This window comes from Shewanella sp. T24-MNA-CIBAN-0130 (genome assembly GCF_040310185.1).
Lineage (GTDB): Bacteria > Pseudomonadota > Gammaproteobacteria > Enterobacterales > Shewanellaceae > Shewanella > Shewanella psychromarinicola.
On the sequence record NZ_JBEOPP010000022.1, the window covers coordinates 1 to 57,671 of the forward strand.

47 protein-coding genes and 1 tRNA gene are annotated in these 57,671 nt (G+C 43.0%); 20 read left to right on the forward strand and 28 right to left on the reverse strand.

All coding sequences use genetic code 11. The annotated features are described in order from the left end of the window. Positions 1 to 121 precede the first annotated feature (121 nt). Positions 122 to 198, reverse strand: a tRNA-Arg gene (locus tag AAEZ02_RS10700). A 239-nt stretch (positions 199 to 437) separates the two neighbouring features. Here AAEZ02_RS10700 and AAEZ02_RS10705 point away from each other — a divergent pair. Further along, positions 438 to 3,065 (forward strand): sensor domain-containing phosphodiesterase, encoded by a 2,628-nt coding sequence (locus AAEZ02_RS10705; RefSeq protein WP_351089294.1) that lies wholly within the window; start codon positions 438 to 440, stop codon positions 3,063 to 3,065. An 18-nt stretch (positions 3,066 to 3,083) separates the two neighbouring features. Here AAEZ02_RS10705 and rep read toward each other — a convergent pair whose 3' ends face one another. Further along, positions 3,084 to 5,102, reverse strand: coding sequence for a DNA helicase Rep (gene rep, locus AAEZ02_RS10710; RefSeq protein ID WP_351123031.1), 2,019 nt, complete (start codon positions 5,100 to 5,102; stop codon positions 3,084 to 3,086). A 142-nt stretch (positions 5,103 to 5,244) separates the two neighbouring features. Between rep and ubiK the strand changes: the two genes are divergently transcribed. Beyond that, positions 5,245 to 5,493, forward strand: coding sequence for a ubiquinone biosynthesis accessory factor UbiK (gene ubiK, locus AAEZ02_RS10715; RefSeq protein ID WP_101033008.1), 249 nt, complete (start codon positions 5,245 to 5,247; stop codon positions 5,491 to 5,493). A 77-nt stretch (positions 5,494 to 5,570) separates the two neighbouring features. On the opposite strand, the gene AAEZ02_RS10720 is transcribed toward ubiK, so the two are convergent. From AAEZ02_RS10720 to ilvC, 6 genes are all read right to left on the reverse strand, one after another. Continuing rightward, positions 5,571 to 6,707, reverse strand: a complete 1,137-nt coding sequence (locus AAEZ02_RS10720) for a pyridoxal-phosphate-dependent aminotransferase family protein (RefSeq protein WP_101033009.1) — start codon at positions 6,705 to 6,707, stop codon at positions 5,571 to 5,573. Between the two features lie 233 nt (positions 6,708 to 6,940). Beyond that, complete coding sequence (ilvA, locus tag AAEZ02_RS10725; protein WP_335688958.1) at positions 6,941 to 8,515, reverse strand: threonine ammonia-lyase, biosynthetic; 1,575 nt, start codon at positions 8,513 to 8,515, stop codon at positions 6,941 to 6,943. Between the two features lies 1 nt (position 8,516). Then, positions 8,517 to 10,376: a dihydroxy-acid dehydratase gene (gene ilvD, locus AAEZ02_RS10730; RefSeq protein WP_124013236.1), complete on the reverse strand. Its 1,860-nt coding sequence runs from the start codon at positions 10,374 to 10,376 to the stop codon at positions 8,517 to 8,519. Positions 10,377 to 10,487: 111 nt separating this feature from the next. Further along, a complete protein-coding gene (gene ilvM / locus AAEZ02_RS10735) occupies positions 10,488 to 10,745 on the reverse strand; it encodes an acetolactate synthase 2 small subunit (RefSeq protein ID WP_101033012.1) in 258 nt (85 codons plus the stop codon). Then, the gene (gene ilvG, locus AAEZ02_RS10740; RefSeq protein ID WP_351123036.1) at positions 10,742 to 12,427 is read right to left on the reverse strand and encodes an acetolactate synthase 2 catalytic subunit; all 1,686 of its coding nucleotides are present in this window, start codon (positions 12,425 to 12,427) and stop codon (positions 10,742 to 10,744) included. Before ilvG ends, ilvM begins: the two co-directional genes overlap by 4 nt. A gap of 600 nt (positions 12,428 to 13,027) precedes the next feature. After that, entirely contained in the window at positions 13,028 to 14,509 is a 1,482-nt protein-coding gene (gene ilvC / locus AAEZ02_RS10745; RefSeq protein WP_101033014.1) for a ketol-acid reductoisomerase, read from the reverse strand. A 197-nt stretch (positions 14,510 to 14,706) separates the two neighbouring features. Between ilvC and ilvY the strand changes: the two genes are divergently transcribed. Next, a complete protein-coding gene (gene ilvY / locus AAEZ02_RS10750; protein WP_101033015.1) occupies positions 14,707 to 15,579 on the forward strand; it encodes an HTH-type transcriptional activator IlvY in 873 nt (290 codons plus the stop codon). A 19-nt stretch (positions 15,580 to 15,598) separates the two neighbouring features. Here ilvY and paeA read toward each other — a convergent pair whose 3' ends face one another. Continuing rightward, positions 15,599 to 16,906 (reverse strand): polyamine export protein PaeA, encoded by a 1,308-nt coding sequence (paeA, locus tag AAEZ02_RS10755; RefSeq protein WP_101033016.1) that lies wholly within the window; start codon positions 16,904 to 16,906, stop codon positions 15,599 to 15,601. 366 nt (positions 16,907 to 17,272) lie between these two features. On the opposite strand from paeA, the gene AAEZ02_RS10760 reads away from it, so the two are divergent. The 4 genes from AAEZ02_RS10760 to AAEZ02_RS10775 all read left to right on the forward strand — a co-directional run bounded on the left by AAEZ02_RS10760 (position 17,273) and on the right by AAEZ02_RS10775 (position 25,431). Next, positions 17,273 to 18,796, forward strand: coding sequence for a YifB family Mg chelatase-like AAA ATPase (locus tag AAEZ02_RS10760; protein WP_101033017.1), 1,524 nt, complete (start codon positions 17,273 to 17,275; stop codon positions 18,794 to 18,796). Positions 18,797 to 18,875: 79 nt separating this feature from the next. After that, positions 18,876 to 19,772 (forward strand): 1-acylglycerol-3-phosphate O-acyltransferase, YihG family, encoded by an 897-nt coding sequence (yihG, locus tag AAEZ02_RS10765; protein ID WP_101033018.1) that lies wholly within the window; start codon positions 18,876 to 18,878, stop codon positions 19,770 to 19,772. A 6-nt stretch (positions 19,773 to 19,778) separates the two neighbouring features. Then, a complete protein-coding gene (gene yihG / locus AAEZ02_RS10770) occupies positions 19,779 to 20,702 on the forward strand; it encodes a 1-acylglycerol-3-phosphate O-acyltransferase, YihG family (protein WP_351123039.1) in 924 nt (307 codons plus the stop codon). 220 nt (positions 20,703 to 20,922) lie between these two features. Further along, positions 20,923 to 25,431 (forward strand): EAL domain-containing protein, encoded by a 4,509-nt coding sequence (locus tag AAEZ02_RS10775; RefSeq protein ID WP_502959335.1) that lies wholly within the window; start codon positions 20,923 to 20,925, stop codon positions 25,429 to 25,431. 56 nt (positions 25,432 to 25,487) lie between these two features. On the opposite strand, the gene AAEZ02_RS10780 is transcribed toward AAEZ02_RS10775, so the two are convergent. Next, on the reverse strand, positions 25,488 to 26,579 hold the full coding sequence (locus AAEZ02_RS10780) for a branched-chain amino acid aminotransferase (protein WP_124013235.1): 1,092 nt from the start codon (positions 26,577 to 26,579) through the stop codon (positions 25,488 to 25,490). Positions 26,580 to 26,911: 332 nt separating this feature from the next. On the opposite strand from AAEZ02_RS10780, the gene AAEZ02_RS10785 reads away from it, so the two are divergent. Further along, complete coding sequence (locus AAEZ02_RS10785; RefSeq protein WP_101033022.1) at positions 26,912 to 27,133, forward strand: cell division protein ZapB; 222 nt, start codon at positions 26,912 to 26,914, stop codon at positions 27,131 to 27,133. On the opposite strand, the gene AAEZ02_RS10790 is transcribed toward AAEZ02_RS10785, so the two are convergent. The 8 genes from AAEZ02_RS10790 to AAEZ02_RS10825 form a co-directional block, all read right to left on the reverse strand. Continuing rightward, positions 27,130 to 27,342, reverse strand: a complete 213-nt coding sequence (locus tag AAEZ02_RS10790; protein ID WP_101033023.1) for a DUF1107 domain-containing protein — start codon at positions 27,340 to 27,342, stop codon at positions 27,130 to 27,132. The two genes, AAEZ02_RS10785 and AAEZ02_RS10790, sit on opposite strands and share 4 nt — an antisense overlap. 269 nt (positions 27,343 to 27,611) lie before the next feature. Beyond that, the gene (locus AAEZ02_RS10795) at positions 27,612 to 27,758 is read right to left on the reverse strand and encodes a hypothetical protein (RefSeq protein WP_164839410.1); all 147 of its coding nucleotides are present in this window, start codon (positions 27,756 to 27,758) and stop codon (positions 27,612 to 27,614) included. A 242-nt stretch (positions 27,759 to 28,000) separates the two neighbouring features. After that, positions 28,001 to 28,618, reverse strand: coding sequence for a thiol:disulfide interchange protein DsbA/DsbL (locus AAEZ02_RS10800; protein ID WP_124013234.1), 618 nt, complete (start codon positions 28,616 to 28,618; stop codon positions 28,001 to 28,003). Positions 28,619 to 28,749: 131 nt separating this feature from the next. Then, positions 28,750 to 29,751: a serine/threonine protein kinase gene (locus AAEZ02_RS10805; RefSeq protein WP_101033025.1), complete on the reverse strand. Its 1,002-nt coding sequence runs from the start codon at positions 29,749 to 29,751 to the stop codon at positions 28,750 to 28,752. Positions 29,752 to 29,761: 10 nt separating this feature from the next. Beyond that, on the reverse strand, positions 29,762 to 30,064 hold the full coding sequence (locus AAEZ02_RS10810; RefSeq protein WP_101033026.1) for a DUF3630 family protein: 303 nt from the start codon (positions 30,062 to 30,064) through the stop codon (positions 29,762 to 29,764). 25 nt (positions 30,065 to 30,089) lie between these two features. Beyond that, positions 30,090 to 31,598, reverse strand: a complete 1,509-nt coding sequence (locus tag AAEZ02_RS10815; protein WP_351123066.1) for a protein adenylyltransferase SelO — start codon at positions 31,596 to 31,598, stop codon at positions 30,090 to 30,092. Beyond that, positions 31,588 to 31,920 carry a hypothetical protein gene (locus AAEZ02_RS10820; RefSeq protein WP_124013233.1) on the reverse strand — a complete coding sequence of 111 codons (333 nt, stop codon included), beginning with the start codon at positions 31,918 to 31,920 and terminating at the stop codon, positions 31,588 to 31,590. Before AAEZ02_RS10820 ends, AAEZ02_RS10815 begins: the two co-directional genes overlap by 11 nt. Before the next feature lie 107 nt (positions 31,921 to 32,027). Then, positions 32,028 to 32,909, reverse strand: a complete 882-nt coding sequence (locus AAEZ02_RS10825) for a prolipoprotein diacylglyceryl transferase (protein WP_351123042.1) — start codon at positions 32,907 to 32,909, stop codon at positions 32,028 to 32,030. Between the two features lie 354 nt (positions 32,910 to 33,263). Here AAEZ02_RS10825 and AAEZ02_RS10830 point away from each other — a divergent pair, with 354 nt between their 5' ends. From AAEZ02_RS10830 to AAEZ02_RS10840, 3 genes are all read left to right on the forward strand, one after another. Further along, positions 33,264 to 33,656 (forward strand): nitrous oxide-stimulated promoter family protein, encoded by a 393-nt coding sequence (locus tag AAEZ02_RS10830; protein ID WP_101033029.1) that lies wholly within the window; start codon positions 33,264 to 33,266, stop codon positions 33,654 to 33,656. 64 nt (positions 33,657 to 33,720) lie between these two features. Continuing rightward, positions 33,721 to 34,659: a hypothetical protein gene (locus AAEZ02_RS10835; RefSeq protein ID WP_198554759.1), complete on the forward strand. Its 939-nt coding sequence runs from the start codon at positions 33,721 to 33,723 to the stop codon at positions 34,657 to 34,659. A gap of 164 nt (positions 34,660 to 34,823) precedes the next feature. Next, positions 34,824 to 35,405 (forward strand): YSC84-related protein, encoded by a 582-nt coding sequence (locus AAEZ02_RS10840; RefSeq protein ID WP_101033030.1) that lies wholly within the window; start codon positions 34,824 to 34,826, stop codon positions 35,403 to 35,405. A 738-nt stretch (positions 35,406 to 36,143) separates the two neighbouring features. Here AAEZ02_RS10840 and AAEZ02_RS10845 read toward each other — a convergent pair. The 7 genes from AAEZ02_RS10845 to AAEZ02_RS10875 all read right to left on the reverse strand — a co-directional run bounded on the left by AAEZ02_RS10845 (position 36,144) and on the right by AAEZ02_RS10875 (position 44,385). Continuing rightward, on the reverse strand, positions 36,144 to 36,821 hold the full coding sequence (locus AAEZ02_RS10845; RefSeq protein WP_124013231.1) for a Crp/Fnr family transcriptional regulator: 678 nt from the start codon (positions 36,819 to 36,821) through the stop codon (positions 36,144 to 36,146). Positions 36,822 to 37,049: 228 nt separating this feature from the next. After that, positions 37,050 to 38,132 carry a hydrogenase large subunit gene (locus AAEZ02_RS10850; RefSeq protein ID WP_124013230.1) on the reverse strand — a complete coding sequence of 361 codons (1,083 nt, stop codon included), beginning with the start codon at positions 38,130 to 38,132 and terminating at the stop codon, positions 37,050 to 37,052. Continuing rightward, on the reverse strand, positions 38,119 to 38,658 hold the full coding sequence (locus AAEZ02_RS10855; protein WP_351123047.1) for an NADH-quinone oxidoreductase subunit C: 540 nt from the start codon (positions 38,656 to 38,658) through the stop codon (positions 38,119 to 38,121). The genes AAEZ02_RS10850 and AAEZ02_RS10855 overlap by 14 nt, the downstream gene beginning before the upstream one ends. After that, positions 38,655 to 39,167 (reverse strand): 4Fe-4S dicluster domain-containing protein, encoded by a 513-nt coding sequence (locus AAEZ02_RS10860; protein ID WP_351123050.1) that lies wholly within the window; start codon positions 39,165 to 39,167, stop codon positions 38,655 to 38,657. Before AAEZ02_RS10860 ends, AAEZ02_RS10855 begins: the two co-directional genes overlap by 4 nt. 9 nt (positions 39,168 to 39,176) lie before the next feature. Further along, entirely contained in the window at positions 39,177 to 39,605 is a 429-nt protein-coding gene (locus tag AAEZ02_RS10865) for an NADH-quinone oxidoreductase subunit B family protein (RefSeq protein WP_124013227.1), read from the reverse strand. A gap of 12 nt (positions 39,606 to 39,617) precedes the next feature. Further along, a complete protein-coding gene (locus AAEZ02_RS10870) occupies positions 39,618 to 40,595 on the reverse strand; it encodes a respiratory chain complex I subunit 1 family protein (RefSeq protein ID WP_124013243.1) in 978 nt (325 codons plus the stop codon). Between the two features lie 10 nt (positions 40,596 to 40,605). Then, positions 40,606 to 44,385: a proton-conducting transporter transmembrane domain-containing protein gene (locus AAEZ02_RS10875; RefSeq protein WP_124013226.1), complete on the reverse strand. Its 3,780-nt coding sequence runs from the start codon at positions 44,383 to 44,385 to the stop codon at positions 40,606 to 40,608. A 353-nt stretch (positions 44,386 to 44,738) separates the two neighbouring features. Here AAEZ02_RS10875 and AAEZ02_RS10880 point away from each other — a divergent pair, with 353 nt between their 5' ends. The 7 genes from AAEZ02_RS10880 to hypB all read left to right on the forward strand — a co-directional run bounded on the left by AAEZ02_RS10880 (position 44,739) and on the right by hypB (position 51,408). Then, positions 44,739 to 45,449: an urease accessory protein gene (locus AAEZ02_RS10880; protein ID WP_124013225.1), complete on the forward strand. Its 711-nt coding sequence runs from the start codon at positions 44,739 to 44,741 to the stop codon at positions 45,447 to 45,449. An 898-nt stretch (positions 45,450 to 46,347) separates the two neighbouring features. Continuing rightward, positions 46,348 to 46,686 carry a hydrogenase maturation nickel metallochaperone HypA gene (gene hypA / locus AAEZ02_RS10885; RefSeq protein WP_124013224.1) on the forward strand — a complete coding sequence of 113 codons (339 nt, stop codon included), beginning with the start codon at positions 46,348 to 46,350 and terminating at the stop codon, positions 46,684 to 46,686. Positions 46,687 to 46,708: 22 nt separating this feature from the next. Further along, entirely contained in the window at positions 46,709 to 47,287 is a 579-nt protein-coding gene (locus tag AAEZ02_RS10890) for a 4Fe-4S dicluster domain-containing protein (protein WP_124013223.1), read from the forward strand. Beyond that, positions 47,287 to 49,197 carry an anaerobic carbon-monoxide dehydrogenase catalytic subunit gene (gene cooS / locus AAEZ02_RS10895; RefSeq protein ID WP_124013222.1) on the forward strand — a complete coding sequence of 637 codons (1,911 nt, stop codon included), beginning with the start codon at positions 47,287 to 47,289 and terminating at the stop codon, positions 49,195 to 49,197. Before AAEZ02_RS10890 ends, cooS begins: the two co-directional genes overlap by 1 nt. A gap of 57 nt (positions 49,198 to 49,254) precedes the next feature. Beyond that, positions 49,255 to 50,028, forward strand: coding sequence for an ATP-binding protein (locus tag AAEZ02_RS10900; RefSeq protein WP_124013221.1), 774 nt, complete (start codon positions 49,255 to 49,257; stop codon positions 50,026 to 50,028). 259 nt (positions 50,029 to 50,287) lie between these two features. Next, positions 50,288 to 50,581, forward strand: a complete 294-nt coding sequence (locus AAEZ02_RS10905; protein ID WP_124013219.1) for a DUF8180 domain-containing protein — start codon at positions 50,288 to 50,290, stop codon at positions 50,579 to 50,581. Between the two features lie 32 nt (positions 50,582 to 50,613). Further along, positions 50,614 to 51,408 (forward strand): hydrogenase nickel incorporation protein HypB, encoded by a 795-nt coding sequence (hypB, locus tag AAEZ02_RS10910; protein WP_124013218.1) that lies wholly within the window; start codon positions 50,614 to 50,616, stop codon positions 51,406 to 51,408. Positions 51,409 to 52,255: 847 nt separating this feature from the next. Here hypB and AAEZ02_RS10915 read toward each other — a convergent pair. Then, positions 52,256 to 52,798 carry a hypothetical protein gene (locus AAEZ02_RS10915; protein ID WP_351077668.1) on the reverse strand — a complete coding sequence of 181 codons (543 nt, stop codon included), beginning with the start codon at positions 52,796 to 52,798 and terminating at the stop codon, positions 52,256 to 52,258. A gap of 72 nt (positions 52,799 to 52,870) precedes the next feature. Here AAEZ02_RS10915 and AAEZ02_RS10920 point away from each other — a divergent pair, with 72 nt between their 5' ends. Continuing rightward, positions 52,871 to 53,059: a hypothetical protein gene (locus tag AAEZ02_RS10920; RefSeq protein ID WP_351077583.1), complete on the forward strand. Its 189-nt coding sequence runs from the start codon at positions 52,871 to 52,873 to the stop codon at positions 53,057 to 53,059. Between the two features lies 1 nt (position 53,060). Here the strand turns inward: AAEZ02_RS10920 and AAEZ02_RS10925 are convergent, their stop codons facing one another. Both AAEZ02_RS10925 and AAEZ02_RS10930 read right to left on the reverse strand, forming a co-directional pair. Then, entirely contained in the window at positions 53,061 to 55,382 is a 2,322-nt protein-coding gene (locus AAEZ02_RS10925; RefSeq protein ID WP_101033042.1) for a YgiQ family radical SAM protein, read from the reverse strand. A gap of 202 nt (positions 55,383 to 55,584) precedes the next feature. Further along, positions 55,585 to 55,980, reverse strand: coding sequence for an MAPEG family protein (locus AAEZ02_RS10930; protein WP_124013214.1), 396 nt, complete (start codon positions 55,978 to 55,980; stop codon positions 55,585 to 55,587). A gap of 343 nt (positions 55,981 to 56,323) precedes the next feature. On the opposite strand from AAEZ02_RS10930, the gene AAEZ02_RS10935 reads away from it, so the two are divergent. Continuing rightward, positions 56,324 to 57,544, forward strand: a complete 1,221-nt coding sequence (locus AAEZ02_RS10935; protein ID WP_351077588.1) for a threonine/serine exporter family protein — start codon at positions 56,324 to 56,326, stop codon at positions 57,542 to 57,544. Positions 57,545 to 57,671: the final 127 nt, after the last annotated feature.

A 57,671-nucleotide genomic window follows, 5' to 3' on the forward strand; every position in this document is an offset into this window, starting at 1 on the left:
TGACTGATGGGGCTCGAACCCACGACAACCGGAATCACAATCCGGGACTCTACCAACTGAGCTACAATCACCACTGATATCAATTCTACTAACCAATACGAAAGAACCACTACATGCCGAATGGTGCGCCCAGAAGGATTCGAACCTTCGGCCTTACCCTCCGGAGGGGTACGCTCTATCCAGCTGAGCTATGGGCGCTCGCCTTGGTTAGCGAGGCATATAATATGGATAAAACACCGCCGCGTCTAGCCCTGATTTGCATTTTTTAACTGACTGATTAACTTTTGACTCATTTTGGGTGACTATTTACTCATTTGCGATAGTTATTAACATTGTGCTCACATTTATTTCGCTTGGATAACAATTGAATTTATGGTAATAATAATGACTGTTCAACAATATTTTTCCAAATATTTTAATAGGATAGAGCAAGGAATATGGATACGGATACGGATATAAGTCACACAAAAACATCCTCAAGTGTTGAGCACCTACAAAAAAGGATTGCTCGCTTGAGAGGTCTGGCTAAAAAATATAAACGTTCCGAAATTATCCAAAATGCCCTCCTTGGTATTTCCAATATTGCGACGCAAGTAGCATCACTTGATGATTTTTACCAACGGGTGCATTTAAATTTACAACAACTTATTCCTGCAGAAAACTTTTTTATTGCATCGCAAGATCCCAAAACGGGATTGACCAGTTTACCTTTTTTTGCCGACCAACAAGATTCTCACCCCACAGAGCTCTATCCAGACCAAGAAATATCAGCGTTGCTTAATAGTGGCCTAACGGGTTATGTGCTTCGTAATGGTGAACCTTTATTATGTGACGATAATAAGTTTAATCAATTAATCGCCAGTGGCGACATTAAAAGCCTTGGATCGCCGTGCCATCAATGGCTCGGCGTACCCATCAAAAACCAAGATGTTGTCAGTGGCGTACTCGTAGTACAAAGTTATAACGAAGCCAATACCTATGGTGAACTTGAATTAGAACTAATGGGTTTTATATGTCACCATATTTCCGGCGTCATGGAGCGACTTCAACATCATCAACAACTTGAACAAGCCATTGTTGAACGGACCAAGGAACTCAGCCAAGCTTATGAAAAGGTTAAAATCGAAGTTAAAGAAAGGGTAAAAGCAGAAAAACTTCAACGAACGCTATTTGAAATAGCCGACCTGTCTGCATCAAATGTGCTGCAACAAGATTTTTACCCTCGTCTTCATAATATTATTAGCCAGTTAATCCCTGCACATAATTGCTTTATCTCACTGATTAACGATAATAATACGTTGTCGTTCCCGTTTTACGTGTCACAAATGGCAGCCGAATATCCCGCATCTCGCCCAATGCAGGATGGATTGACCGAGTACATTCTTGATCATAAGTTACCTCAGTTGTTATCCGCCAAAGATATTGCCCAAATGGTCGATAGAGGTGAAATCTATGCAAAATCACCAGAATTAAACAAAACCAATAGAATGCATCAATGGATAGGTATTCCATTGATCATTAATGGTGATATCGCGGGCGCGTTAACCATTTATAGCTTAGATGACGACCATATTTATCAATTGAAAGATTTAGAGCTACTGACATTTGTTTCCCAACACATGGCCAATGCTATTGAGCGTAAATTGGCGACTGAGTCGCTGAAAAATAGCCATGAGCAGTTAGAGGATAAAGTGGTTAAACGCACTCAAGCACTCGCTGAACTCAACAATAATCTTCAACAAGAGATAAATCAGCGCCGCAAAATTGAAGATCAACTGCTGCACGACGCGCAACATGATGGGCTGACGGGTTTACCTAATCGCAGCTATTTAATGGAGCGATTGTCACAAGCATTAAAACACCTGCGCCGTCATGGCTTAGATCAGTTTGCATTGTTATTTATCGATCTTGATAGATTTAAAGTGATCAATGATTCTTTTGGTCACTTAGAAGGCGATCGATTTTTAATTGAAACTGCGCAACGCATAAAGTCATGTATTCGCGACAACGATACTCTGGCACGAATGGGGGGAGATGAATTTGTCATCTTGCTTGACTCAATTAATGCTACTGAAGACGCTGTCGAAGTCTGCGAGCGTATTTTACAGACATTATCAATGCCCTATCAGCTAGCCAAACAAGAATTTATTTCTGGTGCCAGTATCGGGGTTGCATTTAGCGGGCGTAATAAATTGGTTACCAGTGAATCGCTGCTGCGTGATGCTGACGCCGCTATGTATCAAGCTAAAGCCAATGGCAAAGGCTGTTTCGTCATTTTTGATGACAAGCTCAGCGCTCAATCTCAGCAACAACATGCATTAGAAATTGATTTTAAGAAGGCTCTCGACCAGCAAGAGTTTCAGATACGCTACGTTGAAGTGGTCGACTTTACCACAGGTGAAATTATTGCTATCGAACCACAAGTTGAGTGGCATCACCCAGAACAGGGCATCATTGAACACGTAAAAATGAAACACTTAGCGGTACAATATCAACTAACGCTTAATTTAGATGGTTATATGTTTGCCCATTTAAACGATCAGTTTCAGTCGCTCAAACAACAATATGGTGCCGATGTTCATTTTCATTTATCGATTTGCAGCCAACACATTAAAAATAAATTTGTATTACGCAACCTTAAAAACACTATCAAAAACAGCAATATCGATTTAAGTAAGTTAATGTTGTTTTTCAACGAAAAAGCCTTAGTTCAAGACACTGAAAATCATATTAACGGTTTTGAGATCATCTCACAGTTAGGCGTGCTAATTGGCATTGATGGCTATGGTACAGGTTACAGCTCTCTAAGTTGTCTCAGCTTTTTACCCATTCAAGCATTGAAATTGGATGAAGACATTAGTAAACACTTACTTAATGATAAACAATTACAGTTAGTCAGGGCTTACCAACTCACCGCTGCAACCCTTCAGTTTGATATGTATGCTACTACCGTAGACACCCAGCAACAGGTTAGACAATTTTTAGCCTTGGGTTATGTCCGCGGACAAGGTCGTGCATTAAGTAAGTTATTTTGTGAAAAAAAGCCCTATATATCTTGTGCATGATCAATAAGCCAAACGGGTTCATGACTCTTTTTTAAACATGTCGCGTAAATTGGCAATATGACTTTTGCCGGTTTCCACCCGTTGTTGTTCAGTTTGCACCGGTTTGCGGTTTTCCCAAATGAGGTCATCTTGCGGTAACTCAAGTAAAAAACGACTGGGTTCGCAACGAATCGTTTCACCAAATTGACGCCGCTCACGGCATATCAAAAACCATAATTCACGTTGTGCACGAGTTATCCCCACATAAGCCAGTCGACGTTCTTCATCGACATTTTCCTCATCAATACTCGATTGATGTGGCAAGATCCTTTCTTCAACGCCCACCATAAATACAAAAGGATATTCCAGTCCTTTAGAGGCATGTAAGGTCATTAACTGAACTTGATCGCCACCTTCATCCTCACTGTTACGTTCCATCATATCGCGCAGCGTTAATCGAGTGACCACTTCGGGCAACGTCATCGGTTCATCTAACTCATCACCTTCGAGCATTTCGGTAACCCAACGATACAATTCAGAAATGTTCTTCATGCGCATTTCAGCCGCTTTGGCACTGGTACTGGTCTCGTATAGGTAATCTTCGTAATTTATTTTACGGATCAATTGTTTAATCGCCTCAACAGGCTCTCCACGTGTTGCAACCTCTCCAGTATCAACAATAAACGTTCCAAACTGATACAAAGAGTTAACCGCCGCAGGCGCTAGATGATGGTTGAGCTCAACATCAAAAATCGCTTCAAATAACGAGATATGTTTTTGATTGGCAAAATGACCTAAACGCTCCAGTGTCGCAGGACCGATACCACGCTTGGGTAAGTTAACCACCCGCAAAAAGGCATTATCATCATCAGGGTTCACCACTAAACGCAAATACCCCATAATATCTTTAATTTCTGCACGAGAAAAAAAGGATTTACCACCACTGATCTTATAAGGAATGCGGTTGGTAATGAGTGCCCGTTCAAGTAAACGAGACTGATGATTACCTCGGTATAAAATGGCGTAATCACCAAACTTGGTCCGCCCAACAAACTTATGCCGAATAATCTCCGCCACCACTCGTTCAGCTTCTTGTTCTTCGTTAGCGGCAATTAATATTCTTATCGGTTCACCATAAGCTAACTCACTAAATAACGCCTTGTCGTACACATGAGGGTTATTGGCAATCAAAATATTGGCGGCACGTAAAATACGTTGGCTGGAACGATAGTTTTGCTCTAATTTAATCAGTTTAAGCCTTGGATAGTCGGTCCCTAACAACACCAAATTTTGTGGTTTCGCGCCGCGCCAAGAATAAATAGATTGATCATCATCGCCCACCACAGTAAAACGTGAGCGTTCACCCACCAAGAGTTTCACTAATTCATATTGGCTGGTATTGGTATCTTGATATTCATCCACCAGCAAATATTGAATTTTAGTCTGCCAACGAGTGCGCACTTCTTCATTCATACGCAACAATAACGTTGGAATTAAGATCAGATCATCAAAATCGAGCGCATTATAAGATTTCATATGCTGAGCATACCGTTGGTACAACATGGCAAATAACTGGCTTTGCTCATCTTTTGCCATATTTTTCGCTTGCTGAGGGATCACTAATCCCCCCTTCCAATTTGATATCGCTGATGCCAAAGATTTGATTAGGTCTTTATCTTCATCTAATTCATCTTCAGTCAGTTCTTTTAATAAGGCGAAGGTATCTTGGTCATCAAACAAAGAAAAACCTGCCTTAAGCCCAAGCACTTTATGCTCGCGCTTAATAATTTCGAGTCCTAAGGTGTGAAAGGTTGAGATCCATAATCCACGGGCATCTTTTCGACCCATAGACTGAGCCACACGCTCTTTCATTTCACGAGCGGCTTTATTGGTAAAGGTGACGGCGGCAATATTGCGGGCTTTATAGCCACATTTTTCGACTAAGTAAGCAATTTTATTAATGATCACCCGTGTTTTACCACTCCCCGCGCCCGCGAGCACTAAGCATGGACCCGATACATAATGTACGGCTTCATTTTGCCCTGGATTGAGTTTCATTAATCATTACACCTTACTTAACCTTAAACGAAGACGGATCATAGCAGAATCACCTCGCGACGGTTAACGAAAATCACAGTTAGGTTTTGGAAAACCGCCGACCTCGGTTATAATTGAATCAATATATCAGTAGGGAATAATTATGATTAATCCAAAGAAAATAGAAGAGCTCGCTAAACAGCTTAGTGACAATCTACCTAACGGCGTAAAGCAATTTGCTGGGGAATTTGAAGAACGCAGTAAACAAATACTTCAAAACCAACTGATGAAATTGGATGTAGTTTCCCGAGAAGAGTTTGAAGTGCAGCAGCACGTGTTACTTAAAACCCGTGAAAAGCTTGAAGCATTACAAGCACAAGTGAATGAGTTAGAAAAAAAGTTAGCTGACTAGCGACTAATTTCTAACAGGTATAAAAATGAAAATGACGCTCTAAAGCGTCATTTTTATGATTACGCAAAACTGATGTTTTATTTTAGCGACTCTTCTAATGCACGTAAGCAAAGGGCGACGTTTTCACGACGAGCACTAAAGCCCATCAAGCCGATACGCCATGCTTTACCCGCTAATGCCCCTAAACCTGCGCCAATTTCTAAATTATATTCTTCCAATAAATGCTTACGCACTGCAGCGTCATCAACACCCTCTGGAATATACACAGTATTGAGTTGGGGTAAACGTGACGACTCTTCAACCACAAATTTAAAACCAAGTTGGGTTAGTCCATCACGTAATAATAGGTGCATTTTACGGTGTCTTGCCCACGCATTTTCAAGCCCTTCATTGGCGAGCAAACGTAAAGACTCATGGAGCGCGTATAAGGCATTCACTGGAGCGGTGTGATGATAACTGCGCTTAGCGCCAGCACTATTACCCCAATAACCCATGACTAAAGTTTGATCTAAGAACCAACTTTGCACTTGGGTAGTACGGGCTTTTAGTTTCGCCACCGCTTTAGGAGAAAATGACACTGGTGATAAACCGGGTACACAAGATAAGCATTTTTGGCTGCCAGAATAAATCGCATCAATGCCCCACTCATCCACTAGCAATTCAACACCGCCAAGTGACGTCACCGCATCGACAATGCTGATACAGTCATGCAATTGCGCCAAAGTACACAAGGTTTTGGCATCCGATAATGCCCCGGTTGATGTTTCAGCATGCACAAAGGCTAAAAATTTGGCATCGGGATGCGCCACAAGTGCGGTTTCAACTTTATCTGGGCATACTGGTTCACCCCATTCATTGTCGACCACAACTGCTATACCGCCAACGCGCTCAACGTTTTGGCGCATACGTTCACCAAACACCCCATTGCGGCACACAATCACCTTTTCGCCAGGCTCAACTAAGTTAACAAAGCAGGTTTCCATACCAGCACTGCCTGGCGCCGATACCGCTAAGGTCATTTCGTTTTTGGTTTGAAAAGCATATTGAATTAAGCTTTTTAATTCATCCATCATGCCGACAAAAAGTGGGTCAAGGTGACCGATAGTCGGTCGTGATTGGGCCGCAAGCACTTCGGGATACACATCAGATGGGCCAGGGCCCATTAGAATTCGGCGCGGTGGCATAAAAGCTGGAATTGTTGGCACGGGTAACATCAATGTCTCCTTAAAATGAGGTCGAATACGCTAAATACTAATTACATTAATACGATTAGTATTACTAGCATATGGAAAAATTTACCCTACATATAAAGCAACCCCAATGACATGATGCCGCGACGGCATCGTATATTGGCGATTTGGAACACAGCCACGAATATTTTTTCGTTTTAGGCGCACTGACAATACCACATTGAGGCACTAAATCACCTCTGGAGGGTATTTTAACATCAATTACCGCTTCGCTTAGCGCTATTCAAAAATAACTGATATGCCGGACTGTGGGTTTCTTCTTGATAAACGAAACCTAAGTCTGTTAAAAACTGGGCAAACGCCACATCGTCTTTCGCCGGTACTTCAAAGCCGGCTAACACTCGGCCAAAGGCTGCGCCATGGTTACGATAATGAAATAAACTGATATTCCACTTGCTCTGTAAGGTGGTTAAAAACTTCAACAATGCCCCGGGATGTTCAGGGAACTCAAAGCTAAACAAGCGCTCTTCTAGCGGTTCAAGTGGATGACCACCGACCATATAACGCACATGTAATTTAGCGGTTTCATCTTGGGATAAATCTTGAACTTCAAATCCTTCCAATTCAAGTTTAGCGATAATCTCGCTTAGCTCTGCTTGGCCACCCGTAAGACGAATGCCGGCAAACACCACTGCAATGTCACGGCTACTAAAGCGATAGTTAAACTCGGTCATCACCCGTTTATCGAGTAACTGACAAAAGCGTAAAAAACTGCCTGGCTTTTCAGGGATTTTCACCGCTAACACCGCTTCTTTTTGCTCAGCTAATTCGCAGCGTTCAGACACATAACGTAAGCTATGAAAATTGACGTTTGCGCCACTCAAAATAGCCGCCACTTTTTTCGGTGCATCAACCGCATCGCCTTGTTGCGCCATGTATTTTTTAAGCCCCGCAATAGACAAGGCTCCGGCGGGTTCAGCTATTGCACGAGTATCTTCAAAAATATCTTTTACCGCCGCGCAAATTTCATCGGAAGTAACGGTAACCACCTCATCAACGTATTCACGCGCTAAGCGAAATGGCTCAGTACCAATGCGTTTAACCGCAACGCCATCAGCAAATAAACCCACTTGAGCCAATGTTACCGGTTCATCGGCTTCTAATGCCGCCTTTAAGCACGCCGCATCTTCTGGTTCAACCCCAATGATCCTCACTTGTGGCATCACCGCTTTATAATAGGCCGCAATACCGGCGATTAATCCACCACCGCCAACAGGCACAAACACGATTTCAATATCCCGTTGTTGTTGTACCATTTCTTGGGCAATGGTCCCTTGACCAGCAATCACCGCTTCGTCATCAAACGGGGCGATATAAACACGCCCTTCTGTTGCCGACAGATTTTTAGCATACTCATTGGCTTGATCAAACGCTTGCCCATGTAGCACTACATTGCCACCTAAGCGTTTCACTGCATCAATTTTAATATCAGGCGTCGTACTTGGCATCACAATAACGGCATTAATACCGCGGCAGGCGGCAGACATCGCCACACCTTGAGCGTGGTTACCCGCAGACGCACACACCACGCCTTTATCACATTCATCTTGAGTTAACGCCGCGATACGATTGTAGGCACCGCGGATCTTAAACGAATGCACGGGTTGCATATCTTCACGCTTTAAATACACCTGACAACCAAAGCGAGCAGACAATTTATTCATGCTCGACAGTGGCGTCACTTTAGCGACATCATAAACAGACGACAGTAAAATTTTCTGCAAATAATAATGGGCTAAATCTAATTGAGTTTGAGACGCTAAAGCCAACATATTACCCCTCCAGCTTAGAACGATCACGAACAGCACCTTTATCAGCACTGGTCGCCAGTAATGCATAGGCTTTAAGTGCTAATGAAACATAACGCTCGCGAGAAACCGGTTTCCAACCTAACGGACCTTTGGCATCCATAGCATTGCGGCGACGAGTAATCTCTTCATCACGGACATTAAGTTGAATACTACGCTGAGGTATATCGATGGCAATTTGATCGCCATTTTCAATTAACGCAATAGTGCCACCTGACGCCGCTTCTGGTGATACATGGCCAATTGATAAACCTGAGGTACCACCGGAAAAACGACCATCGGTGATTAATGCACATTTAGCGCCTAAACCACGCGATTTCAAATAAGTTGTTGGATAGAGCATTTCCTGCATACCTGGGCCGCCTTTTGGGCCTTCGTAGCGGATCACCACCACATCACCTTCAATCACTTCGCCGCCTAAAATGCCGGCTACTGCATCATCTTGGCTTTCATACACACGGGCATTGCCAACAAAGGTTAAATTAGACTCATCCACCCCTGCTGTTTTCACAATACAACCATCAACGGCAACGTTACCTGACAATACGGCTAGGCCACCTTCTTGGCTAAACGCAAACTCACGCGAACGAATACAGCCATGTTCGCGATCATCATCGACACTGTCCCAGCGACAATTTTGACTAAATGCTTTAGTGGTTGGAATACCTGCCGGGCCAGCACTAAAAAAGCGAATAATGTCAGGGTCACTAGTCTGTTTAATGTCGTACTTGGCTAACACTGATTTTAAATCGCCGCCATCATCAGCGGCCACATGCGGCACATCGTTATGCAATAAACCCGCGCGGTCTAACTCACCTAAAATACCCATCACCCCACCAGCACGGTGGACATCTTCCATATGATATTGAGGCGTTGATGGCGCAACCTTACATAAATGAGGCACTAAGCGCGATATGCGGTCAATATCCGCCATGGTAAAGTCAATTTCGGCTTCTTGCGCCGCGGCCACTAAATGCAACACAGTATTAGATGACCCGCCCATAGCAACATCTAATACCATGGCATTTTCAAACGATTTAAATGAGGCTATATTGCGCGGCAATGCTGTTTCATCGTCATGCTTGTAATAACGCTCAGCCAACTTCATTACGCGGCGACCGGCTTCTAAAAATAATTCACGACGATCTTCATGAGTTGCCAGCATAGAGCCGTTACCTGGTAACGACAATCCCAGAGCTTCAGTCAAACAGTTCATTGAATTGGCGGTAAACATTCCCGAGCACGAACCACAAGTAGGGCATGCACTGCGCTCAATTTGCTTACTGTCTTCATCGCTGACATTGGTATCGGCACCCGCTACCATCGCATCAACTAAATCAAGCTTAATAATTTGATCAGATAACTTAGTTTTACCCGCTTCCATTGGACCGCCCGACACAAAGACTACCGGGATGTTTAACCGCAGCGCCGCCATTAACATGCCAGGAGTAATTTTATCGCAGTTAGAAATACACACTAATGCATCAGCACAATGGGCATTGACCATGTATTCGACGCTATCGGCAATTAACTCACGTGACGGTAGACTGTACAACATGCCACCGTGACCCATAGCAATACCATCATCTACGGCAATGGTGTTGAACTCTTTGGCAATACCGCCCGCTTCTTCAATGGCGCCGGCAACTAATGACCCCATGTTCTTTAAATGCACATGGCCAGGCACAAACTGAGTGAACGAATTGGCAATCGCGATAATGGGCTTACCAAAATCATTTTCTTTCACTCCAGTGGCACGCCATAGTGCGCGGGCGCCTGCCATGTTGCGGCCTTCGGTACTGGTTGCTGAACGTAATTTGGGCATTACAAATATCCTTGTTTACTACAGTGCTCGTTAGCGGTTTTTCCAATAACGACTAAATAATCTCTAACTAAATAATCTCTAACTAAATCGTGCTTGGCTCAATCGTAAGTGCTAGCCGTTGGCGACCTTGTTTAACGGTATCGCAGATAACACCTTACAATGAGTCACGTCGATTAATTTGTCTAACTGGGTACTCAGCAGTTCAATGGCACGTTCGGCCTCAACCCATAAGTCTACTGCCATGCTGGCATCGTCATTGATACGCACTTGCATTTGGGTGACTGTAAACCCACGATGCCGAGTAACACGTAGTAGGCGTTCAAGCACTTCAGGGCAATGTTGAACGGTTATTTCTAATGCATGCATCATGTTTGCTTCTCCATTTGATCCATCATTTCACTATTACTCGCACCCGGTGGTACTAAAGGCCACACGTTAAAGGCATCATCAATCGACACATGCAGCATGTAAGGACCACTACTGTTTAACATATCTTCTAATCCTTGCTCGACTTGATCGGCACGCGTTATCGTTCGACCTGGTATATCAAATGCTGATGCCATAAGGACAAAATTAGGATTATCAGATAAGTCTGTTTCACTGTAGCGCTCTTCAAAAAACAGTTGTTGCCACTGTTTAACCATACCGAGTTTTTGATTATCCATCAGTAGGATTTTTACCGGCAACTTACGGCGTTTGATTGTGGTTAATTCTTGAACGTTCATCATAAACGAGCCGTCACCAGAGACCGTGACCACAGTCGCATCGGGTCGCGCAACTTGAGCGCCAATCGCGGCGGGTAAGCCAAAACCCATGGTGCCTAAGCCTGCACTTGATAAGTGATCTTCAGGGCGACGGAACCACATGTGCTGCGCCACCCACATTTGATGTTGACCCACGTCGCAGGCGACCACACTGTCTTCAGGTAATTTATTGGCTAAACGACGTAACATCGCTGGGGCATAAATTAAATCACCCGGATGTTGGTAGTCCCATTGGTGCTTAAGAGATAACGCCTCAACATCTGCTTGCCACTGACCAATATCAAGCTGGCCAGTCACTGCGGCCGTTAATGCGGGTAACACCAAGCTCAACTCGGCTGCAATCGCTACGTCAGCTTGGCGTAACTTGCCGATTTCGGCAGCATCGATGTCTAAATGCAATACTTTGGCATTACTGGCAAAACTGGCAAGGCGACCGGTAACACGGTCATCAAAGCGTGCACCTACTACCATTAATAAATCGCATTCTTGCACTGCAAGGTTTGCGCCTTTGCCACCATGCATGCCCAACATGCCTAAATAACCTTTAGTACCATGTGCAATGCTGCCCAAGCCTTTTAAGGTCGCCACCGAGGGGACGCCTGTGGCGGCGATAAACTGACGTAAATGCGCAACCGCGCCAGCCATTCCAACACCACCACCGACATACAGCATAGGTTTTTTAGCCTGCTTAATTAACGCTACTGCAGCGTCTAATTCACTGACTTGGGGTTGTAATTCATCGGTAACGCTTTGAAGCGGTGTTTTGTATTCTAATGAAGCCAGTTGGATGTCTTTTGGAATATCAACTAACACCGGACCAGGACGTCCTGCTGCGGCGATTTCAAATGCGCGATATAAGGTAGGAATAAGCTCATTGATGTCGGTGACCATAAAACTGTGTTTAGTGCACGACAACGACATGCCTAATACATCAATTTCTTGGAATGCGTCAGTACCAATCACACTGCTAGAGACTTGACCGGTTATGGCCACTAGCGGAACAGAGTCAAGCAGAGCATCGGCGAGTGAGGTGACTAAGTTAGTGGCGCCAGGACCGGATGTAGCAAAGCACACTCCTGTTTTACCACTCGCACGAGCATACCCCACCGCAGCAAACGCGGCGCCTTGTTCATGACGGCTAAGCAAGTGCTCTACCGGACCGCCATAAAGGGCATCGTAGATTGGCATAATCGCCCCACCAGGATAACCAAATACGGTTGTCACACCATGTGCTGCTAGTACTTTAATTACTGCATCAGCGCCGCGCATTTTCTGTACTGCTTCCATATGTTGCTCTCTACTTCGTCAATGTATCTGCTGCTCTACTGTGGAATGTTTAGGTCTTTTATTTTTACTTAGGGCTAAAACTAAAAAACCCCCGGTCCTTTCGGAGCGGGGGTTTTTGCAATCTGTGTGACTCTTAGGTCAGTCTAGTTGTCAAAACGCCACCCCCGCGGTGATTTAATAATCACTACGGTAATAATTTCGAGAATGAGTATGGTTGCGTGGTTTAACATATTATCGACTGTATCCTAGGTATCTTTGTTGATTTATTTAGTGGTATTAGACCACAACCTTTATGGCGTACTTGAATAAGTACCATAAAAGAATTACCCAATACAACTAAAAAATCTACTTTGTAAAAAAATTCAGCTTCCCTGCCGAGACAATGCAAACAACCACAAAAACTATAAGCGTGTTATTAAGTGACTAATCACTTGTTAATAATCAATTAACAATCAATTAACAACAATCACTTAACAACAATCTAACGATTTGTTTTCCCAACAGCCCAATTGACAAGATGAACCGTACGATTGATGCCTGTCCGACAACATAAACATGCTGCAAACAACTAAGCGGGTACTTCACCAATCACTTAATACGTTAGCTCGCTTCAACAATACTCTTCATATCCGTCATATAACCACGTAATTCAGCGCCGATAAACTCAACTTCTGTATTACGAATTTTTTCATTTACGTCGATTAAGCGAAGGTTATCAACACCAGTTGCTTGTTCCTTAAGACCGGCACCTAAGTACTCAGATGGCATAGCGTTAACATAATCACGTAGCATAGGCACTGCGGCATGGTTAAATAAGTAACAACCGTATTCAGCTGTATCTGAAATCACCACATTCATTTCATATAAACGTTTACGCGCAATGGTGTTGGCAATCAAAGGGGTTTCATGCAGCGACTCATAATAAGCCGATTCTTCAACAATGCCTGCGGCAACCATGGTATCAAACGCCAATTCAACACCGGCTTTGATCATCGCCACTAAGAAAATACCTTTATCGAAATAGGTTTGCTCGTCGATATACTCAGATGATACTGGGGCATTTTCAAACGCGGTTTCGTTAGTATCCGCTCTCCAACGCAATAAATTAGCATCATCATTGGCCCAATCTTCCATCATAGTGCGAGAAAACTCACCACTGATAATGTCGTCCATGTGTTTTTCAAACAATGGCTTAAGGATAACCTTTAACTCTTCAGCCATATCAAATGCTGTGATTTTAGCGGGGTTTGATAAGCGATCCATCATGTTGGTAATACCGCCGTGCTTAAGCGCTTCGGTTACCGTTTCCCAACCTTGTTGAATTAACTTGCCGGCATAACCCGGTTCGACACCGTCAGCCACCATTTTCTCGTAACCTAAAATGGCACCGGTTTGTAACATGCCACACAAAATGGTCTGTTCGCCCATAAGGTCAGACTTCACTTCAGCAATAAACGATGACATTAATACGCCTGCACGATCGCCACCAGTAGCACTGGCATAAGCCTTAGCAATCGCTAAACCGTCACTGTTTGGGTCGTTTTCTGGGTGCACGGCAATCAATGTCGGTACCCCAAAACCACGCTTATATTCTTCACGTACTTCTGTAGCAGGGCACTTTGGCGCAACCATGATGACAGTAATATCAGCACGAACTTGCATGCCTTCTTCAACAATATTGAAACCATGTGAATAAGATAAGGTAGAACCTTGCTTCATTAATGGCATAACCGCATTAACAACATTAGTATGTTGCTTGTCTGGCGTTAGGTTTAACACTAAATCAGCTGCAGGAATAAGCTCTTCAAAGGTGCCAACGGTAAAACCGTTATCGGTCGCTTTTTGCCATGATGCACGCTTTTCTGCTATTGCTTGCGGACGTAAGGCAAAAGAAATGTTCAGGCCTGAGTCACGCATGTTTAAACCTTGGTTAAGGCCTTGAGCACCACAACCTAAAATCACAATATTCCAATCTTTAATATAGTTGCAACCATCACTGAATTCAGTACGGTTCATAAACCGGCATTGTGCTAGTTGAGCTAATTGTTGACGTAAATTCAGAGAGTTAAAATAGTTAGCCATCTGATACCACCTATAAAATTTAGTAATTGGGGACACAACATCTTATAAGTCAGCGACCTTAAACGTTGTGATTAACGTCACTATAGCGCATGCATATGATTGCTTAAAATGATATATTCGGGACATCACGTTGCAATTAATGCAACATAGAATACATAACCTAATACTTAACCTAATGCGTGCTATAAGGTGCTGTGATGGATATTCGATCTCTTAAATTATATTTACACTTATGCGATAGCCTGCATTTTGCCAAAACAGCGGAGCAATCTCATGTCAGCCCATCGACATTAAGCCGCGCTTTACAGCGTTTAGAAGAGGAACTGGGCAGCAAATTGTTTGAACGAGACAATCGCAGTGTCACCATTACCCACGCAGGCATAGAATTTAAGCGTTTTGCTGAGCAGACATTATCGGAATGGACCCAACTGCGTAACCGTATCGACCCAAGTCAGCAGTTTTTACGCGGCAATCTTAATTTGTATTGTTCGGTTACCGCAGCTTATAGCCATTTACCGGCGCTGCTAGACCGATTTAGACGTGAGCATCCCCATGTCGATATCAATCTCAACACTGGGGATCCGGCTAATGCGGTCAATCAAATTCAAAAGAATCGCGCCGATATTGCCATTATTGCATTGCCTGATGCGTTCCCCGCCAGCTTGCATTTTACCCCGATTGATAAGGTGCCAATATCAGTTATTGCCCCCACAATGCCATGCCAAGTACAGCAATGGGTAAACCAAGCAAAAATTGATTGGGGAAAACTACCCTATATCGTGCCTGACCATGGTCCAGGCAGAAAAAGGATCGATTTGTGGTTTAAGCAAATGGGCATCAAACCCAACATATATGCTCAAGTTTCTGGCCAAGAAGCCATTGTCTCTATGGTCGCCTTAGGCTGTGGCGTTGGTATTAGCCCAGAGGCGGTGATCCACAATAGTCCGGTGCGAGAGCGTATTCAAATCTTATCGTCGCCAATCCCAATCCCCCCTTTTGAATTAGGCTGTTGCTGCAAAGAAAAACGCACCAATGATCCGATCATTAGTGCGTTCTTAGAGATTATTTAATGGGGCGAATATGAATTACTCAAGGTAATGGCGGTGCATCAATGTCTAAACGGGTAACCAATAGTTGGTCGACTTTGTAAGAATCAATATCAACCACCTCAAATTTATAACCCGCGTAATTGACAAAGTCAGTACGCTTAGGAATTTTACGCAGCATATACATCATAAAACCGGCAATGGTTTCGTAATTCTGATTATGTGGAAACACTTCAATATTAAATGCGCGCATCACATCGGTAATGGGCGTCACGCCATCCACTAACCAAGAATTACCATCACGGGCAACAATTTGCTCTTCACTTTCATGCAATGACCACGCGCCCATAACGGCACTTTGTAGATCGTTGGTGGTCACAATACCGACAACCAAAGCATACTCGTTCATCACCACCGCAAAGTCAGATCGATTATTCTTAAAATACTCCATCGACTCAGATAAGGTTAAGGTATCAGGAATAATTAAACAGTTATGTACAAGCGTGCTGCCTTTTAAGGTTATATCTTGCCCATTAATCACTCGGATAAGCAGCTCTTTTGCATCAACAAATCCTTTGATCATGTCCAGTTGACCATCACAAACGATAAACTTGTTATGCGGATTTTTAGCAATTTTTTGCTTGATGTCTTCTTCGGTATCTTGCAGTAAAAAATACACTAAACTTTCACGCGCCGTCATGGCCGAGGTCACCGACACAGACTGCATTTCAAACACGTTCTCCATCATTTGCTGCTCGCCTTTATCCATCACACCGGCTTCAGTGCCAGCGGTCATCATGGCGTAGATATCATCATGGGTCACTTGGTCATTACGCGCGGTAGGCACTTGTAATAATTTAAAAATAGCATTAGCCAAGCCATTAAAAATCCACACAAACGGTTTTAATACTTTAATGCATAGAATAATGGGCATCACAAAAGTAACGGCCACTTGCTCAGGGATCACCATTGCAATCCGTTTCGGCATCAAATCAGCGAATAGAATAAACAACGAGGTGACGGTAACAAATGAACACACAAAACTCAGCTGCAAGCCCCACTCATTGCCTAATAAAGGCAACAGTAGTTGTTCAAAATGCGGTCTAAAGGCCGATTCACCGACGATACCGCCCATGATAGCCACTGCATTAAGTCCAATTTGCACTACGGTAAAAAAACTGCCTGGATGCGCCTGCAGTTTCAGCACTTTAGCGGCACGTAAATCACCTTCATCAGCCATTAATTGCAAGCGCATCTTTCGTGATGCCGCGAGTGCAATTTCAGACATAGAAAAAAAACAACTTATGCCTATTAGGCACAAGATGATCAATAAATTATCAGAGAGGCTCATAGTTTACCTTTACCTGAGTACTAGCCAAAATATCAGGAATGTATGTACATATCTTTGTTGCAAAATGGACAAATGCAAGACCTCAGCCATTTATTAACATTAAAATTAATCTGGCTAACGGTGCAATACAGATAGAAATAACCAGTGGTGAAATATCATTATTGCGTTTCACGACAACAGACCAATTTATAATCAGTCCCCGCGAACGATAAAGCGACGGTATTCTACTCAACATCAGTGATTTAAACTAGCTTACAAAGCTAACTTTATCTGACTTATTTAGCCTTTATCACGCAAAAAAACACATCGCTGCTAGACTGTAGCAACCCATTCATTTGTATATTATTCAAACAAAAGGAATTGTTAATGGCGATAGCCTGTGTATTTACCCGAGCAAGCTGCGGTGTAGAAGCGCCGAGAGTGACTGTTGAAGTACATTTAAGCAATGGTTTACCGGCGTTTAATCTAGTGGGGTTACCAGAAACCTCAGTCAAAGAAGCCAAAGAGCGCGTCAGAAGTGCATTGATTAATGCAGGATTTGAATTTCCACAAAGACGCATTACCGTCAACCTCGCCCCAGCCGATTTACCTAAACAAGGTGGCCGCTATGATTTACCCATTGCGGTTGGTATTCTCGCGGCGTCAAATCAAATCCCAGCCAAAGCATTACACCAATGTGAGTTTGTCGGTGAATTGGCTCTTTCAGGTCAAATTCGCCCTTGCTGTGGATTGCTGCCTGCCATTATTGCGGCACGTAATGATCAGCACCATTTTTTTATGCCCATCGAAAACCGTCATGAAGCAGAACTCGTTGGTTATCATCACAGTTATTTTGTCGCCCACTTACAAAACTTGGCAGCCTTTTTACACGGCCAGGCACAATTACCGTTACTCGATACCTTACCCGAGTGGATTGAAGAGCAGCCTCTAGTATCATCATCACTTTGTATGAGTGATGTCATTGGCCAGTATCAAGCCAAGCAAGGGCTTGAAATCGCGGCAGCCGGAGGACATAACATGTTATTTATAGGCCCCCCAGGGACAGGGAAAAGCATGTTAGCCAATCGAATTATTCCGTTATTACCCCCGCTCACCTACGACGAAGCGATTGAAGTGGCGGCGATCCATTCTGTCGCCGGATTACATGTCAAACCACAAAACTTCCTTAACCGCCCTTTTCGATCGCCGCATCATACCTCCTCATCGATTGCACTTATTGGCGGCGGTAGCCACCCCAAACCAGGGGAAATATCCTTAGCGCACCGCGGGGTTTTATTTCTTGATGAAATAGCGGAGTTTCCTCGTAAGGTACTAGATTGTCTGCGAGAGCCGTTGGAAACCGGCCAAGTTGAAATTTCACGCGCTGCAGCAAAATTGACCTTTTTGAGTCGGTTTCAACTCATCGCCGCCATGAACCCAAGCCCCTGTGGCGATACTGAACGCGCGCGTTCAACGCCCGATCAAATTCAGCGATATTTATCACGTTTATCGGGGCCTTTTTTAGACCGCTTCGATTTAACCGTAGACGTACCCAAGCTTCCTGCCGGCACCTTAACCCAACAACACCAACCCAGTGAGTCTAGTGTTGAAATAGCCAAGCGCGTTAAACAAGCGCGCGATCAACAACTCAGCCGTTCTGGGGTATTAAACAGTGAATTAACCCCAAAGCAACTCAAGCAAGATGGGGGGATTACTCAAGCAGATCTGGCTTTTTTGGAACAAAGTGTCGTGAGCTTAGGATTATCTGTTCGCAGTTTTCATCGTATTCAACGCGTATCACGCACCATTGCCGACTTGCAGCAATCTCCTACCACTGAGCGCAATCACATTGCTCAAGCCCTTGGTTATCGGGCAATGGACCGATTACTAGCAAAATTGAATCAACAATAAACGTAATTTAACCTATCGTATTGATTGAGCAAATCAGCGACTCCTAGTAACATAGCCATCCGTTTAATAGGAGAGAAAAATGTCGCCGCTTTCGAAAATCAAAGGTTCAATTGCATTCTTATGCTATTTATTTAATACCATTTTTTGGACAATCCCCATCTTGATGTTCAGTATTGTAAAGTTGATCCCGATTGGCATTTTTCAAAAAGTCTGTAGTTATATTCTCGATAATTGCGCGACAGCATGGATAAGCACTAATACTATCATTGAAGACATTTTTCATCCGATGCGTATTCATGTCACTGGCGATCAATCGTTTTCTGAAAAAGAATGGTATATGGTCATTGCTAACCATCAATCATGGGTCGACATCCTCATTTTGCAACGAGTATTTAATCGCAACATTCCATTTTTAAAGTTTTTCCTCAAACAAGAACTGATCTTTGTGCCGGTACTCGGCCTAGCATGGTGGGCATTAGACTTTCCGTTTATGCGCCGTTACAGCACTGCACAATTGCGAAAAAACCCTAAATTGAAAGGCAAAGACATTGAAATTACTCGCAAAGCCTGTGAGAAATTTAAAACCAAGCCAGTCAGTATAATGAACTTTGTTGAAGGCACACGATTTAGTGTGGCTAAACATGATAAACAAAACTCTGCCTTTCAACACCTGCTAAAGCCTAAAGCTGGCGGGATGGCTTTTGCATTATCGGCTATGGGGGAGCACATAAATAAGCTCGTTAATGTGACCATCTATTATCCAGACATCGTTCCTACGTATTGGCAATATATTTGTGGCGAACTATCTGACGTTAGAGTGGATATCAAAATCACTGACATCCCAAAGAATATGCGGGGTGATTACCTAAAAGACCGCGAATTTAAAATCGAATTCCAAGAACAGTTAAATCAGCTATGGGTTGAAAAAGATCAACAGTTACAACAATTCATTACTGACGCAAAGCCAAAGGTATAACAACATATGCTGACTTTTTTACCTGGGCCGGTACTCTTTATAATCAGTTTGTCGCTATTGATCATCAATACCCTAGTATGGAGCTCATTGTTAACCATTGGCGGCGTGGCAAAATTATTACTGCCGTTCTTGCTTGCACGCAGACTATTAACCCGAATAATGAATCGTTTAATGTGGTCATGGGCCACATGTAACGGCGGCATTTTATATTTAATCTCAAATATTGAATGGGATGTAAAAGGGCTCGATAAACTTGACCCTAACGGCTGGTATTTACTGATCAGTAATCATGTCAGTGGCTTTGATATTGCCGCCCAAACGTACGTATTGCGTAACCACATTCCAATGTTGAAATTCTTTTTAAAAAAAGAACTGCTCTATGTGCCAATAATGGGCCTAGGTTGCTGGGCGCTGGACATGCCGTTTATGAACCGAACGAGTGCGGCTAAGCTGAAAAAGAATCCAAAATTGAAAGGTAAAGATCTTCAAACGACCCGCAAAGCCTGCGAACGTTTCAAACACATGCCAACATCGATTATTAATTATGTTGAAGGCAGTCGCTTTACCGAAGAGAAGCGTCTGCGTCAGAATTCACCGTATCGCCATTTATTACGCCCTAAAGCCAGCGGCATTGCCTTCACGCTATCTGCGATGGGCGAACAGTTTACCAGCCTGTTAAATATCACTTTGGTTTATCCAGAAACATCGAAAAAAGTACTGGCTAATGTCATGCATGGACGTACCAAAAAAGTGATTATGCGTGTTGAAGTACTCCCGGTGCCGCGAGTTGACCCACAGATCTATTTTTCAAGCCCGGAAACCCGTGTCGAATTTCAGCGCTGGTTAAATAGACTTTGGCTAGATAAAGATCAGCAAATTGATGACATAAAAAAAGCTTACCTACAGCAACAACGTAATCAAAGTGATTAAATCGTCAAAAAACCGACAAATGACGATTTTCTGTTGCGTTAAACGTGTAAAACTGTCAGTTTTAGAAGGAAAAAGAGTTTATCTATAACTCAATTCTTAAAATTAATTAACAACTGAATACGTAAGGTTTAATTTAGCGTTTTTTTGTTAATATAATTAGAATTTATCGCAGCCTTATCAATGAAGTTTTTATAGGTGAAATTTGAATTTTCGTGTATTCATGCTGTTAGCACACAGGCTAATATTGGTCATAATATTGATTTTTTCGGTGTCTGTTGCAGCACAAAAAAATGATCCTTATAACGGTCTAACCGAAGTAAAGTTTGACCACTTCGATACAGAAGGAGGCCTTAATCAAAACACGATTACTCGCCTGTTTATGGACAGTTCGGGGATGTTATGGATAGGAACTCAAGACGGTCTGCACGGCTATAATGGCGTTGAGTTTACCTTATACTTAAAACAACAAAAAAGCAGTAATTCTATATCGGGAGACTTGATCACCGACATCTTGCAATCGCCCGATGGGGATTTATGGGTAGGCACCTTCAATAATGGCCTCAATAGACTCAATCTCACTAGCGGAAAGTTCACTCAGTTCAAACAAAATCAAGGTTTAACAGAACTTCAGGTGACCCACCTTGCTGTCATTGGCGATACCTTATGGGTAGGAACACGTTCAGGTCTGTACATACTCTCCCTAAAAACAGAAAAAATTATTCCCGTCAGTTTAGCGAATAACATCACCCCTAATATTACCAGTATTGCCAATGTTGATGATAAGTACATTGTCGTCGGCACTGAATCTCATGGCACATTTTCCATTGATAGTAACACCATTATTCGGCTTGATATTCCCGTTAACAAGACAGTAAATCAAATCAAGTCAAGTTCAATTTATTCTGTTTGGCTGGCCATTGATAATCAAATTTGGCGCTACAATTTAGATACTCAACAAAAAGAACTGATATGGTCTAGTGATAATAATTATGGCAACAGCCGTAGGATTACGGACTTAGTGGTGATAAATGCCAATCAGATTTTTGCCATTGGAACTAATACAGGCCTGTTCCAACTCGACTTTATTGATGGTCAGTGGCACAGCAGAGTTTATAAGCATAATCCACAAAAACTCAATAGCATCAGTGCCAATACCCTACAAAGCTTAATGCTAGACCAAAACGGTACCCTATGGATTGGCACGGGGTATTCGGGCATCGATAAGCTTAATCTCAGCCATCAATACTTTAGCCACGTTTACGATGACCAAACCGATTCGTCAGGTATGGCAAACATGATCCGCACTATTTTTCGGGATACGCAGCAACGCCTGTGGATAGGCACCGATGGTGCTGGGCTCAAATATTTGGCCCCTCATGATAACCAATATCACTACATCAATGAGTTATTTGCACAGTCACTCGCGATACCAGTAGAACAATTATCGTTAACAGTGCATGACATTGTCCAAGATAAACAAGGTTTACTGTGGTTTGCCACCAATGTGGGACTATTTACCCTAGACAAGAATAACACCCTGCAGCAAATCAAACCTGCAAACGAACAGTTTCATGCCGATACTCAGATACGCAGTTTAGCCTTTGATGACAAAGATCGTTTATGGATAGCAAGCTCGCAAGGTTTGTATTTTATCTCTGAGTATACTAACCGCATGATGGCCTATAACTTCGGTTTTCAAGCTGACTTTTCGCCGTTCAAATACCAAATCATTAAGCTCTATTTTAGCCAAGGTTATTTATGGCTAGGAACAATGGGCGGAGTGGTAAGGCTCTCGGCTGAAGAACAAAAGCTCGACTTTCTAAATCATGATCCCGACAATCCACATAGCCTCAGTGACAACCGCGTTAGAGACTTTTTACTGGCCGAAAATGGCGACTTTTGGGTGGCCACTCACGGTGGTATAGACAAACTAACCCTAGAATACGGTACGTTTAAATTTCAACGAATGGACGTCAACGCTGATGGCAGTAGTAATACGGTTTACGCTATTTTAGAAGACGACAAACACGATTTGTGGCTAAGTACTAACTCGGGCGTTTCACGTTTTACCCCTAGTAATCAAAGCTTTATTTCCTATAACAAATTCGAAGGCCTGCAAGCTAATGAGTTTAATGGTGCGGCCAAGTTTAAAGAAGCAAACGGCACCTTATGGTTTGGCGGTATTCGAGGCCTTAACCATTTTAACCCTACCACTATTCCAATTCAGAGAGCCGAGAACAAACTGGCGCTGACAAAATACACTATTGGAGACACCCAGCACCCTATTCACGACTTAAGCCATGCTCCCCACATTACCATGCCTTATGAAAAGCAACTCATCAGCTTTGAAGTCGGATCGCTTAATTTTAGTTACCCTGAATTAAGCCGTTTTAGCTACTTTTTAGACGGTTATGATATCGATTGGCGTGAACTATCCCATGGGAACGAAATCACCTATACCAACTTACCACCAGGTGAGTACCGATTAATGGTTCGCCATGCATTAGGGACTAATAAATACAGTCAATACACCCTCAATGTGGATGTGTCAGTGGTGCCACCGATTTATATGACTCACGCGGCTTATGCACTGTATGTGACCGCTGGGTTATTATTTATTATTTGGTTTTTTGCTGCAAAACAGAAAAAGTTGGCTAAACAACGTGAGTTTGACAGCAGTATTCGCGCCTCTGAAGAGCGCCTAAAACTGGCGCTTTGGGCTTCGGGCGATGGCATGTGGGACTGGAATATCAAAGAGGGCAAAGTTTACCGAACCAACATAATTGAGCCGATGAATTTATCGTTAGAAGATCAATTATTGATTAAAAATATTGATCCAGAAGACAGGCCTCGAGTGCAAAAACTGCTTAACGATCATCTAAATGGTGACAGTGAGTTTTTTGAAGCCGAGTACCGCGTAGAAACCAAACCTGGAGAGTGGGCCTGGGTACTAGACCGAGGTCAAATTGTTGAACGAGATAAAAATAATATCCCAGTGCGAATGGCGGGCACTCATAAAGATATTACTAGCCGTAAGCTGACCGAAAACGAGTTAAAACTATCGTCACAAGTCTTGTTTAGCATGAATGAAGCGGTTGTCGTCGGCGAACTTGACTACCAAATACGTTCCGTTAATCCAGCTTTTAGCCGCATTACCGGCTTTAAACACCGTGATGTAGTCGGCAAGCATTTCTTATTTTTAACCATGGGTAAGCAGTCTCGCGAGTTTTATAACTCAGTTGAAGCCCAGCTCTTAAGACACAAGCATTGGGCCGGCGAAATACACATTCGAACTCGCGACCGTCGCGGTATCCTTGCATGGTTGGAAATAAACCAAGTTATTAATAACAAAGGTGAGACAAGTCATTTTGTGGCCGTATTCACCGATATTACCGCACGTAAAAAAGCGGAAGAAGATTTACGGGTACTGGCTAACTTCGATCCACTGACTGGATTGCCTAATCGTACGCTATTCCAAGACAGGCTCAATCAAGCGGTCACTAAAGCACATCGTTCAAATAGTATTGTGGCATTGTTATTTTTAGATCTTGACCGATTTAAACATATCAATGACTCAATGGGACACCACATTGGTGATTTACTGCTTAAAGCCGTCGCCCATCGCCTACAAAATGCGGTACGAGATGGCGATACCGTTGCACGTTTAGGCGGTGATGAATTTACCATTATTTTAGAAGGGGTAGCAAAAACGAAAGCCGCTACTATTATTGCTGAAAAAGTGTTAAATGCATTCCAAAGCCCTTATTTGCTTGACGATAAAATTCTGACTATCTCACCGTCAATTGGTATCAGTTTGTATCCTGAAGATGCAGAAGATACGACCTCGTTGATAAAATACGCTGATACCGCCATGTATCACGCTAAATCACTGGGCAGAAATAACTTCCAATTCTATACCAAACAATTAAACCAATATGCGACACGCTACGTCGAACTAGAAGCTGGCCTTAAAAATGCCATGCAAAACAATGAGCTATATTTAGTTTATCAACCTAAATACGATATAAAAACCGAAAAAATTATCGGCCTTGAAGCCTTAATGCGTTGGGAAAGCCCAGAACTTGGCTTGATTTCACCGGTTGAGTTTATCCCACTTGCGGAAGAAACCGGCATCATTAATCAGATTGGTCACTGGGCGATTAACCAAGCCTGTAGTCAGCTGGCACTATGGCACCAACAAGGCTTTGAGCATATCTCTGTTGCCGTTAACCTTTCTGCCAGACAGTTAAAAGTCGATATTATCTCGATGATAGAGGTCGCATTAGCAGTATCTGGGCTACCGGCAAGTGCCCTAGAGCTAGAATTAACTGAATCAATGATTATGGGTAACCCACAAGAATCAGTCACTGTGCTGTCACAACTCAAAGCCTTGGGGTTAACCATCGCAGTAGATGACTTTGGCACTGGATACTCAAGCTTAAGCTATTTGAAACGCTTCCCAATTGATACCTTGAAAATTGATCAAGAATTTGTGCGAGATATAACTGAAGATCCTGACGATGCAGCAATCACTAGCGCCATTATTACCTTGGCTCATAGTTTAGAACTTAAGGTTGTGGCTGAAGGGGTTGAAACCCAAGCACAATTAAATTTCTTACGTGAAGGAGGCTGTGATCAAGTGCAAGGCTTCTTGCTCAGCAAGCCATTGAACGCTGTTGATTGCCTGGTATTATTAACCAAAGACAAAGCTGCCATTAGTCATTTTTAAGACAAAATAAAAGCTCCATTTAGGAGCTTTTATTAAAGTGCTACCGATAGAATGAACTAGGGTGCAACACGCTCAATACGCTTTACCCAACCCGCTGGAGCTGGCATGTGGCCTTTTTGTAGCTCAGTGAAGACTTTATAGATACGTCGGATGTTGGGTCCAACGTTGCCATCACCGACAGTGATAATGCGTCCATCTTCAAAAATATATGAACTCACAGGGGACACCACCGCGGCAGTACCAAAACCGCCGGCTTCAATAATTTCGCCAGACTCAATATCAGCAATAAACTTATCTAACATCACCGTTTCTTGTCTTACTTCACAACCCAGCATATCCCCAAGTTCCATAATGGATTGAGAGGTAATGGATTTTAAAATGGTATCAGTGAATGTCGGAATAATCACAGTGCCATCTTTTAAAATGTGGAAGTGATTCATCGCGCCAGCTTCTTCAATTTGAGTATTGGTTGAATCCAAATACAATACCTGCGATGCACCATATTCTACAGCCGCTTTACCAGCACGCAGTGAGGCAGCATAGTTACCCGCCGCTTTTGAAGCACCAGTACCACCAGATACTGCACGGTGGTACTTAGTACTGATTAACAAGCGAATACCATTATTTACCCCTGAGGCATAATAAGCCCCAGATGGGCTTAACATGACACAGAATGTGTATTGCTGACTTGGACTAACGGATAAACGATCTTCGGTTGCAAAGATAAACGGCCGAATGTATAAACATGCGCCATCTTGCTGCGGAAACCACAAACGATCAACATCAATAAGGGCATTGATTGCCTTCACTTGCATACTTTCATCGATATTCGGAATACACACGATATCGGCAGAACGGTTCATCCGCTCTGCATTTTTGTTTAAACGAAAAGTGTAAATCTCGCCGTCTTCGTGCATAAAGGCTTTTGCGCCTTCAAAAATTGATTGACCATAGTGCAGTGACATTGCACCTGGTGCCATTTCAAACGGGCCGTAAGGGACTATACGCGGATCACACCATTGACCATCACGATAATCCATTAAAAACATGTGGTCAGTACGAAGCCTGCCAAAACCCACATCGCCTTCTGGCTTAAATGGTTCTGTGCGGCGCTCTGACGCAGATTTTAAATTATATTTTATGTCCATTACATACCACCTTAAAAACTGAGCTTGCAGACTATGGAGGCTAGAGATTAATGTCAAGTCGAAGCCCTAGATCCTCAATCAAAATACGTCAATTGAGCGTAACAAGCATCAATATTTTTATTCATATAGTGACAGACATCGTGCCTAGAAATTATTATAACAAAGTCTTTTATTGTCATGGTTGACAGCTAAAAATACCTCGAACAAAGATAAAGTACAATATAGTACGATTTATTGAATATATTTTAGCCACTTAGTTTTAAAGGCTATTCCTATAGGCCTTGACACTGCTAGAATCGGGATTCCATCCCGAAACGTATAGGACTCCCCCCATGAGCCTTGAATTATTGACCCAACTGGAAACCAAAATCCAGGCGACTCTCGAAAATATTGAGCTACTAAAAATGGAGCTTGATGAAGAGAAGCAAAAGAACCAAGCGTTGACGTTACAGCAACAAGAATTGACACAAAAAAACCAACAATTGCAGCAAGACCTAAACTCTTGGAGTGATAAGGTCAACGGCCTTGTTGGTTTATTGAATAACGAGATCTAAATGGATTGATGCTGCTGTGATTGGATTTCAATCAAGGCATTTAGTTCACGGATAGCCTGCTTAACTTTTGGCAGGTTTTTTTTTGTGTGTAGAAAGCGACCCTTATCAAATTCAAGTAGCCCTAAGTCTTTTACCCAAATCACTCCACTTAAAAAGATCCTAGCATGCTTAACGATTAGTTTCGGTGCATAAACAGGGAACATTCTCATACGACTTCCTCCAAGAAGATACATGCGCAAGGTGCGATGAAATAACAACGATAAGCCATGTATAAGTCAGAAATGGAACTATCCAAAGCGCATATAAAAACACGATTCACTTTCTTGTTAAACACAACTTGAATGTCATCAAATTGGACAACTTGATGTCGAAAGAGTTTCATTAACTTGCCATTTTTTGTTCTAACAAATCACATAAGCAACTACGGCATTTTAATGACACTTGTCAATATTTTGACATCATGTTATTATCTTCGATGTTACTCAGGGTAAAAAAGAGTTATTTGACTCATTTCCGTATTGTCTTTTATAGACATGCGGTTTTTTTTGCCTGTTGTAGTCTCAAACTCATACCATTTAGCAACACAATCGGCGATCTTACCGAACCACATGGCTGAAAACGCCATACTCATAAGCCTTGCTAGTCACCGATAACGACATCTTAATTACCCCTCCACCCAAACGTATCTCAAACAGCTCCTCTTTATGCTAAAGGCATTGCATTACGTTCAATAAACAGATGATTAACACGTCAATTCACTTGGCTAATGGCTCTACGGGCAGTTTGAGAACCGGTTATTATCTTGAGCTGAGGTTAAATAAAAAAAGGAGCCGAAGCTCCTTATTTAAATAACCCATTTAGCTTAGATTACTTTTTGTTCATTGTCGCTAAGTAGAATGCGATATCAATTAACTCGTCATAAGATTTAATTGAGCTGGTTTCTACTCGGTATTTACCATTAACAACTAATGAAGGAACACCCGAAATTTTAGCGTTTTCAGTATCGCGCTTCATTTTCGACATCTGTGCGTTAACCATAAATGAATTCGCCGCAGCATCGTAAGCTTTAGCCTCTACGCCATTGGCAATAAATACTGCTCTGATATCGTCTGGGCGGGTAAACTGCTGACGCTTATCGTGGATAGCACTAAATAATGCCGTGTCAATTTTCTCATCAACATTAAGCTGCTGCGCAACCGCAAAAGCACGTGACATTTCTACGCCCATTTGGCGACCAATAAACTCAACGTGAGCTTGATTAAAGCTGACACCTTCGGGTAAATTCGCTTCAATTTTAGGCACTACGGTTTTAGCAAAGTTAAAACAATGGGGGCAAAAGAATGAGAAAAACTCTGTGATTTCTGGTTTGGCTGTTTCAGGGCCTTCATTAATCACAGTGTAATGCACACCTTCTTTATAATCGGCAGCCATCGCAACCATCGGCGCGAGCAGGAGTGCTGCGGCCATCAATAATGCTTTTTTCATTTTACTTCCTTCTAAGTAGGCAAAAATATCAATACGCTGGCTCTATCATAGTCTAGCGTTAGTCTTTAACTCAATCGTTAGCTAATTGTATTTGTAACTAAATACTATTAGGTAGTGATTATGAAATATTGTTAATTAAAACTGGGTAAACTCAATGGTGGCTCGTTCAGTGCCGATAACTGCTCTTTAAATGCCAGCGTTTGTTGTTCCCAGTATTTAATATCGGCAAACCATGGAAAATTCATTGGAAAGGCAGGGTCCTGCCAACGCTTGGTTAACCACGCGTTATAGTGCACCATCCTGAATGCCCTTAACGGCTCAATCAGTGCCAATTGCTTAGCATCAAAATCACAAAATTCTTGATATCCCTCTAATAGAAGATCAATTTGCAATAACTGTTGCTGGCGATCTCCGGTTAACATCATCCACAAGTCTTGTACTGCTGGGCCTTGCCTGGCATCGTCTAAGTCGACAAACCCAGGTCCAGTTGGTGTCCATAAAATATTACTCGGATGTAAGTCGCCGTGCAGGCGTATCGAGGTAAACTGGTGTTGCTGCCAAATCTGCTTGGCTTTATCTAATACCTGCTCAACTACCGTAAAAAAAGCCGTTTGCATCGAGCTGGAAACAATCCCACTTTCACGTAAATAGCGATAAGACTCATCGCCCAAAATGGCTGGCGTGAGCGGTTCACGATACACAAAGGGCTGCCTTGCGCCATATTGATGAATACGGCCAATAAAGCGGCCAACCGATTCAAGTTGCTCAAGATTGTCGACTTCAAACGCGCGCCCGCCAATAGAGGGGAAGAGTCCAAAACGATAACCTTGATACTCAAATAAGGTTTTGCCCTCAATGACGACTGGAACGGCTATGGGGATGTCTTCAGCGGCTAATTCTAATGCATAATCATGTTCTTCTTGAATTTGTTCATTGCTCCAACGATGTGGGCGATAAAACTTCACCACATAACGAAGGCCTTGATCACAGCGGAACTGATACACCCTATTTTCATAACTGTTTAACGCTAATAACCCCGTCTCAGGGTAGATGCCTATGCTTTCAATCGCATCAAGAATGAGATCGGGTTTCAGTGCCTGAAAATGAAATTCTGCGCCGGTACAGTTGTCCATGTATGCCTTCTTAAGTCGTTTGAATATGTGGAGCAAGTAGCGTTAACAAAAACGCTAATACGTCTAATTCTTTCGCATTATCGGTAGAAATCCAACAAATATCACCATAAAACTCGTAATGTAACCATAAAGGACTTCCTTCAAAATTGAGCAACCATTGATGACGATCCGCTCCCCATTGGCGATCACGGATGTCGCAATCAAGTACAGCCGCTAGCGGTTCGGCAAATCGTTCAAATTGCTCAAAATCCACTTCAGCTTGAATAACAATACTTAATGCTTGCGGATCTAATTGGGCTGAAAGTAATTTCATAATCGACTCAGGTAAAATACATTAATTAACTGCTACAAGACATAATTAAGCCTTGTCCCCAGTCGGGTGGGCGTTTGGCAAAGTCTTCCATCTCGGGCTGTTCGTCATAAGGACGGCGTAAAAGTTGCTGGAGTTGTAATAATTTGCTGTTATCACCGTTCTCTTCTATATCGATAATGGCTTCTTGGGCTAGGTAATTACGCAAGATGTATTTCGGATTGACACTGTTGCGCTCGCATTGCCACCCGTGAATATCTGCCACCTCACCCACTCGGTCTTGGTAAGCTTTATACCAGGTATCAAAGCCAGCAACATCGACCATATCGTCCCGTAAAGTAGAATGTGAGTGACTCGGGTCCAGCTGACCAAAACGGCGTAAACTATTGGTGTAATCAAGCTGGTTAGTTTCCAGTAAGACGGTAAATTGCCCCAACAACTGCAAATCATGTTTATCGAGCTCAGCTTGAGCCTCTTGACTGAGAGGTTTTGCGCTAAGATCTTGTGAATTAAGTGCATGTAAACTCGCGGCTTGATGCAATCCCAACTTGCCACGCATAAGGCGTAAATACTGCTTAACCAGTTCAGATTGATAAGTATTTAGCGCTGCAATTAAATCGTCAGACTCAATAATGGGCGTTAATGCTTGGGCCAAACGTTTGAGGTTCCACAACCCTACTGCGGGTTGCTGGCCAAAGGCATAACGGCCTTCGTGATCAGAATGATTACAAATAAAGCCTTCTTTAAAGGTGTCTAAGAAAGCAAAGGGCCCAAAATCAAAGGTATCACCGAGTATCGACATATTGTCGGTATTCATCACGCCGTGAGCAAACCCGACAGACTGCCAGTGTGCAATCATTTTAGCGGTAGATTGCACTATCTCATAAAACCATTGTTTGTAACCTGCGGCATCTGTTGATAAATGCGCAAAATGCTGCTTAATCGTAAAATTAACCAATTGAGAAAGCTTGCCAGTATCACCTTGTTCGCCATGACAAAAATATTCAAAATGGCCAAACCGAATGTGGCTTTTAGCCAAGCGCACCGTTATGGCGGCCGTTTCTTGGCTTTCACGCCAAACGGGTAAATCGGAGCCAATAACCGCTAACGCACGGCTGGTAGGTACATTTAGCGCAGCAAGCGCTTCGGATACTAAAAACTCGCGCACCGCAGAGCGCATTACCGCACGACCATCACCTTGGCGAGAATACGGCGTAGGGCCACCGCCTTTTAAGGCGACATCCCAAGCGCCATTTGGGCCAATGGCTTCGCCTAATATAATTGAGCGACCATCGCCCAATCTGGGGGTATAGCCACCAAATTGATGACCACTGTAGACTTGAGCATAATAGCTCGCACCAGGCGCGGCATAGTTAGCCGATAACTGCATTAACAATTCAGCATTAGGCTTTTCTAAACCAATCAGTTGAGCAGCATCATCACTCCAACCAAGCCAATGAGGATTACTGATTGGCAAAGGATAAACTTGTGAATAAAAGCCTTCTAATTGTTCAAAAAAATCTTGCTTAAATTGCATCATCCACAACTCCTGCAACTTGGCTTTTACACTGCAATTGCTGCTGTTCATCTACCTGACACAGCTCTGCACACACAAAAGCTTGCTCTGCGGGCACTGAAGACGCTTGTAAACGTAACATTCCTGTACCTTTGGCCTGGCATTGCTCCAATGAATCGTAATAACCAGCAATATGGTCTTGCTGTACTATTTTCGTAGGAACAGGTGCTTGGTCTGCAACATAAAATAAGGTCCATTGTGGAGTACGAAAACAACCGGCAAGTAAGACCACGGTGGCAGTAATTAGCAATATTTTAGTCAATGTACGAGTCATTAATGTCATTTTTAACCTTGAAATCATTGGATCTGAAGCAACAAAAAAGCGAACCAAGGTCCGCTTTCCTTTTGAATATCATACCTGATATCCATCCAACAGTATTGAATAGCCTGTTAGCTCACTTTAGTTTTAGCCTTTTCGATACGTTTTATTCGCCCTTCAAACCCAGTGACAGTGCCATCGGTTAACTGGTATTCAAGCGCTTGTTGACAGACCTTAACTGCCTCATCAAACTGACCCACGTCGTTCAACAAGGTCGATAATTGCATAAACGCCGGAGATTTGATTTCATCAGTATTTTGTTGGGTGATGTTTTGCTGATGTAATAAGCGATATAATGCTAAATAGGTCGACTGTAAGGCCGCACCATATTGACAATAATCAGCTTGCTTGCGCATCTTATAGCAATGGTTAATCACACTGACTAATTCACTATGCTGATGTTGAAGATCGGTGGCAATGTTGGCAGCATCAACCTGTTGTACAAAGCTCTCGCTTGCCCAATCACCTTCAACACTGACTAGATCCAATAGCGACCCTTTATGGTTTGACACTTCAACCGCGGGGGTATCAGGCACTATGGCCTCAACATGACTCTTGCTCACTTCAGCCACAGCGACAGTATCCTTTGATGCTGCTTTTGGCTCGCAAACAACATCTGTTTGCTGGGTGTCTGCTGCTGATATGTTGGGTTCAGTAAGAGCAGCCTCGACAGGCTCATCAACAGACACGGCTGAATTAAGTTTATCGTTATCTACAGCTCGGTCTGATAATGCATCATCGTCAACCGATTTATCACTGGCGGCATGCTCAGGCTCGGTTATCGTAGTCTCGTCTGTCGCGGCTAACGTTTCAGATTGAGCTACCTCACTGGATGATGAATGCGGTGTAACATTACGATCGGTTTTATCAAGTTCTTGTTTTGCCACCGCTTGAGTGCGTCTGTATAGATACAGAGCAATTGCAATCAATATGACAATTAAAATTACCTTCATTAGGCTTCCACCTTGCTGATTATATGCCGTAGCACATGATTTTATCTCACTCACAATACTCATTGTGAGGCAATGTACGGTTTTAATGATACCGCGCTGTTTTTTTAAGCACCATTCATTATTGTTTCAATGTACACTATAAAATCAAGTATTTATGTATTTTAATCTATAACAAGTCATAGACAACCTATCATTTAGCATCAGTTTCAATCATTTTTGCGATCCAAACCTCAAAAAATGACATTTTGCGCATAAGCTCAAAATTAAATAAGCTAAGTTTGCTAGGTTCAATTGCCAAGCTTACACTATTAATATCCGACTGTTTTACTAAGGTATTTAATAAGAGATAATATTATGAGTGATAAAGAATTATTAAGTGGTAAATTACTCTACGAATTCCGAACAATACAAGCTATGGTCGAAATATACTGTAAAGCGCACCACCCGCTCAAGCCGTCCCAAGGTGTATGCCAGCAGTGTAGTGAGTTTTTAAGCTATGCCAATACTCGCCTAGATCGTTGCCCATACGGCCAAGATAAACCCACTTGCAATAAATGCCCTGTCCATTGTTACAAACCTCACATGAAGCAAAGAGCGCGTGAAATCATGATGTTTTCTGGGCCCAAAATGCTATTACCTCATCCTATTTTGGCAATTAAGCATTTACTTGCTGAGCGTAAACCGGCACCCGGTTTACCACCAGAAAGAGTCTCAAACAGGCATTTACGAAAATCTGAGCAAAGTTAACCACCGGAAACTACTCGGTTTGCAGAAAGTAGGTTAGTATTCACTATCGTCAAAGAGAGTGAAAATGAACCAATTTAACGATTTCTTCATTCAAACATACTGGTGGCTTTCCTTACTCGGAGGCATTCATTGCCTTGGGGTAGGCCTGTATGTTCATTATATTTACCAAAGCACGACTCGCAGCAATAGCCTGCTAGCCGGAATGTTCTTACTCATAGGTTGTTATTTTTTAACCGGGTTGCTAACCCAAGAAACAACACCGATCCCAATCCATTTAGCGCTTACTCTCTTTATTCCTGTCTATTTTTTACTCATGCCCATGCTGTACTTATATTGTAAAAGCAGCTTAACGGAAGAAGACTATCAACCGCTATTAATCAAGCATTTTGCTTGTGCGATTATCGTTGCATTAGTGACCAGTTCAGCCATATTATTTCATATCAGTATTGACCCACAAACCTCAAATAACACCATCGGTTCTCTAGCTGAGTTAAACAGCATTAGTCTATTGGCTTTGACCTTACCCATATTATTAATGCTACAAACTATTATCTATTTTTGGCTGATTTACCGCTTATTGTCTCACTATCGCCCCCAGTATTTGGCCAATAGGCAACCCAATTTGCAAGTGATACGTTTTCGCTGGTTAAGTGTATTAACCATTGGTATTCTGATTAATTGGGTGTTGCGCATTGTATTGGTGTATTTACCATTTTACTTGGGTGATTCAGTCTCTTTGTTAATCCAAGCGGTAACACGTTTAAGCCTATTACTGACTGTATATGTGTTTGCTTTATATGGTATCCAGCAAGTCACGCGAGCAGCCTATTTGCGCGGCACACTCAACGCCACCAAAAAAGCAGCGACACCAACCACAGAGCAGCTTCTGGACCAGGAAGAAATAACCTATTTACATGATTTAATGCTGGATGAGGATGAGAGCGACGCTACCGATTTTTCAGCAGATCAATCAGCAGCAGATCAGGGCGACAAAAAAGACTAGTGCTACAGAAAAAACAGCTGATTCTCCTGAACACATCACGTTGAACATAATGATCAACGTCTGCTGGCGCCCGCCGACATAAATGTTTATTAACACCCGTCATTTTAGGGTTATGCTATTCTATGGTGAGTTTTACCATGACAATTTAGTCACTGAGGTTATTTATGAAACGTTCAATTAGCTTAGTTGTTTCCAGTTTACTCGTGTTATTAAGCTTCGCGTTTTCAGCTCCTAGTTTTGCAAACGAAGATGCTTATAACGATGCTATTACTAATTTTAAAAAAGCCAATGAAAGCCGCCATTTATTTGATACTGCTTATGGTTATGCCATCTTCCCCACCGTAGCCAAAGGCGGTATCGGGATTGGTGCCGCATATGGAAATGGTCGTGTATACCAAAGCGATGCTTATATGGGGGATTCCACGTTAACCCAGCTATCCATTGGTTTTCAATTAGGCGGACAAGCCTATAGCGAAATTATCTTTTTTAAAGATGCTAAAGCTTATAATGATTTCACCAGCGGTAGCTTTGAATTTAGTGCCCAAGCATCTGCCGTAGCGATTAACGTTGGTGCCAATGCTCAAGTCGGTACTACGGGCAATTCAGCTGGTGCAGGGCAAGCAGGCAGTAACCACACTGCAACAGCCGCTTATATCAATGGCATGGCAATATTTACCGCCGCAAAAGGAGGCTTAATGTTTGAAGCCGCCCTAGCAGGTCAGTCATTTACCTTTGATGGCAAGTAACCGCTGCTAGTCTTAACACTCGTTAAGTACATAACATTCAGGCTGCCATTGGCAGCCTGAATTATTTGGAAAGAGTGGTTTATTAACGCAGAATCCAAACAATGACATTTGCATATACAGAGTAGCCTAGCTAACTCGTTTGTGGACAAAAGTGTGTTTAAGATATGGCCTGCGGCCACTAACGTCGTGGCGCGTCGCCCACACCAGACCAAAAGGAAACCAACGGCAGTTCCCTCTTAACTCTTTATAAAAGAATTAGCCCTGCCGCCCCGCAACATTTTCCCTATTTACTTAAACAACAGATGCGAAAAGGTCGCCATGGGGATTGATCCAGCTTTTAAATTCATTTGTATGCTGCTTCGGCCCATCTTGTAATAAAGAGTGAAAATGCTAACGCTTCCGATGGTACATCCTGTACCGCGAAAGCTAGCTTGACGCCCTGTCAGGCTCACGCATTCTTTTATAAAGAGTCTTCAACGGCCTCAAGTTCAGAGTTGAATTTATAAATTTCTAAGCAAAGCTAACTGATTTTTGTACATTTTAGAGTTAGAGTGATTATTAAATGGATAACCCAATAATTAATGAATCTAGGGTAACTCCCACATTTTAGGCTGGTTTGGAAGCTGAAAAAAAACAGTCCTACAACATGTGAAAGCTTTTAATCACACCCCCACAGTCATTAGCATTAAATACAATGCTCATGACTGTGGATGGTTATAGAAAACACATCTCAATTCACTAAGTAACGTTAGTACTACTATCTAGCAAATGTTTCATGTCATTTAATCTACTGATAATCAGATTTTTTCTTCCATCTCTACATAAGTATCCATTGCGAATGAGATTATTCATCAATGAAGAGGTTGTTTGACGCGTAGTCCCTATTAGCAGTGAAATATCTTCCATACTTAAATCACATTCGAATCTCAGTCCGTCGGCAGTTTGCTCACCCGACGCTTGTCCCCATGACAGCACAAACTCGATTAATCGATGTCTAGCATCATGAAATATTAGACCCTCGATGATATCCAAAGTACTGCCTAATACTTCCCCTAAAATCCCAGTCATCACCATAGAGAACTCTGGAAATTTTGTGATCTTATTACGAAATATATCAGCCCCCACAAGCATCAATCTCGAATCCTTGCATGTTTCCAAAAATGCTCGAGTATGTGTGCTGAATATATCACCGGGTTCAAGAAAACAGAGGGTAAACTCCCGGCCTTCGTAAGACAGATATACGCGTATCCGACCAGAAGACACAATAAATACCTCATTGCTTCCCATACTCGGTATACTAAATAGCTGTCCTTTTGGAAAGTTTTTACATCTGAACTCATCCAGAAACCCTTCATATTTAGGCTCTTTAAGCTTCTCAATCGTATTCATTCGTGACATTCTCATTTTTGATTGCATGTCATGATCTCCTTATTATTTGAAAAGAATATTCTATTAAAGCCCTATCAGCCCGTTTATTTTACTCATCAATAATTTGTCTAATTGTTGATATCTAAATCGAAGGGTCCAGCACAGCAAATACCTTATAGTTCATATCAACGCTTATATACTCAACTTTAATTGTGTCCAATCTGATACATTTTACTATATTCATTAGAACAGCAGGACAGGCTTTAACAGGCAACCCTACCTTTCGGTACAGGAAATGCAAGGATCGATACTGTTTACGATCAAAGATACGTCAGACACTTTTTCTCCCTTCATCATCACATGTAATGCATCCCAATTAGGATAACTTGGTACCCGCCACTTCATACGCTCAGGTTTGTCACTGCCATCGGTCTTCAGATAATAAAGAAGTTCTCCTCTGGGCGCCTCGCTTTTGGCAATAGCTTCCCCGGCAGGAATCACTGGTAATCCGGTTATGCTAATCAACCCCTTTGGTAATGACCTCAGACACTGCTCAATCAATGACAGAGCAACCACAACCTCATCAAAACGAACCATAGCACGGGACCACACATCACCATCTGGACGACTCTGAACCTCAAAATCCAATTTATCATAAGCGGCATAGGGTGCGTCTTTTCTAACATCGAGAACGATGCCTGATGCCCTAGCGACAGGACCAACTAAACCAAAATCCAATGCTTCGGCCTTGGATATTACCCCTATTCCTTTGGTACGCATTAAAATGAATTTATTGGTGGTGTAGATCTCCTTAATCTCTTCTATCGGCTTCTTAATTCGTTCAATTTGCTTTAGTAAGTAAGCTATTTTATCTTCGTCGAGGTCATATTTTACTCCGCCAATACAAATTGCCCCCAAGTCCATCCGATTACCATACACAGTCTCTTTGACATCCTGCATTATTTCTCGAGTCTCAAGCACATGCATAAACAGCGAGTCATACCCGATAATATGTGCCATGATGCCGATATTAAACAGATTCGATGCCACTCGCTTTATTTCATCAGCAATAACTCTGAGATACTGGCCGCGTTCGGGTACTTTTATGCCAGCAATTTCCTCCAAAGCCATGCAATACGTCGTCGGATGACTGTTGGAGCACAGCGAGCATAATCGCTCTGTCAGAGTGATGTTCTGATAGAAGTTTCTCTTCATAGCAAGGTATTCGAGCCCACGATGTACGTGTCCAGCAGTAATCTCAAGTCCGATTATAGTTTCACCTTCAACTTCTACCTTGAAATACATGGGTTCTTCCAATGCAACATGTATTGGACCTACAGGTAATTTATAACTTGTCATTTGGCTGTCCTCTCTTGTCCATTATATTTTCCCACAATGTTTTGGTACTGGCGGCATTAACCATCGCTGAATAAGGAATGAAGCGTTGGAGCACCGCCGGATCGATAGACTCATCGATGAACAGGCGTCTGGGATCTGGATGCCCTTCAACTTCTATGTCATACAATTCCATAAATTCGCGTTCATTCCAGTCAGCATTGCGAAAAATAGGTGTCAAGGAGGAAATAGTCTTGTTGTCACCGATCAGCTTTACCGTTGCCGTCAGCGTAGATCCGTGTATATCAAAATGATAGGCAATTTCATGGTCCTCAGACGGCAAATTCGCCTTCAGCTGATAGGCTGTAATTGTACTTAGGCGGCCACCAAGATCTTTAACAATTTGGGCCATTAACTGTATATCTTTTACTTTGTCTACCTTACACCATAAAGTGTGCACTCCTTTGTCGTTGATGCGAATCGTCAGACTACGATCCCCCTGAATCGAGGTGTGCAACATAGTTTGGAAACGGCTAATATCATCATTCATACTGACTCTCCTTTTATCAATAGTTTTGTCGACAGCTCACGACGGCAATCAGGGCACATCCGTCCCAATCGCTTAATCATTTCATTTGAGCTCTTATAGGCAACAGCATTGAGTTGTTGACTGGTAGGAATTATTTTTTTCCTGCACTGCACGCATTGAATCAAGGCAACTGTTCCGGTTTCTGTCATGGTGTACTTATCTTCTTGTTTATGTGCTAGGTGCCAATCCTCAGTAAGCTTTATCGCTTTAGGCACACAATAGTGCTCACACAGGCCGCAGAAAGTGCAGGTGTTGTGCCAGAGAGTAAATTCCAGACCATTAGGTGAATCATGAAAGCGAATGGCACCTCCTGCACACACGTGTTCACACATACGACAACCAGTACAAGCTGTTTCATCGAAACGGATGCGGGCTCGGAGCCCCTTTGGAGTGAAGGTTCCACCAAAAGGAAACGGATCCGTCGATGGGCCCTTAATTAAATTCTGTAATAATACTTTTAGCATTTTCATCTCAGCCTCCTACAAACGTTGCTTCCAGATCTCTATGGCCATTGCAATACCTTCAAGAATGGCTTGGGGGCGTGGGGGACAACCGGGAATATTAACATCGACATCAATATATTTATCTATTGGACCTTCAATGGCATAGCTGTCACGAAACACCCCACCAGAAATAGGACATATACCCACTGCAATCGTAACTTTAGGATCAGGAATTTCCTGATATACCTGCAGTACTTTATCTTTAATTCTGGCCGTCAGTGGCCCAGTGATCAGAACGATATCTGCATGTTTCGGAGTGCCGCAATACTGGCATCCGAGACGCTCCACGTCATAACGTGGAATAAGTGCAGTTGTTGCCAATTCCACATCACATCCATTACAGGAGCCTGCATTGATCCGGTAAAGCCATGGAGAACGCACGGACACTTTCGATAAAAAACTCATTTGCAATCACCCTTATCCTTTAAATACGACCAATAATAATCCCACGATGCCGAGCAACTCAGGCCATTTGAAATAAAACAGAAAAGCCTGATCTATACGCATACGCCCTACCGAGGCTCGCAGTAGACTTTTAGTCAATAAAAACAAAATTAAACATTTGAATACAAATCCGATCAGCGCCATCATCCCGGTCGCATTACCCGGTATGAACATCACGATTCCCAGTGCCAATACCACCATGGTTTTCATCGTCGACATGATCTTAAACAATGCCAGAGCGGGCCCAGAATATTCACATAGGGGGCCCTCAAGTACTTCAGACTCAGCTTCAGGTATATCAAATGGGGGAATCCCAAGATTCGCCGGAATAATACTCAGATAAGCCAACACCGCGGGCCACATCCATGGATCAAACAGAAATGAACCATTGTCTTGCTGGTAGTGCACTATATCCATCAAGGAGAAGGTAATCAGATCGCCCTGAGCCAGACCCGTCTTCATGGCCACTGATATCAGCACCAATAACAAAGGACCTTCATAGGCGAGCATCAATGACATCTCCCTAGAAAAACCTATTGCTCCGAAGGTTGATCCGGATGCCGAACCGGCCAGCATGAGTACAATTGCCGGCACCGTGAGTAAATAGAGCAACACGATCAGATCGCCAAACTGGCCATTGGGTTCATACACCCCCACAATTGGCACCAGTGCTATCGCTAGACACATGCTACAGGCACCTATCATAGGCAGAGCCAAAAATAGAGTCCGTGGTGCGCCAATCGGCACCATTGATTGTTTGGACATGAGTTTTAAAATGTCGAAAAAGGGCTGTAATAACGGCGGTCCCACTCGCCGTTGCAGCCTAGCAACGACTATTCGGTCAACTCCCTTGAGCAGTAGACCAAATACCAAAACGGCAGCGGCCACAGGAAACAACACCAAAGGTGCCAATACTGCTTTGAGTATTAACGTATTCATTACTTCTAACATCATCGTCTCCTTATGCCTGTTTCTTGCTAAACAGCAAGGTACGGATCAGTTTTTTCGGGGCTTCATAGAGGCTAGAAGCATTGACATGGGCATCTGCTGAATCGATATCAGTCACACCACAGCTGTGCAAGTGGATATCGACTATTTGTTGGTTACTCAAACGATAGAAGAGCCAGCCAAATACACTTAGCAGGACTAACATCAATGTCAGAGTTATTGGGTGCCAACTTCCGGGACCAGGTAATGCTCCAAACCAAGTAACATCAATACTGCCAAGCCCCATGGAAGACATTATTTCTGAGATAGGTACCAGTAAAATCCCAGGAAATATACCCACCAACAGACTCATTCCGGCCAGGATAAACATCGGGAAAAGCATACTGAAGGGCGCTTCCTTCACCTTCTGCGCAGCATCAGATGCTTGACCTAGGAACGCAACATGAGTGAATTTCAAAACGGCGGCTAAGGTAAACATGCTCGACATCAGTGCGCTAAGCCCAAGTAAAAAGTGCCCAGATTGGAATGCGGCCTGGTAAATGAGCCACTTGGAAGCGAAGCCATTAAGTGGTGGCACGCCAGATAATGACAAGCCTGCAAACAAGAACAGTCCAAAGGTATAGGGCATCTTTCGCCCTAAACCACCGAGCTTATCTAGGCTGTCAACATGAAGCTGGACCAAGATACAACCCGCCGCCAGAAAGAGGATGTTTTTCAAAAACATATGATTGACTAAGTGCATCAGACCTCCGGCGATGCCTAGGGGAGATGATAATGCCAATCCAAGCATGACATAACCTAATTGACTTACCGTACTATAAATAAGCAATCGTTTGATCCCTGTCTGGATCATTGCCATTGCACCGGCATACAGCAAAGTGATCGAGGCTATGACTGCAACTGCATACATCAAATTTGACAGTTCACCACTGGTTCCTAGCTTGCCAAAAACAGCCGCACCACCCATCAATGCGAAGAATTTGAGTACACCATAGGGCCCGCTTTTCAGCAAAACAGCTGAGATATAGCCGCTGACCGGAGTGGGCGCTGTTGGTGGGTGCATCTGGAAATCAATACGCAAAGGTAGTTGGGCAGCTTTCATTAGCAAACCTGCCAAAATCAACACTAATGCCGTGCCTAACCAAGGTAAAGGCATGAGCTGCGCAGCCTCAGCAATCTGACTAAAATCAAATGAACCGCTGCGGACCGACAACATCACAACTCCGAGGAACATGCAGCTGGCACCGATAAAATTAAAAATAAAGTACTTAAAGCCTTCGTTCAGAGAATCCTGGGTTTCTTCATGGATAATCACAAAATACAGCGTCCAGCTGCTCATAATTTCCCAGAAGGCAAAGAAGTTGAATAAGTCGTTACTTGCGGTTACCCCCAACAGGCCACCAATCATAAAGACAAAGAAAAAGAAAAACCTATTCTGAGCGTGTCCATGTTGCATATAACCGATGGAATACAATAGGTTCAAGATGCCGACACCTGAAATAAGCAGGGCAAACCAAAATGAAAGCAAATCGTAACGCTCGGCTTCAAACAGTACAGCGCCTAATGCCAATGCCATTACAATCATCGAAGTGATCCCTGCACGAGTTGAACCAGACTTACCGACAAAGTAAACCAATATTGACCCGCCACAGGCAATGAGAGCACTGAGAGACCAATTCAGGGTTAAATCGGGTATGGAGATCTGTTCAATGGTTCCCCGGCTTGCAAAAAGCTCCACTACCGGTTGCACTAATAACATACCTAGCTGCGGAAATAATCCACCTAATACGACCAATGAGGCAAGTATGGCGGTCGCAAGACGCATAGAAACCGGCGCCTCCGTAATATCGGGGCCATTATATGGCTCAAAAAATAGCACTCTGATTATTCGAATATAGTAAATAGCGCCAATAATGCTCCCGAGCAAAATCATAATTGGCAGAATTAAGTTTCCTGTTTGCACAGCAGCATAGACCATCAGAAACTTACTGAAAAAGCCGCTGAATGGAGGTAGTCCCATAATCGCCAAAATCCCTATAGCGAAACAACAGCAAGTGAATGGCATCTTGCGGCCAACCCCTTTCAAGTCGACAAGCATCTTGCTTTTCATTCGGAAAATTACGGCTCCGGCCGCAAGAAACAGTAAACTTTTAAATATGGCATGATTCATCACGTGCATCATTGCACCAGCAGTACTTAGATGACTTCCAATCCCAAGAATAGCGACAATTTCCCCTACCTGAGCCAAGGTTGAGTAAGCCAGTATTCGTTTAAGATTCTGTTCTTTCAGCGCCTTAACCTCGCCATAAATAAAGGTCAACCCTCCCAATGAAGAGACAATTAAACCAACAGAAAAACCTCCTATGGCAGAGCTTAAACTTGCTAAAGCTCCTGTGCCAAAGACAACAAACAGCACCTTAGCAAGGCCATAAATGCCCGCTTTGGTTAAAATGGCTGACATAGGTGCAGAAATTGAAGATGGGGCGACAGGATGTGCATCAGGTAACCAGCTGTGCATAGGAAATAAACCCGCTTTTACCCCCAAACCGATAATAAAGGTAGCTAAGACCGTTAGCGCGATAGGGGGCGTAAGCTGATTAATCCCCTCACCAATCACATCCATCTCGAAACTACCGAGATTGGCATGCAAAACCAAAATACCAAAATGCATGATATATGCACCGGACACACACATCAGGAAGTATTTCTTCCCCGCCTTTAGCGCTTCATTAGTCTGTTCATGAACCACCAAGAAGTATGAACTCCAGGTCATCAACTCCCAAAACAGATAGAAGTTGCCAAAGTCTGTTGCACTGGTAACACCTAGCAATGAGCCTGTCATTAGGAACAAGAAGAAATAGTAGCGATTGCATTGCTCATCACCGCGCATGTATGAAAGTGAGTAAATAACTACAATCAAGCAAATAAAAGCAAATATTAAGCCGAACAAGTACGACAGACTGTCCACACCTTCGACATTGAAAGCGAGTATCAAAGTAAGACCAGAAATAACTACAGCAAGGGCATTGCGCAAAGTTGGAGAATAGCGACCAACTGCAAAAAGTATAAATCCGCCCAGATAGGGCGCTAGCACCAATGGATTCCATGGAGATTCAAATTCAGGTAACACCACGTTACTCACATCTGACGATAATGACTCAACAAAATGCAGAAATGGCTCAGGGAATAGACTCATGAAGATGGTCAGGACTGTAAGACAAAAAATGGTAGATATTACCAGTCTGGCTTTCGGGACGGAGAAATCAAAGTTTAACTTATTATCTGATTCTGCCAGTTTTTCAAGGCAGACTCGCTGTATGACAATAAGATAATATACCGATGCAATAATACTGGCTAATGTTCCCACTAAAGCCAGCAACCACTGCCCCTGTTCTACCGCGCCATAAAGAATCAAGAACTTACTAAATGAGCCTTTAAACGGAGAAAGCCCCATCACAGAAAAGAGTCCAAAACCAAATATCGTCGCTACTACCGGCATTCTATGTCCACTGCCAGCTAACTTACTAAGACTCGATGATCCCGTCCTTTTAATAAGATACCAAGCCGACACATATACCAACATGCGCATCACTGACTGGAAGCAAAGGTGAAGCATTGCACCTGTTTCTGCTGCCTCATTTCCCAAACCGAAACCCAGCATCACATAACCAAGTTCCGCTAATGTTGAAAACAACAGCATCTTTTTGAGACAGTGGACATTTCTTAATGTCCACACCTCGCCAAGCAGCAGAAGCAGCGCTCCTCCCCAAGCTAGAATCGAATTATCAAGCATGTTATTCCCCGTTATATTTGTTTGATAGTGAATATAATTCGGGACAAATTTAATTCAGATAGGGGGGAGGATCTGTCGCCTTGCTGACAGTAGAGTGTCATTAAATTTCGTAGCATAGCTTTACATTAACAACTGGTGCGATAAAACAAGCTAATCTGCATTATTTTACTATCAAAATACTAATAAAAATTATATTCAACATATTGAATAAAAACAGAAATATAACATTTATCTCCACAGGTTTTTTTAGGAGGGGAAGTTGATACAAGTAGTTTCAAAGAAATAAATATGAATTCGCAATTTCATGACATGACGCACTGTTAAGAAATTTATCAAATTGGAGAACACAAAATATGACGTCGATTCTTTTACTCGGATTTTTATTAGGAATGCAGCATGCGCTGGAAGCGGATCACTTGGCAGCCGTATCTTCAATTTCAGTCGGTGAAGCCTCTATTCGTAATGTTGTTACCCATGGCGCCATTTGGGGGATGGGGCATACCCTTACCCTTATGCTGTTTGCTGGAGGTGCGGTACTACTTGGGCTTGAATTCAGCGAGTCGATGACTGGTTTATTAGAGTTTGGTGTTGGCATAATGTTAATCTATTTGGGTTTTTCTGTACTCAGAGGGGTAGTTAAGAATAAAGTCCACATCCATCTCCACAAGCATGACAATGAGCCACATCTTCATGCCCATTCTCATGCCCTAGATACCGGATCACATGACAGCAATATGCACCGGCACTCCCACCCGCCAAGAATACCAATGCGAACCTTATTTATCGGTATGACTCATGGCTTGGCCGGATCATCTGCGTTAGTCATATTAGTGGCCTCAACAACCCCCTCGCCATTAATTGGCTTATGCTACGTGGTTCTATTTGGACTAGGCTCCATTTTAGGTATGGCCTCATTGTCAGCCTTGATTGCAGTACCATTTTTAAAAACAGCCAACCAATTAAATACCAAGATCAGCACCGGTCTACGATGCTTAATCGGCCTAGGAACCTTAGTCTTGGGAAGCCAAATTATTTATCACAATGGCTTGGTGCTTTTCGCTTAATAATCAGGTACCAATATTTGGCTGGCATATGCTGGCAAAATACTTGCGTGATTAATCAAGATGGTCGTATTCGAACGCCTCAATTTTTCCCACCTTTGGCAGCCGGCAATCTCTGCGCTAGTCATAAGAAATAGAATATAAAGGAGTCTAGATACAACTCTGCCTTGTTAGGTTCACATCCAGCCTAATTTCCACAAATAGCCGATTACAGTACAGCGGCTTTGCCATCAAAGAGGCCAACGATTAATCTTAGCTGGCCACGACATGCTAGCGCTTAGAAAGGCCGACAGATGCAAGAACGCGCTAAAGTAATGGAATTGAACTACGGATATTTATCCATTCCCTAGGAGTTCCAGTAACAAACAATGAAACAGAGCACTGAATACCCGCTAGGGTAATCATGAGTAATACTTATTATGGACCGGTTCTAATAACGGCCAATAATTACCATATCGAATGCTATCCGTTGTTGATACCGCTAATAAGCACAAGTTATCGCCGCTCACTGTCATTAACAATATTGTCAGTGCCGTCATGAAAACACACTCATATATGGATGTGTTTAAGCTTGGGTGGGTTCGAACCGTGGAATATAAACTCACGTGACCATGCAGGATTTATAGCGGAGGTCGAGCTGGTGCTCGATGAGATGAGTTGCGAAGCAGTACCGTACAAACAAGGGTTTTAATGGGGTATCTCCTTATAAATCAAGGCCTATTCAATGCAATAAAACTCCGACCCTTCATATATTGTTGTATTTAGCCAGAACTGATACTTAAGTCTCAATTATGCATATTTTATCCTATTAGTGTCATCTGGCCGACAGATTTTATGTCGGTGCTACTGCAAAATTTTCATAAGCTAAAAAATAATCAACTGTTCAACTATGGGCACCTAAATGCATGAAGCAACAATTACCAGTGCACTGGTCAAGACTTTACTTGCTGAGGCCACACGCCATGGTGTGACTCACGTAAAGCGTGTAACCGTTAAAATCGGCATGCTAAAAGCGGTAGAGCCACAGGCGCTAAGTTTTTGTTTCAACATGTTTGCCGAAGGCACAATTGCAGAAAATGCTGAATTGGTGATTGAACATCTTCCACCCATTGCGCGATGCAGGGGATGCCAAGTGCAGTTTAAGGTACCGAAGTTTAAATTTCGTTGTCCTGACTGTGATGATACAAATCTTGAGATCATTCAGGGTGAAGAGCTATTTATTGATAGTTTTGAAATATAGAAAAAACTAAAAGGCCGACGTTATGAAAGAGCTGGAGAATGTAATTATCTATGCTGACGCTCAGAAGTGTATCGGGTGTCATAGCTGTGAGCTCGCCTGCGCAGTGGCACATGGGGGCAAAGGTGGGCTTATAGGGGCTGTAATCAACAAACAACCCCTGCATCCGCGAATAAAAGTGGTGGAAGCCGATGGTGTGATCATGCCAATGCAGTGCAGGCAATGTGAAAATGCACCATGTGCCATGGTGTGCCCTACAGGAGCTTGTCGCCAAGAAAATGGGCAGGTGATGATAGTCGAAAGCAACTGTGTTGGTTGCAAGCTATGTGTCATGGTTTGTCCATTTGGAGCCATAACAGTAAGAAGAGATAGTTTTAAAGATGATGGCTCTTCTACCAACCAGGGAGTGGCGCTTAAATGTGATCTTTGTACCTCTTGGTGTGCTGAGAATAACAAAAAAGATACGGCATGCGTGGAAGCCTGCCCAACTAAGGCTATCAGCCTGATCAAGATGCATGAATATAGAACGGCACTGTTAAAGGCTAGGGCTAAAGAGCTAGCTCAATCGCATAAACATATGAATATGACACTGAGGAAACTGTGATGAATAATAGAATTAAAACAAGTGATCCAGCAGTAATAGCCCTATGCTCTGTGGCTGAAAGTGAGGGGATTGCTACAGTATTTGATCGCTATCAGGCACAGCAACCTCAGTGTGGGTTTGGGTCTTTGGGCTTGTGCTGCCGAATATGTTGGAAAGGCCCCTGCCGAGTAGATCCCTTTGGTGATGGTCCCCAAGCTGGTATCTGTGGTGCCGATAAACATACGATCGTAGCGCGTAATGTCACTCGTATGATGGCCGCAGGTGCCGCCGCCCACTCAGAACATGGCCGTCATATTGCCTTAGCTCTGCAGAAAATTGGTAAGGGACTTTTGCCTGCTTACCGGATACGTGATGAAGCTAAACTTTATCGTATTGCTACGTTGCTTAATATTGATACTCAAAACAAAGAAATGCTTGAAGTAGCATACGATGTAGCAACAAAGACACTAGAAGACTATCAGAATCAAGACCATCATAAAGGGTGTCATTGGATAAGTGCGACTCTGCCTAAGAAACGGGTTGAACTTCTGAGTCATCTTGGGGTGCTACCGCATAATATCGATGCCACCGTATCGCAGATCATGGCAAGAACACACATAGGTTGTGATGCCGAACCCAAGAATGTGTTCCTAGGCGGTATTCGCGGCGCCTTAGCAGACTTTAATGGTATGTCTCTGGCAACAGAGTTGTCAGATGTGATGTTTGGCACTCCAAGTCCGGTGGTTACTGAAGCCAATATCGGTGTTATAGATAAAAATGCTGTCAATATCGCTGTCAATGGTCATAACCCCATGCTCAGTGAAGTCATCTGCGATATGGCCAGAGAAATGAATGATATTGCTAAAGGGGTTGGGGCTCCAAAGGGGATAAATATTGTTGGTATTTGTTGTACCGGTAATGAAGTGATGATGCGCCATGGTGTGCCTTTAGCGACCAACTATCTTTCTCAAGAAATGGCTATATTGACTGGCGCGTTAGATGCAATGGTGGTTGATGTGCAGTGCATTATGCCATCTTTACCTCAGATAGGAAATTGCTTCCATACAGAAGTCATTACGACCATGGATGAAAATAAGATGCAGGGTGCACGTCATATTAGCTTCCATGAAGAAAATGCAGTGGAAACTGCACGGGAAATCATTCAGTGCGCAATAAATGCCTATACACGCCGGGATCCAAAGAGGGTCAACATCCCCAATATTAAACAAACTGCTGTGGTGGGGTTCAGTAGCGAAGCCGTAATGGCTGCTCTTTCTAAGATCGATGCAGATGATCCGCTAAAACCTTTGGTTGATAACATTGTTAATGGAAATATTCAGGGCGTGGCTTTATTTGCTGGCTGCAACAGTACCCAAACAGTACAAGATGAAAGTTATCAGGTCATCGCTAAAACGCTTGCTGCAAATAACGTTTTGATGCTTGCAACGGGTTGTGGTGCTGGAGCATTTGCCAAACATGGGCTGATGAATCAACAGGCAACGGAGCAGTATGCAGGTGACTCACTCAAGGCCGTATTAACTGCAATTGGTCAGGCCGCGGGGCTCGGAGGTCCCTTACCACTAGTGCTACATATGGGATCTTGTGTTGATAATAGCCGAGCGGTGAGTCTGGCGACGGCATTGGCTAACAGATTAGGTGTTGATTTGTGTGATCTACCTTTAGTGGCATCAGCACCTGAGGCGATGTCCGAAAAAGCAATTGCGATTGCTTCATGGGGCGTTGCCATCGGCTTACCTACTCATCTTGGCACTATGCCTCAGGTGACAGGTTCTGATGTGATTACCGATCTAATGCAGGAAGGCGCTAAAGATCTATTTGATGGTTACTTTATTGTCGAGACTGATCCTAAAATTGCCGGTAATAAACTGGTGGATGTCATTAAACAAAAACGCCAAAAATTAGGTATTTAACTAAAAACATCCCCGGTGAGTCTTCATATGTCCACCGGGGCTGATTAAGAGGTCAATATGAAAATAGCTATTACTGGTAAAGGGGGCGTCGGAAAAACGACTATTGCAGGATTATTAGCACGCTCATTTGCTTTGCAAGGACGAAGAGTATTGGCGATTGATGCCGATCCCGATGCAAACCTTGCGTCTGCAATAGGTATTCCGGCTCAAAAGTTAGCGGGTTTACAGCCTTTTTCTAAAATGAAAAACCTTGCCAAACAACGAACGGGAGCAGATCAGAATAATGGCGGTCTATTTGTGCTCAACCCCAGAGTCGATGATTTACCTGATAGACACTGCGTAGAGCATGCTGGCGTCCGCCTGCTGATGATGGGAACGGTAGAGCATGGTGGGTCTGGATGTGTTTGTCCTGAACATACATTACTGCGGAGTCTGATGAAACATCTCTTATTGGATAGAGACGATGTATTGATCATGGATATGGAAGCCGGAATAGAACATTTGGGCAGAGCAACCGCAGAGGCAGTTGATGTACTCATTGTTGTCGTTGAACCCGGAAGCCGCAGTCTGCAAACTTCAATTCAGATAGAACAATTGGCAGGTGAAATTGGTATAACCAAAATTGTATACATTGCCAGTAAAGTAGCAGACGAGGCTGATTTAACTTATCTGCAACAGTCACTTCAGAATAAAACCTTGTTGGGGCATCTGTCTGTAAGTGAGGCAATAAGAGAAGCGGATAAAAAGGGATCTTGTGCTTTTGATATGCAAGGCGAATTCAAAACTCAAATTTCTAATATTGTGACTGCACTCGGTGCTTTTTCTCGATAATTCCTTAATTAATATATCCACAATGCATGAAAACCTGGAGATAGGCCATGTGTAATATCACAGTTAAATTAATGTCCAACGATACTGAAGAGTTAATCAAAGACGTCACTCAGATCGAATTTTGCACTTCAGACATATTAGTAAGCACTTTTTTTGAACAGGACAGGGCCTTGTCAGGCTATAAACCTGTATTAATAGATTTTCTTCAAGGGCTCGTGGTTCTCGAACGGCAAACTAGTCCAGGTCAATTAGGAATAATATGATGAAAGACGATGTAAATATGCAAAAAACCGAAGCTGAAAAAATTGCAATCGGTCAAACAATAGCAGAGCGATTAAAAGTGCTATTACCCCACTGGAATCATCATAACGATGAACATATTACCCAGCTTAATAACTGGCGAGAAAAGATGATTGAAGAGGAGCTTAACGAACTTGCGGAGACAATTGAGAGCGCAGTATTTCATATGAAGTGCAGTGGAGAATTTTTGTCAAAAGCTTTAAATAGTCTTAATTCAGAACCAGAGAATAGCGTTCAAACTCACCATTCCTGAATATAATATTGCTAAGAGTAACGGAGTTAAATATGTGTAATACGTGTAACTGCAATATAACCGACGGTAACCGTCACCTTCTACAAGAAGGTGCAGAGTATGCTAACTGTAGTGATGGAAGCAGATCGATTGAAGTAATAAAAAATTTATTGCATGAGAATGATCACCAGGCTGAGCATAACAGAGGTTTTTTTAATGACCGTAACATCTTGGTTATCAATCTAATGTCGTCCCCAGGCAGTGGCAAAACACGCCTTTTAGAGGCGAGTATTGGTGCATTAAAAGAACGCGGTGTTGGTGTTGCAGTTATCGAGGGCGATCTGGAAACGGAGAATGATGCTGACAGGATCCGTAAGCATGGGGTGCCCGTTATTCAGATCACTACCGGCATGGCTTGCCACCTAGATGCACATATGATTGACAAGGCAATCATAGAGCTTGATTTAGAAAAGGTCGATATTCTGTTTATTGAAAACGTGGGCAATCTGGTTTGTCCTGCAAGTTTCGATCTTGGCCAACATCTGAACGTTGTGCTTTTATCTGTAACAGAAGGAGATGACAAACCCTCTAAATATCCGGTAATGTTTCGAGAAGCCGATACAGTGTTACTGACCAAAGCCGATCTATTACCTCATTTTGATGACTTTTCAGTAGACAATGCAAAAAGGGCTGTGTATGAATTGTCGGATAGAACCGATATCTTAACCTTGTCCGCCAAAAGTGGGACTGGAATGAATGAGTGGTTAACTTGGCTACAAGCATCCCTATTTCGGTGCCGCAACAATGAACTTGCTTCGCAGTTCATTGGCTCCCAAGATACTGCCTAGCCTAAATGAATCAATTTAACCTTTAGAGTGGACTGTGAAAAATGTGTATTTAGTGTTTAATATTCAGTTAGTCATTCTGGATTATTAATACTGAGTCTGGAGGCAAACTAAGCCTTGCCTATACTAAGGCGCCAGTGTAATGGCAGAGTTATTTCCCCACTCTTTTGTAAGTCAATCAGCTACAACTTGGCGCCAATAATTAGATACACTTATACCATTGGCAATAGTTTGTAACTCACAAATGGGCATAAATGAGTTTGCCTGTTTAACTGAAAATGTACAAATTCAACTCTGAACTTGAGGCCGTTAAAGACTTTTTATAAAAGAATGCGTGAGCAGATTCATCGCTTCAGGTTCAATTAAAATCGAGGACGTTGAAGAAAATAGCGTGAAGCTCACATGGCCTTTCACGTATATCCATATACTCCAAGGCATTCAGGCATCCTGCCTATCAGATGCTAGCTAGCTTTCGCGGTACCGGTCGTTCCTTGGCGTTCTGCCATCACGACATTCGTAAATCCATTCACATCAGATGTACCATCGGAAGCGTTAGCATTTTCACTCTTTATTGCAAAATGGGCCGAAGCAGCATACAAATGAATTTAAAAGCTGGATCAATCCCCATGGCGACCTTTTCGCATCTGTTGTTTAAGTAAATAGGGAAAATGTTGCGGGGCGGCTGGGCCAATTCTTTTAAAAAGAGTAAAGAGGGAACAGCCGTTGGTTTCCTCTTGGTCTGGTGTGGGCGAAGCGCCACGACGTTCGTGGCCGCAGGCCATACGCTCAGAATACAAATGACCGCAGACTACATCTAAAAATCACAATGGAATAATACTTATCAAAAAACTTATTTATATCCCCAAGGTTTCGGCGGTAATGCGACAGGCTTAGTGAGATCAAACTCTACTTTAAAGTCGCGATTTTCTCGGCTTAAGCGATAAGTAAACGTATGGGCTTCAATCATCATCTGCCATTCGTTAGTGACCGACTGGGTTAAGCCATGTTGCTTAAAATTAGCAATGGACTCATCATCTACAGGAAAAGTCTGCATATTTGCAGTGCCAGTATCGCGTGTATCACCACCATACATAGTCACTTTATCTTCGCTGCCATCTTGATGGCGATGGTCATGCTTTAAGCGTAATCCGGTATCGGTTTGAGTTATCACCCAAGTGCGAGAGTGATCATCGCCAACATGAAATGGAATACGTAACTGATGATCGGTGCATTCTCTTACATGCATAACTAATAATTTGCCACTAAAGCCATCCCCTTCACCGCCACCAGCAGTGACTTTACCCGCAAAAGCTTTACCGCAAAGATCGCTGATCGCTTCAAAAAATTGCTGTTGCTGTACCGAGTTAGCGGCATAAGCAGGATTAACTAACATAGCGCTACCACACAGCAGTACACCACTGAAATATCCGCTAAGCCTAATTAACGTTGGCATAATGATCGTTCCTTGTTTATCAAACCATTGGGTCATTTAATCAATAAAGTGCCGTCGTATAACAAAACGGCGACTGAGCAGACTAAATTAAAAGACCAAAGTATCGAACCAGATTACCTTGTTATTGAATCTGTTGCTGCTAAAAAAACAAAACCCGCAAACGTTAATGCGGGTTTTTATGACGGTAAGTTAACGTGTTAGCTTACTTGGCGTATTTAGATTTAGTCGCCCAAGTGGTCGCTTTAGCTGGACGCTTAGCGCCTTGGTTTTTGGGTGCTTGCCCTTTTGCCGCTTGGCCCGAAGCCTTGGCTGGAGACTTTGGTTTCTGCCCTACTGGCTTAGCACTGCCTTTGTCTGCTTTAGTGGTACCTTTACGGTCTTCAAACTGATCAGCAGAAAAACGCGTCATGGCCTTTTGACCCCCTTGCTCTTTCGCTTTAGCCGATGGCTTTTGGCCCCACTTCACTTTCGTTTGTTCATTACGGGTTTCTGGCGGCACCAAATGATTTGGTCCATTACCAATTAACGACTCTTTACCCATGGCAACTAGCGCTTCACGGATCATCGGCCAACCCAATGGGTCGTGATAACGTAATAAGAATTTATGCAATTTACGCTGACGGCCTTTTTTCGGCACTGTCACTTTTTCACTATCATGCTTAACGTTTTTCAGTGAGTTCAGTTCGGTATGATAAATCGTGGTCGCATTGGCCATCGGTGAGGGATAAAAGTTTTGCACTTGGTCGAGCTTAAATTTCTGCCCTTTTAACCATAACGCCAAATTAACCATGTCTTCATCGGTGGTACCAGGATGCGCCGAAATAAAGTACGGAATTAAAAACTGTTCTTTACCCGCTTCTTTAGAAAACTTATCAAACAGTTCTTTAAACTTGTCATAGGTTCCCATACCTGGCTTCATCATTTTACTGAGCGGGCCGTCTTCGGTATGTTCAGGGGCAATTTTTAAATACCCACCAACATGATGCTTAGCTAACTCTCTAATATATTCCGGGTTTTCGATAGCCAAATCGTAACGAACACCCGAAGCAATTAACACTTTTTTAATGCCAGGTACTTCACGTGCCGCTTTATATAAATCGATGGTGTGTTTATGGTCGGTGCCTAAATGACCACAAATAGACGGATACACACACGACAAACGTCGGCAGGTTTTCTCCGCTTTCTCACTGGTACAGCCTAAACGGTACATGTTTGCCGTTGGGCCGCCCAGGTCAGAAATGACCCCGGTAAAGCCCGGCACTTTTTCTTGAATGTCTTTAATTTCTTTAATGATCGACTCTTGCGAGCGACTTTGAATAATGCGTCCTTCATGCTCGGTAATCGAACAAAATGAGCAACCACCAAAACAACCACGCATGATATTGATTGAAGTCTTGATCATATCGTAGGCGGGGATTTTCTCATCACCATACATGGGGTGCGCAATACGCTGATAAGGTAAATCAAATACCGCATCCATTTCATCGGTGTTTAGTGGCCACGCAGGTGGATTAACCCACACTCCGCGGTTGGCATCATGGGACTGAAATAACGCTCGAGCACAACCCGGATTTTGCTCTTGGTGTAAAATCCGTGAAGCATGGGCGTATAAATATTTGTCTTCGCTGACCTTATCAAATGCCGGTAGCAACACATAGGTTTTTTCCCACGGCTTAGGTCGTGGCGGCTGAATACTAATCGCTTTAGGCGCGTCGTTATCAAAAATTTTGTTGTCGGAAGGACCCGATAAATTACTGCAGCCAACATCATCGGCACCATAAGGATTCGGCAGCGGTTCAATTTTGTGTAACTGATCGATTTTACGAGAATCCATACCGCGCCAACCTGGCATAGGTGCTTTACGCATTACCGCAGTACCACGAACATCATCAATGTCGCTAATGGCTTCACCCGCCGCAATACGGCGGGCGACTTCCATCAGTGGACGCTCAGCATTACCGTAAATTAAAATGTCTGCTTTGGCGTCAAAAATCACGCTGCGACGCACTTTGTCTGACCAATAATCATAGTGGGCAATACGACGTAAACTGGCTTCAATACCGCCAATGACTACCGGTACTTCTTTAAAAGCTTCTTTACAACGTTGGGTATAAACGGTCACGGCACGATCTGGGCGTTTTCCGCCAATGTCACCAGCCGTGTAAGCATCGTCATGACGTAACTTACGATCAGCCGTGTAGCGGTTAATCATCGAATCCATGTTGCCAGCGGTCACCCCAAAAAATAAGTTCGGCCGACCGAGTTGCATAAAATCATCTTTATTAGACCAATCTGGCTGAGAAATAATCCCCACCCGATAACCTTGTGCTTCTAACATTCGCCCAATTACTGCCATACCAAAGCTAGGGTGATCAACATACGCGTCACCTGTCACGATAATAATGTCGCAACTATCCCAGCCTAATTTATCCATCTCTTTACGAGACATAGGTAAAAAAGGTGCGGTTCCGTAGCATTGCGCCCAAAACTTTGGATAATTAAATAACGTTGACTCAACTTGCATGTATATGACCTACATAAATGGGGAAAATCAGTCTGCCTGATCCATTGACAACATCAGCCTGTGGCTGAATTTAACGGACGCAGATTATAGCAGTACCGCGACACTAAGTGTGACTAAAAAAACACCAAATGTGAAATATTTTTATCCTGTTATACCCTTGCAAATTGAGTGGTCATATTGCTATTCCCTCATGTTTTCAATGTTATAACCCAAGAAAGAAACCAATATTAGCAACAGCTAAAATCAATAGTACTATCCAGGTGATTAATACGCCGTAAAATCGACCAAAATGATAATCACCCTTACCTTGATTAAGTCCAATAGCATGCAGTAAACGCGCAACAATCCAAGCCGTGCCCAAACAATGTACCAAGTACATTGGCATACCATTAAATTCAGCTAGCACCAATAAAATTAACACTATGGGGGCATTTTCAATTAAATTCCCGTGGGCTCTTATGGCAACGGATAATCCTTGATGGCCGCCATCACCTATACCAATTTTATTCGCTCGGCGAAATTTAACCACTTTGTAAGATAATGCTAAAACCAACAGTGCCGTTAAGCCAGCATATAAACCCGATACCATCAATGTCATGAGTTATTCCTTTAAAAGACTATATTATTGTTATTACATCAATATTTAATAAGTTGAGTATAGCCAAACGACCTCGAAACACCGGATTGAGCAAGTATAGAGGTGACAGAGTTCAAGGCATGAAATAGCTGGACTAGTTATTCTATTTATTCTAGTTTTCTATTTTATAACACTGAAACAGGTTGCTTCTCAACTTGCCCTTCAGGAGCTCTGAAACGAGCATGTTGAAGTGGCTTAGCGATATAACATCATATTGGATCAGTTTGGCTGTAAACACACGCCTTAATCGGTTAATATTCGCGCCAAATAAGCTCATCACCTTACAAAAAGTGACTATCGCCCAGTGGATAATCAGGATTTTTTAGAAAAACGTCGATTTATCATTAAATTAGGAAAAGCCTTACACAAGTTTGGTACCCCGGCGTATCGCTTAGAATCTCACTTACAAACCGTATCAACGACTCTGGGTATCGAAGGGTATTTCTTAATATCACCCACATCGATGACCTTCGTACTTCAGCATGACACTGAGCAAGAATACAATCACGTAGCCCGTGTGAATCCGGGCGATCTCGATTTAGGCTCGTTAGCGCGCACCTTTGAACTGGTAGAAGAACTCAGCTCTGGGCAACGGACACTGCAAGAAGCCCTTGATCGCTTAGAAGAAATAGCCAATAAGCCTAATCCTTATGGACACAAACTGACGTTATTGGCCTTTGGCACAAGTGCGGGCGGGTTTGCCATGCTAATGGGCACAGGTTGGCACGATGTTTTTTGGTCGGCCATACTTGGCTTACTGGTATACGGTTTAGTCTTTTGGGCTGAACGATCAAAACGTATCGCCGAAATGCTCGAGCCCATGGCGGCGGTTATGTGCGCCATCTTGGTCTCCGGTATTGCGCAATTTGACCCCAGTATCAATTTACCTGTCACCATTTTGTCTGGGATCATTATCTTTGTCCCTGGCCTTGCGCTCACACTCGGTTTAGCTGAGCTAGCCGCCCGCGATTTAATCTCTGGTACTGCGCGCATTATGGACGCTGTGATGCAGCTGTTTAAACTGTATTTTGGCGCCGTGCTCGGCATGACCATTGGTAAAGCCATCTTTGGTGAGGCCATTTATGTTGAACCCATTCCACTGCCACGCTGGGCTATTTGGTCTGCGGTGCCGCTATTGTCTATGTCACTGGTGATCATCTTTAAAGCGCGCTTAAAAGACTCTCCTTGGGGGGTTTGTGCTGGCATTGTGGCATTCTTTTCTGCCATGCTCGGAGGAATTTACTTAGGCGAATCCATTGGCATATTTGTTGGCGCGTTATCGGTAGGGATATATTCAAACCTCTATGCTCGCTGGATGAAAGCACCTGCATCCATTGCATTACTGCAAGGCATCGTAATTCTTGTGCCTGGCAGTAAAACCTATATTGGCTTAAATGCATTAATTTCAGGTGAAACCATGCTTAACCAAGCGCATTTGGGGTCGCAAATTTTTCTTATTTTTATGTCTTTAATCGCTGGACTCATTTTTGCTAACGTTGTTGTACCCCCTCGTCGTTCGCTGTAAACGTTAGTCTTGTCCTCATATTCCTATCGACTTAAGGGCTGCTATTATTGCAGCCGTTATTTTTACAATCTAAATATCCACACAATTTTGATGGCTAAATGAAATATTTATTCAAGCTAAATGCTTG

Excerpts from the sequence above, each read along its gene's own strand:
- AAEZ02_RS10865 (WP_124013227.1), bottom strand. The coding sequence starts at position 39,605 with ATGAGTTTTTTATCGAAAGTGTCCGTGCGTTCTCCATGGCTTTACCGG.
- AAEZ02_RS10890 (WP_124013223.1), top strand. The coding sequence starts at position 46,709 with ATGAAAGAGCTGGAGAATGTAATTATCTATGCTGACGCTCAGAAGTGT.
- AAEZ02_RS10705 (WP_351089294.1), top strand. The coding sequence starts at position 438 with ATGGATACGGATACGGATATAAGTCACACAAAAACATCCTCAAGTGTT.
- ilvA (WP_335688958.1), bottom strand. The coding sequence starts at position 8,515 with ATGTTGGCTTTAGCGTCTCAAACTCAATTAGATTTAGCCCATTATTAT.
- AAEZ02_RS10805 (WP_101033025.1), bottom strand. The coding sequence starts at position 29,751 with ATGGACAACTGTACCGGCGCAGAATTTCATTTTCAGGCACTGAAACCC.
- AAEZ02_RS10880 (WP_124013225.1), top strand. The coding sequence starts at position 44,739 with ATGACGTCGATTCTTTTACTCGGATTTTTATTAGGAATGCAGCATGCG.
- AAEZ02_RS10925 (WP_101033042.1), bottom strand. The coding sequence starts at position 55,382 with ATGCAAGTTGAGTCAACGTTATTTAATTATCCAAAGTTTTGGGCGCAA.
- ilvC (WP_101033014.1), bottom strand. The coding sequence starts at position 14,509 with ATGGCTAACTATTTTAACTCTCTGAATTTACGTCAACAATTAGCTCAA.
- AAEZ02_RS10900 (WP_124013221.1), top strand. The coding sequence starts at position 49,255 with ATGAAAATAGCTATTACTGGTAAAGGGGGCGTCGGAAAAACGACTATT.
- AAEZ02_RS10790 (WP_101033023.1), bottom strand. The coding sequence starts at position 27,342 with ATGAGAATGTTCCCTGTTTATGCACCGAAACTAATCGTTAAGCATGCT.
- AAEZ02_RS10850 (WP_124013230.1), bottom strand. The coding sequence starts at position 38,132 with ATGACAAGTTATAAATTACCTGTAGGTCCAATACATGTTGCATTGGAA.
- AAEZ02_RS10760 (WP_101033017.1), top strand. The coding sequence starts at position 17,273 with ATGGCGATAGCCTGTGTATTTACCCGAGCAAGCTGCGGTGTAGAAGCG.
- AAEZ02_RS10845 (WP_124013231.1), bottom strand. The coding sequence starts at position 36,821 with ATGCAATCAAAAATGAGAATGTCACGAATGAATACGATTGAGAAGCTT.
- AAEZ02_RS10915 (WP_351077668.1), bottom strand. The coding sequence starts at position 52,798 with ATGTTAGTTAATCCTGCTTATGCCGCTAACTCGGTACAGCAACAGCAA.
- AAEZ02_RS10905 (WP_124013219.1), top strand. The coding sequence starts at position 50,288 with ATGATGAAAGACGATGTAAATATGCAAAAAACCGAAGCTGAAAAAATT.
- AAEZ02_RS10855 (WP_351123047.1), bottom strand. The coding sequence starts at position 38,658 with ATGAATGATGATATTAGCCGTTTCCAAACTATGTTGCACACCTCGATT.
- AAEZ02_RS10930 (WP_124013214.1), bottom strand. The coding sequence starts at position 55,980 with ATGACATTGATGGTATCGGGTTTATATGCTGGCTTAACGGCACTGTTG.
- AAEZ02_RS10795 (WP_164839410.1), bottom strand. The coding sequence starts at position 27,758 with ATGGCGTTTTCAGCCATGTGGTTCGGTAAGATCGCCGATTGTGTTGCT.
- AAEZ02_RS10775 (WP_502959335.1), top strand. The coding sequence starts at position 20,923 with ATGCTGTTAGCACACAGGCTAATATTGGTCATAATATTGATTTTTTCG.
- AAEZ02_RS10870 (WP_124013243.1), bottom strand. The coding sequence starts at position 40,595 with ATGTTAGAAGTAATGAATACGTTAATACTCAAAGCAGTATTGGCACCT.
- AAEZ02_RS10830 (WP_101033029.1), top strand. The coding sequence starts at position 33,264 with ATGAGTGATAAAGAATTATTAAGTGGTAAATTACTCTACGAATTCCGA.
- ubiK (WP_101033008.1), top strand. The coding sequence starts at position 5,245 with ATGATTAATCCAAAGAAAATAGAAGAGCTCGCTAAACAGCTTAGTGAC.
- hypA (WP_124013224.1), top strand. The coding sequence starts at position 46,348 with ATGCATGAAGCAACAATTACCAGTGCACTGGTCAAGACTTTACTTGCT.
- AAEZ02_RS10825 (WP_351123042.1), bottom strand. The coding sequence starts at position 32,909 with ATGAAGGTAATTTTAATTGTCATATTGATTGCAATTGCTCTGTATCTA.
- AAEZ02_RS10840 (WP_101033030.1), top strand. The coding sequence starts at position 34,824 with ATGAAACGTTCAATTAGCTTAGTTGTTTCCAGTTTACTCGTGTTATTA.
- AAEZ02_RS10785 (WP_101033022.1), top strand. The coding sequence starts at position 26,912 with ATGAGCCTTGAATTATTGACCCAACTGGAAACCAAAATCCAGGCGACT.
- AAEZ02_RS10860 (WP_351123050.1), bottom strand. The coding sequence starts at position 39,167 with ATGAAAATGCTAAAAGTATTATTACAGAATTTAATTAAGGGCCCATCG.
- ilvY (WP_101033015.1), top strand. The coding sequence starts at position 14,707 with ATGGATATTCGATCTCTTAAATTATATTTACACTTATGCGATAGCCTG.
- AAEZ02_RS10835 (WP_198554759.1), top strand. The coding sequence starts at position 33,721 with ATGAACCAATTTAACGATTTCTTCATTCAAACATACTGGTGGCTTTCC.
- paeA (WP_101033016.1), bottom strand. The coding sequence starts at position 16,906 with ATGAGCCTCTCTGATAATTTATTGATCATCTTGTGCCTAATAGGCATA.
- AAEZ02_RS10810 (WP_101033026.1), bottom strand. The coding sequence starts at position 30,064 with ATGAAATTACTTTCAGCCCAATTAGATCCGCAAGCATTAAGTATTGTT.
- rep (WP_351123031.1), bottom strand. The coding sequence starts at position 5,102 with ATGAAACTCAATCCAGGGCAAAATGAAGCCGTACATTATGTATCGGGT.
- hypB (WP_124013218.1), top strand. The coding sequence starts at position 50,614 with ATGTGTAATACGTGTAACTGCAATATAACCGACGGTAACCGTCACCTT.
- yihG (WP_351123039.1), top strand. The coding sequence starts at position 19,779 with ATGCTGACTTTTTTACCTGGGCCGGTACTCTTTATAATCAGTTTGTCG.
- ilvD (WP_124013236.1), bottom strand. The coding sequence starts at position 10,376 with ATGCCCAAATTACGTTCAGCAACCAGTACCGAAGGCCGCAACATGGCA.
- yihG (WP_101033018.1), top strand. The coding sequence starts at position 18,876 with ATGTCGCCGCTTTCGAAAATCAAAGGTTCAATTGCATTCTTATGCTAT.
- cooS (WP_124013222.1), top strand. The coding sequence starts at position 47,287 with ATGAATAATAGAATTAAAACAAGTGATCCAGCAGTAATAGCCCTATGC.
- AAEZ02_RS10780 (WP_124013235.1), bottom strand. The coding sequence starts at position 26,579 with ATGGACATAAAATATAATTTAAAATCTGCGTCAGAGCGCCGCACAGAA.
- AAEZ02_RS10820 (WP_124013233.1), bottom strand. The coding sequence starts at position 31,920 with ATGACATTAATGACTCGTACATTGACTAAAATATTGCTAATTACTGCC.
- AAEZ02_RS10720 (WP_101033009.1), bottom strand. The coding sequence starts at position 6,707 with ATGTTACCCGTGCCAACAATTCCAGCTTTTATGCCACCGCGCCGAATT.
- AAEZ02_RS10875 (WP_124013226.1), bottom strand. The coding sequence starts at position 44,385 with ATGCTTGATAATTCGATTCTAGCTTGGGGAGGAGCGCTGCTTCTGCTG.
- AAEZ02_RS10800 (WP_124013234.1), bottom strand. The coding sequence starts at position 28,618 with ATGAAAAAAGCATTATTGATGGCCGCAGCACTCCTGCTCGCGCCGATG.
- ilvG (WP_351123036.1), bottom strand. The coding sequence starts at position 12,427 with ATGGAAGCAGTACAGAAAATGCGCGGCGCTGATGCAGTAATTAAAGTA.
- ilvM (WP_101033012.1), bottom strand. The coding sequence starts at position 10,745 with ATGATGCATGCATTAGAAATAACCGTTCAACATTGCCCTGAAGTGCTT.
- AAEZ02_RS10815 (WP_351123066.1), bottom strand. The coding sequence starts at position 31,598 with ATGCAATTTAAGCAAGATTTTTTTGAACAATTAGAAGGCTTTTATTCA.